The following is a 56,057-nucleotide window of genomic DNA, read 5'->3' as shown; positions in this document are numbered from 1 at the left end:
CGCCTCCACCATGCCGGGCACGGCATCCAGGCCCGCCTTGCAATCGGCAAAGGCGCCGACGCCGGGCAGCACGATACGGGTGGCACCGCGCACCACATCCGGGTCGTTGGTGACGATGATGCGGGCATCCAGCCCGCCATCAGCCACGGCGCGTTCCAATGCCTTCGCGGCGGAACGCAGATTGCCGGAGCCGTAATCGATCAGGGCGACGCTATCGGTCATGGTGCCTTGCCCATGCGACGGGAAGGGAAGGGGATAGGGGATGCCTTTTACAGCGAACCGCCCAGCACACCCTTGGTGGAGGGCACGGCATCGGCCTTGCGCGGGTCGATTTCCACCGACGCGCGGAAGGCGCGGGCCAGCGCCTTGTAACAGCTCTCCACGATATGGTGGTTATTCTCACCATACAGGTTTTCGACATGCAGGGTGGCACCTGCCGCCTGCGCAAAGGCCTGGAACCATTCCTTGAACAGTTCGGTGTCCATGTCGCCCAGCTTGTCGCGGGTGAAATTGACCTTCCAGATCAGGTAGGGGCGGTTCGACAGGTCGATGGCCACACGGGTCAGCGTCTCATCCATGGGGATCAGGGCGTCGCCATAGCGCTGAATGCCTTTACGGTCGCCCAGCGCCTTGGCCACAGCCTCGCCGATGGCGATGCCGGTGTCTTCGGTCGTATGGTGAAAGTCGATATGCAGATCGCCCACCGCCTCAACCTCCAGGTCGATCAGCGAATGGCGCGACAGCTGTTCCAGCATATGGTCCAGGAACCCGATGCCGGTGGACACCTTATAGACGCCGGTGCCGTCCAGGTCGACGGCGACACGGATGCGGGTCTCCTTCGTCGTGCGTTCGACAACGGCACGGCGCGGAGAACGGGCGGAGGGGGCGGCTGCGTTCGACATGGTTTTTTCCTATCAACCATGGCGTCGCCTGTCATCCAGCCCTTTTGCAAGGCAGTGTCCGTTCCCGTGCGCGGGCCTGGACGGGACGGTGATTATAATTGTAATTTTGTCGCGGCCTGATCCTTTCAGATTGTGTCGCATGCGCCATTCCGCCGGTTCGATCCTTGCCTTCTGTCTGATCCCGCTGCTGTCCGCCTGTGCGGAGGCCCCGCCGCCGCCGGGGCCGCGCGTGCCGGTGGCACTGACCCTGGGGCGGGTGCAGGTTGACCTGCCCGTAGGCCACAAGGCGGGTTCCTTTACCTGGAACTGGCTGGGGCTGTGCGACGGACCGTTCAATGATGTCGCCTGGATGACCGAAGGCCGGGTGCCCGGCATGATGATGGTGGCGGCGCGCGACGGGTTGAGCCAGGGGGGCCTGGGCGTGACCAGCGGGGCGGCGCGCGTTCTGACCGGCCGGTTGGTCGATGTGGAACTGTCGCTGTGCCGGCGGCTGGACACGTTCACGCGCGACCGGATCGGCACGACGGGCGAGGGGACGGTGCGCATCGATTGGGAACTGACCGATCCGCCGGGGCCGGTGCGCCGCTTCACCACGCAAGGCGAGGGGGAGACCGATATCCCCGCCCTGGACGGGCGCTATGACATCATCCTGCGCAATGCTACCGCCGAGGCGGCGCGACGCCTGTCGGTCCTGCCGGAATTCCGCCATCTGGTAATGTCGCCGGTGGGCAGCAGTGGGCCGGTCGCGGCGGTGCCGGCGCAAATGCCGGTGCCAGCACCAATGCCGTCGGCAGGGATGGCAGCGCCGATGCCGGCGGTGCCGCAGAATCCCGCGACGGTCGCCGCGATGGAGGCGGCGGAACCGGAATGGCTGCTGGAGCTGGAAGCGACAACAGCCTTCACATCGCCCGTCACGCCGGAAGATGTGCTGGTCGATGCCGGGCACGCCAAGGGCGTGGTGGTGGATGCGCGGGGATGGGTGCTGCTGCCCGATACGCAGGCGGAATTACCGACCCCGCTGACCTTGCTGCTGGGGCGGGAGGGGCGGATGATGTCGGGCATGGTCGCGGCCCGTGCCTTCGGCTTCGTCCTGGTCCGGCTGCCGGAAGGGGAATGGCCCGCCATCCCGATCCGCCGACAGCGCCCGGCGGTCAGCCAATGGCTGCATCGTTTTGAAGGGGAGAGCAAAGGGCCGGTTGCCATGGTGGCATCCCATGCCGGCCCGGCCCGTGCGCAAGGGGGCGACCTGCCCTCCCTGCTTCTGGATCTGGACGAGGATCTGTGGCGCAACCCGCCCTGGATATTGCTGGATGCGGAGGGTCGGCTGGCAGCCCTGCGCGGACCCAAGCCCCTGCCGGGCGACCCGGCCCCATATTACGCCCCCGCCGCCATGATGGCCCATTTCAGGACCGTCATGACGGCGGGGGTGGTGCCGAGATGTGATCAGCCCTGCGAATAGGCGGCCACGATGGGCAGGCGCGCGGCGCGCAGGGCCGGGAAGAAGCCGCCGATCAAGCCGACCAGCAGGGCCAGGATGATCCCCTGTTTCACCAAAGCGGGCGTCAGGCTGACCGAGAAGACGATCTGGGTGAAGCCCTGGCCCAGGGTCGAGGTGCTGAACCCGTCAAAGAACAGGAAGATGCCCAGCGACCCGATCAGCCCGCCGATGCCGGCCAGTACCAGGCTTTCCAGCAAGGTGGCGACGAAGCTGGGGAAGCCGCCGAAGCCCAGGCAGCGCAGGGTCGCAATTTCCCGCGCGCGGGTCGACACAGAGCTGTACATGGTGTTCAGCGCCCCGGCCAGCGCGCCCAGGGCCATGGCGATGGCCAGCGGCCAGCCGGCATTCTGGATCAGCTTGACCGTGTTCGACGACTGGCCCGCGAAATAACCCTTCTCCGAAAACACTTCCAGCTTCAGGCGCGGTTCGCCCGCCACATATTCCCGCAGCTGTTCGATGGCGTCAGGGTTTTCCAGGCGCACGCGGACGGTCTGGAAGGAGGAGCCACGGCGGAACAGGCTTTGCACCACGGAAGTGTCGCCCCACAGTTCGCTCTCGAACACCGAGCCTTGCATGGAGAAGACGCCCACCACCTTCCAGGTGCCGGTGCCCAGCCGCACCTCACTGCCCAGGTCGAAGCCGGCAAATTCCCGCACCAGGCCTTCGCCCACCACGATCTCATTGCTGCCCGGTTCGAACATGCGGCCCTGGGTGATGGTCAGCCCATCGCGCAGGACCGCCCCATCCTTGCCAATGCCGCGCAAGGGCAGGTTGGCCTTCAGACCCGTGGAGCGCTTCACGCCATCGACGATGACATAGAGTTCGCCCGAGATCAGGGGGTTGCCATCATCCTTGCGCACGATGCCCGGTGCCTCCCCGATCAGGCGGACCTGATCCAGCATGACGACGGAGTTCACTTCCTGCTGTGAGCCGTCGCGCAGCAGGATGGCGATGCTGTCGGAACCGGTGCCGTCCAGCGTGCGCTTGAACCCGGCGGCCAGCGCCAGGAAGCCCAGCAGCACCGTCACCACCATGGCCACCGCGACCACGGTGGAGAAGGAGAGCCAGAAACGCTGCGGCAGGCTTTTCAGATTGATGGAACAGACGGCGATGATTTGATTGAGGATACGCATCCTTGCCCCCTGCCCTTACTGCCGACCGAGCGCGGTCACGATATTAAGGCGAAGCGCGTTCCAGGCCGGGATGATCCCGGTCAGGAGGCCCAGGCCCAGCATGATGGCGATGCCCAGCGCCACGAAGTCCGCCGACAGGGCAAGACCCGGAAAGCCCACGCTCTTGCGCATCATCTGCAACAGCACGGCCGCCACGCCCAGGGCCGGAAGCCCGCCCAGCAGGGCCAGCATCAGCGATTCACCCAGCACCATCTTGAAGATGCGCCCCGACGGGAAGCCCAGCGTCTTCATCACGCCGATCTCCTTCGTCCGCTCGCGCACGGCCATGACCATGGTGTTGCCCACGATCATCAGGATGGTGACGAAGGCCGCCCCCACCACCAGCGTTACGATCAGGGTGATGTTGCCCAGCTGACCCACGAAGGCCTGGTTGAAGGCCTTTTCCGTATCAGTCGCCGTTTCGGCGGGGGAGTTGGCGAACATCTCGTCAACCGCCTTCGACACGGCGGTATTCAGGGCCTTGTCGGTGGTTTCGATGACGATCCAGCCAACCGTATCCTGACCGAAGGTCACCGATTCGTTGAAATAGGCGTGGTGGAAGAAGACGACATTGGTACCCGCCTCCTCCCGCGCTGGTTCCAGGATACCGACAATGGTGAAGTCCCAGGTCTGCTTGCCGGTATTCTTGTTGGTATAGATATTGGAGGAGAGGGGGATACGGTCGCCCAGCTTCCATCCCTGCTGCTCCGCCGTCTTGCGCCCCACCAGCAGGCCGGTGCGGTCGGCCATGAAGGCCGCGCGTTCTTCCGGCGTCAGGGAGAATTCGCTGGCAAAGATATCCAGATAGAATTCCGGGTCGATGGCGAAGGTCACGACCTGATTCTTGCCATCCTGATAATAGCCGCCGAACCAGTTGGCATAGGTGGCGCGCGCCACCCCGTTCACGCCGCGGACACGTTCGACATAGGCGACGGGCAGGGGCTGGGTGAAGTTGATCTTGTTGATGGTGACCAGCCGGGTTTCACCCGCCCCGCCGCCGATGCTGTTGAAGCCGTTCTGTACGCCCGCCAGCACGCCGAAGATCAGGAAGGCGAAGAAGATCGCCACCAGCATCAGGATCGCGCGCAGCTTCCGGCTGAACAGATTGGCCAGGATCAAGGAGAAGTCGGTCATGCGGCCACCTGTTCGACAAAGCGGCCCTTGTCCAGATGCAGCACGCGGTTGGCATAGCGCGCGGCCTCCGGATCATGGGTGACCATGATGATGGTCTTGCCCATTTCCTTGTTCAAAAGCTGGAGCATGGACAGGATCTCATCCGCTGTCTTGCGGTCCAGATCGCCCGTCGGCTCGTCACAGAGCAGCATCTTCGGATCGGCCACGATGGCGCGGGCAATGGCCACGCGCTGCTGCTGACCGCCCGACATTTCGCGGGGGAAATGCTTGGCCCGTTCGGCCAGACCCACGATCTGCAGCGCCGTTTCCACCCGCTTGCGTCGTTCGCCACTGCCCAGGCTGGTCAGCAGCAGGGGCAGTTCCACGTTACGGGCGGCGTTCAGGGCCGGCATCAGATTGTAGAACTGGAAGATGAAGCCGACATTGGCGGCCCGCCAGGCCGACAGCTGCCCCTCGCTCATCTGGTCCAGGCGCTGACCGGCAAAGGTGATGCTGCCGGAGGTGGCGCGGTCGATCCCGCCCAGCAAGTTCAAGAGCGTCGTCTTGCCGGAGCCGGAGGGGCCCATGATGGCGATGAAGTCGCCCGCCTCGATGGTCATGTCCAGATGGTCGAAGATGGTGATGGTCTCACGCCCCTTCACAAAGCGCTTGGCCCCACCCTGAATGCTGATCAATGCCGTCATAATCTTCCCCCAGTTGCCGGCCATTCCCGAAGCCGGTTGGATAGTGATGATTTGGGTCAGTTGCCCGCCGGACGCGCGTCCAGGAACGTGACCTTCGCGCCCATATCGGGCAGCACCCGGCCATCGCGCTGTTCCAGCTTGATACGCACCTTGATGGTCGCCTTGTCGCGGTTGGCGCGGGGTACCACGGCGATGACGCTGGCCGGGATTTTCCAGTCGGGATAGGCGTCCAGCACTGCCTCCACCTTCTGGCCGGCGCGGACGCGGCCGATATTGGCCTCGTTCACATCCACCTCCACCTCCAGGCTGTCCATATCGACCAGGGTGCAGACGCCGGTACGGGTGAAGCCGCCCGACGACATGGGGGAGATGATTTCCCCCGGCTGCGCATTCTTGTCGATCACGACGCCGTTGAAGGGCGCGCGCACGATGTGGCGGTCCACGGTTTCCGTCTGCCGCGCCACGGAAATGCGCGCGATCTCCAGATCGGCCCTGGCCCCCTTCAGCTGGGCCCGCAGGGTTTCGGCGCGGGCCTGGGCGCGGGTCAGTTCCGCCTCTGACGCGTTGGACGCCTTGGACAGCGATGCGGTGCGGGCCAGCACGCGTTCCGCGTCGCGCAGGTCGGCGGAGAAGCCTTCGATCTGCGCCTGGGCTGAGGCGACGCGCGCCTTGGACAGTTCCAGGTCGATGCCGGCCAGGGTGGCGTCCAGACGGGCCAGTTCCTGACCCTTGGTCACCACCATGCCCTCATCCACCAGGACATCCTGTACCCGGCCCGTGATTTCGGCGGATACGGTGGCGGTACGCCGCGCCACGATATAGCCGGACGCCACCAGGGTATTGGTGGGGCGCGGCGTGGCAGCAGTGGGGGCGGCCGGCGTGGCGGCCGAGGCGCCGCCGCTTGCCGGGGCCTGCGCGCCCGTCGCCGCAACCTTGGCCGGGGCGGCGGTTTCTTCCTTGCCACCCAGCAGGGCCGGGCCATAGACGCCACCCGCAACGCCCGCAGCCAGCAGGGCCACCGCGCCCACGCCCTTTACCCAGCCGGGCAGGCCGGAACGGGGCGGGGCCATGCCCGCCGCCGGCATTTCCGCCGGGCGGTCGATGGTCAGGGAGCGCAGCAGGTCACGTTTATCGGTCATCTTTTCCGTCCAGCATCCAGACATTCCCCGCCGACGGGCGGCGTGGCGATAAGGGTGGGGCGGCTTCGATATCGGTAAAGGGGGCGGTCTTTTCACGGAAGATTACGCGAAACGGGTTCGCGCCTTCGTGAAACGGACCTCCCCGCCGGACAGGCCCCCCCGACCCTTCCGGCAGCCACGACCCTAACATGGTTACCGGGCGAACCAAAGGGGAACGACAGCGCTGTCGAGAATCGTCATCCCTGCTGACGGGCAGGGGGTGAAACAAGCATCAGTCAAGGATCAGACAAGGAGCTTGACCGTGTATTGCACCATCTGGTCGGCACCGCCCGTTACACTGTCATACAGGCCACGGGCCGGCAGGTTGCCCTTGCCCGTGGTCCAGTAAAGACGTGCCCAGGCATTTTCCTGTGCCATGGTTAAAATCCGCTGCAACATGGCACGGCCCACGCCCCGGCGGCGATGATCCGCGACGACGAACATGTCTTCCAGATTGCAGAAGGGACGCAGTGACCAGGCATTGTCATGCAGGATCAGATGACAGAAGCCGATGCCCGCCCCCGCACCATCCCGCGCGATCAGGCCGCGCATCGACGAAGTGGGGTCCAGCAGGCGCGCCCAGACGATATCCGTGGTCAGCGCATCGACAGTGACGTGATAGCGTGTCAGGTAAGTGGCCCAGTTCCGGCGCCAGTCCGCTTCATCCCCCGGTACGGGGGGAGCAATGCTGAAATCCGCCACAGCCACGGGCCCTTGTTAACTATGTTTGGTAGCGAATTTACGCTTTTCGCGTGTCCAGATTCAAGACCTATACACGTTCATGGCGTGGTTATGGCCCTGGATGCGCCCAGGCACCAATCCATGCACATGGGGGTATGCAAGCGCTGATGGCTCCCGCGATATGGGAAGCGCTTCCCGCCGCCATTCCTGTCGCCGGCATAAGGCGAGAGGGATGGCGGGGCGGCGAATCGGCTGTCGACCCGACCGGTCCTACTTCTGATCGGGCAGCAGCGTGTCCATCCAGGGGCCATTGGGCAGACGGTTGGCCAGATCGGTGATGTGCTTGTTCCACCAATGGCGCTGTTCGACCAAATGATCATAGTCGAATTGATCCTCCCGCCATTTGCGGTCGGACGGATGGTAGGTCAGCACATCGATGGGATAGCCGACATCGGCGGATGAATAGCGCGTGCTGTCAAAGGACAGGTAGGCCAGCTTCAACGCCATGGTCATGGTCGTCTCATGCTTCAGCGCGCGGTCCAGGATCGGCTTGCCATAGGTGGTGGCGCCGATGGAGAGATAGGGCGTGCGCTCATCCACCTCGATCCAGTTGCCCTCCGGGTAGATCAGGAACATGGTCGGTTCCTCATCCTTGGACAGCTGTCCGCCGATGATGGCGTGCAGGTTGAACTTCAGGTTCGACGCCTCCAGCGCCTCCTTATCCTCCTTGGCGACCGTGCGCAGGCAGCGGGCGAAGGCGTTGGCGGCGTCCAGCATGGTGGGGAAGGGCTTGGCCTTCTTGTCCGCCATTTCCCGGCGCAGATAGGCCAGCGTCTTGTCGCGGACGGAACGCAGGCCCGAGGTCATGACGAAGAACTGTTCCTTGCCGTTCTTCATCAAGGTGACCTTGCGCGCTGCCGTCACCTGGGTTCCGGCGGTGATGCGGCCATCGGCCAGGGCAATCAGCCCGTCCTTGATCTTGATGCCCAGACAATAGGTCATTGGCCAGCGGCTCCGGTTGCGATGCGGAAGGGGCGGCATCCTGTCACGCTCAACCGGGCCGCGAAACCAAAAAGCGGACATCCCCGCCGCGACGGGAAGGCATGCGCCGACGCTGCGCCGGTCCTATCCGAATGGACACGCAATTGTCGTGTTGCACTGCACAAAAGCGCCTTGACTCCTCTCCATCGCGCCGATATATCTATCCACATGCTGCGTTGCAGCACACCCGGTCCCGGCCAGCAGGCCAGACCCGGATGACAAGGCGGCGACCGGTGCCGGGGCTGCACCAGCGGACCGGCAACGACAGAGCGCGAAGGAGATGGCATATGGCAACCCGCACGCCGAAGGGTCCCGTGGCTGGCACGACGCCCAAGAAAGTCGTTGCGAAGCCTGCGGTGGTTCCGCCGGTTGAAAAGATTACAGAGGCCCCCGTGGCCCCCGCCGCCGTGGCGGTCGAAACGCCGGCCCCGGTTGTCGCGCATGCGGTGGAGGAGGTGAAGACCGCCCCCGCCGAACCCGCGCCGACGCCTGTGGCCGCAGAGACCCCGGTGGTCAAGGCGCCCGAGGCCCCGGCCCCGGAGGCCGCCGCGAAGCCGGTGGCATCCAGCCGAGTGAAACCGGCGGCTGCCAAGGCCGCCCCCGCCGCCGCCCCGATCCCGGAAGCGACGGCCACCGTGTCCCCGGCTGCACCCGCAGCCACTGAAATTGTCCAGGCTGTCGCCCTTACCAAGGAAAAGGTGGAAAAGATGAGCAAGCAGGTTTTCGCCACGTTCGAAGATGTCGTCGGCTTCCAGAAGGAGAATGTGGAGGCAATCGTTGCTTCCTCCACGATCCTGACCAAGGGCTTTGAAGCCCTGTCGAAGGAAATCGCCGCCTTCACCCAGGCCCAGTATGAGCAGTCGGTTGCGACCACCAAGGCCCTGTTCGCCGTCAAGTCGGTGAAGGAACTGGTGGACCTGCAGACCGAATTCGCCAAGTCCTCCTTCGACGCCATCGTCGCCGAGGCCACCAAGGTCTCCGAAGCCGGCATCAAGGTCGCCAACGAGGCCGCCGAGCCGATCACCGCCCGCGTCAACGCGACGGTCGAAAAGCTGTCGAAGCTGAAGGCCGCCTGATAAGGCGCCTGACAGGCTTTGAAGTTATGAACGGGGTGTCGGAAACGGCACCCCGTTTTGCGTTTCTAAAAGATGTATATTTGCAGAAGTGGAAACTCTATTTATCATTTCGGCTTGTGCCGACTTTGCTCTTCTATAATCCTATCTATGAAGTACTGGAGCTGTCCATGCAGGTCGCCATCTGCGTGTTCGATAAAATTGATTTCGTCAATTTTGACTTCACGTTGTTTCGTATCATAGTAGCTGAATTCAGAAATTTTTTTATTATTCACTGTAACATCTTCAACTTCTCTATCAATTTCTTTGTAATTTGATTTCAAAAAATCGCCTAATACTTCTAGTGCGTCTTTTATGCTTCCGTAACGTCCAGAAAAGCAACCAGCAAAAAATGTGCTTTCCCAGCATATGATATAATCAACGCTATTGTTGTCGTTAGTGTAACATCCGATATAGAAGTTCATATTGGCGCATTCCTTTTTGCGTGATTTCGTGATAATATTTGCAGATTTTTAATTGTACTGGAAGATAAAAATTTATAGGCCGGCCTACTCCCGCCAGAACCTCCACACGCTGGCCGGTGGGATGTTGGCGATGGTGAAGCCGACGCGGCGACCCTTCAGGCCCAGGGCGCGGCGCTTTACCGGGGAACGAGCGGAATAGGTATAGGAATAGAAGGCGCGGCCCGGCGGCATGATGTCGAAGATCGCGTCCACGATACGGCCCTGATCCTCTGCCGGGATCAGGATCATGGGCAGGCAGACCAGGACCGTACCCACCTTGCCCTTTACATTATTGGGCAGCATGGCGCGGATATCGGCCACGTCGCCTTCCAGCACATGGATGCCGGGATAGTGCCGGCGCAGATAATCCGCCAGTTCGGGGTCGCGTTCGACGGTATAGAGCTTATCGGCGGGAACGCCGGCTTCCAGGATGGCGCGGGTGACGGCACCCGTGCCGCCGCCGAATTCCACCACCACTTCTTCCGGCCCGCGCGTGATCTGCTCGGCCATCAAGCGCGACAGGGACGGGGCCGAGGGGGTGATGGACGCCATGCTCAACGGATTGGCCAGCCAGCGCCTGAAGAACAGCCAGGCGGCGCTGGCGTCATTATGCGTGCGGACCGTGGCGTGGCGATGGATCATTCTGTCAACCTGACGGTGATACCGGCTTCAGACATGGCATGCCCATTGCCGCATTGCAACGACGGCCCCATGACAAACCTGGGATGTGTCGCCGCACCCGATTGTATGTGGGCCTATGCCCCGCCCGCCGCCAGCGCCGTTTCCATCTGTTCGGACAGGTCCAGCCATTCCATTTCCACGCCTTCCAGATCGTTGGCAACGGAACCCAGTTCAATCTGCAACTTCGACACCTTGTCCGATGGGCCTTCATAAAGCTTGGGATCGGCCAGTTTGGCCTCCAGCTCTGTCTTGCGCTTGGTCAGGGTGGCCATCTTCTTTTCCAGCCCCTCGATCTGGCGGCGCAGGGGGGCCAGTTGCTGACGCAATTCCGCCGCTGCCCGGCGTTCCTCCTTGCGGGCATCGCGCCCGCCGGACTTGTCGGCGGAAGCACCCCCGCCAACCCCGGCGGCGGCGGCCCGTTCGGCCCGGCTTTTCTCCAGAAGCAGGCGTTTGTAATCCTCCAGATCACCCTCGAACGGCTTGCAGGTGCCGTCATTGACCAGCCACAGGCGATCAGCGGTCAGTTCGACCAGATGCGGATCGTGGCTGATGACGATGACCGCGCCCTCATATTCGTTCAGCGCCTCCACCAGCGCCTCGCGACTGTCGATATCCAGATGGTTGGTCGGTTCGTCCAGCATCAGGATATGCGGCGCGTCGCGCGTCATCATGGCCAGCAGCAGCTTGGCTTTTTCCCCGCCCGACAGGCTGCCGATCTTGGTATCGGCCTTGGGCTGGGTGAAACCGAACCGGCCCAGATGGGACCGCGCCTGCCCCTCCAGCGTGCCCGGTGGCATCACGGCCTGCATCTGTTGCAGGGCGGTCCAGTTCAGGTTCAGCTCATCCGACTGATGCTGTGCGAAGTACCCGACGCGCAGCTTGGAAGAACGGAACATCTCCCCGCCCATGGTACCCAGCCGACCGGCCAGCAGCTTGACCAGCGTCGACTTGCCATTGCCGTTGGCCCCCAGCAGCGCGATGCGATCATCAGCATCGATGCGCAGGCCCAGGCGTTTCAGCACAACCCGGTCGCCGTAGCCCACCGACACATTATCCAGCCGGATCAGCGGCGGGGCCAGTTCGTCGGGCGAGGGGAAGTTGAAATTGACAGGCGTGTCGTCAATGACCTGGATGCGGGGACCCAGCCGTTCAATCGCCTTTAGTTTGCTCTGCGCCTGGGTGGCCTTGCTGGCCTTGTACCGGAAACGGTCCACGAAGGCCTGCAAATGCGCGCGCTGGGCATCCTGCTTGGCGGCCATGGCCTTGGCATGTTCCATGCGCATGGAGCGGACCTGCACGAACTGATCGTAGTTGCCGCCGTAGGCGGTCAGCTTCAACTGATCCAGATGCACCACGCTGGTCGGCACGCGGTTCAGCAGGCCGCGATCATGGCTGACGATCAGCATCGTGTGCGGATAGTTGCGGAGATATTCCTCCAGCCACAGCGTGGCTTCCAGATCCAGATGGTTGGTCGGTTCGTCCAGCAGCAGCAGATCGGGCTCGGCGAACAGCACCCCGGCCAGCGCCACGCGCATGCGCCAGCCGCCGGAGAAATCGCTGCACGGGCGTCGTTGTGCGTCGGCATCAAAGCCCAGGCCCGACAGGATGCGGGCGGCGCGCGCCTCTGCGGAATGGGCCTGGATATCGGACAGGCGGTGATGGATTTCCGCGATGCGCAGGGGGTCGGTCGCCGTCTCCGCTTCTGCCATCAGCGCGGTGCGCTCGGTATCGGCGGCCAGCACGGCATCGATCAGCGACATCTCGCTGCCCGGTGCCTCCTGCTTTACCCAGCCCATCTTCAGGCCGGTGGGCAAGGTGATGGAACCGGCATCGGCCTGCACCTCCCCCGCGATCAGGCGCAGCAGGGTGGATTTGCCCGTGCCGTTCCGGCCCACCAGCGCCACACGGTGCCCGGCAGGAATGGTGACGGAGGCCTGGTCCAGTAACAGGCGGCCGGCGACGCGATAGGTGAGGTCGGTGATCTGCAGCATGATGTCCGCCCCTTACCATAATACCAAGGGTCATGGAACATGGCCCTTGGAGGCCAGCGACGGCTGGCCCGCGGGCGCGTGTCCGCGAAAGCCAAGCCGCCGGATGGCGGTGCCCGGCGTTTGAGGGAGAATGCACAACAAAGCGCAGAAGCGGGACGCATACATGGCCCGCCGGATTCGGCGTTGCAGCGGACCGGGACCCCCTGTATAAGCCGCCGCAGTTTCAAGCCTATGTCTTATGGAGATACCCATGGCTGTCGAACGGACGCTGTCGATCGTCAAGCCCGACGCGACCCGCCGCAACCTGACCGGCAAGATCAATGCCCGCTTCGAAGAAGCCGGCCTGCGCATCGTTGCCCAGAAGCGCGTCTGGCTGTCCAAGCAGCAGGCCGAGCAGTTCTATGACGTGCACCGCGAGCGTCCGTTCTTCGGCGAGCTGGTGTCCTTCATGATCTCCGGCCCGGTGGTCGTGCAGGTTCTGGAAGGTGAGAACGCTGTGGCTCGCAACCGCGAGATCATGGGCGCCACCAACCCGGCCAACGCCGCTGCTGGCACGATCCGCAAGGACTTCGCCGAGAGCATCGAAGCGAACTCCGTCCATGGCTCCGACAGCCTGGACAACGCCAAGATCGAGATCGCCTACTTCTTCGCCGGCACCGAAATCGTCGGCTGATCCAGCCCCGATTGACGGTTCCGACAGGAACGCGCATCTGAAGAAAACCGCCGGGGGAAACCTCGGCGGTTTTTCTTTTGGGGTACGGCGATCACTGGCAGAAATGTTTCTGCCATTCCCTGGGCCCCACACCCATGCGACGCAGAAAAATCCGCCGCATGGTTTCTGCCGTGCCAAACCCGCAGCGGCGCGCCGTTGCATCGACCGAGGCACCGGCCTCAAGACAGCCCTTAGCCCGTTCCAGCCGGATCAGTTCCACCGCCTCTGCCGGTGTGTGCCCTGTCCGCTGCCGGTAATGGCGGGCAAAGGATCGCAGGCTCATGCCCGCCTGATCGGCCAATATGTCCAACGTCAGCGGGCGGGTGAGGTTGGCGGAAATCCAGGCATGCAGGTCAGCAAAGCGGTCATCGGTGGCTTGCAGCGTCAATGGTGCGCTGAACTGTGATTGCCCACCCGGTCGTTTCAGGAACACAACAAGTTCCCGCGCCACGGCCAGGGCCAGGGCGCGGCCCTGATCCTCCTCCACCATTGCCAGGGCCAGATCAATTCCGGCGGTCACCCCCGCCGATGTCCAGATATGCCCGTCGCGCAGATAGATGGGATCGCGTTCCAGCCGCACCTGTGGGAACCGCTGGGCAAACTCGTCACAGCGATGCCAATGGGTGACGGCCCGCCGCCCCGTCAGCAGTCCGGCCTCGGCCAGCAGGAATGCCCCGCTGCATACCGATGCCAGCCGCCGCGACTGCTGCGCGCAGTGCCGGGCCCAGGTGGTCAGGGCGGGACGGGTACAGGCGGCATTCACCCCGCAGCCACCAACAATGATGGCGGTGTCGGGGGCCGGGCGATCCGGGGTCAGGACCTCACAGCCCAGCATGATCCCGGCATGGCTGCGGATCATCGGCTGTTCCGCCACCAGGGCGACGCTGTAAAGCGGTTGGCCCGACACCTCGTTGGCGGATGCAAAGACCTGGGCGGGCCCGGTCGCATCCAAAAGCTGGGCATCGGGGAACAGCAGGATCTCAACGGAACGGGGCATGGGGATTGGCCGAAACAGGGGGATAATTGGCATTCCGGCCAAAGCATTTCCTGCCATGCTGAACAGGTCAAGGCGGAGGATGGATCGTGACCCTGCATATCGGAATTATCTGTTTCCCCAATGTTCAGCAGCTGGACCTTACCGGCCCTTACGAAGTGTTTGCATCGGCCCGCGACACCAAGGTCGATCTGGTCTGGAAGAACCGGGAACCGGTGCGGTCATCGACGGGACTATGGTTGATCCCGGACATGATCTTTGCCGATGCCCCCGCCTATGATGTCATCTGTGTGCCCGGCGGCGGTGGGGTCAATGCCCTGCTGCGGGACCGGGATACGCTGACCTTTATCCAGGCCCAGGCGCGCACGGCCCGTTTCGTCACCTCGGTCTGTACCGGCGCGCTGGTGCTGGGTCAGGCGGGGCTTCTGGCAGGCCGGCGGGCGGCCACGCATTGGAACGCCATGGATTTTCTGGATTGTTTCGGGGCCATCCCCACGGCGGAACGGGTGGTCCGGGACGGCAACCTGATCACCGCAGGGGGTGTCACCTCCGGCATTGATTTCGGCCTTACCGTGATTGCCGAACTGCTGGGTCGGGATGAGGCGGAAACGGTCCAGCTTGCCCTGGAATATGCCCCCGCGCCACCCTTTGCGGCGGGCCTGCCCAGCCTTGTCAGCGCACCCATCGTGGCCATGGCACAACAGCGCATGGCCACGTCGCGTCGTGAACGCGAGGTGCTGCTGCGCGGGGTGGTGGTTACATAGGTGTCAGTGCCGGGTGGCGCGACGGTCGATCAACCCAGATCGACGATCTTCACCTTCTTGCCGGCGATGGCCAGGGCCAACTTGCCCTGCTTCAGGCGCAGGGCGGCGTCACCGAACAGGTCGCGGCGCCAGCCCTTCAGGGCATCGACATCGGCCTTGTCGTCGCCGGCGATGGCTTCCAGATCGGCGGCGTTGGCGACAAGGCGGCTGGCCACGTCATTATCGTCGCAGACCATTTTCAGCAGCACGCGCAGCAGCTCCACAATGGGGGCGATGCCGGGGGCCGGCTCCATGCGCGGTTCGGCGCGCGGCAGGGCGCTGTCGGGGATGGCCTGGGCCGTCTTGATGGCGGCCAGGATTTCCGTGCCATACCGGCCCTGCGCCGTGCCGGCACCCAGGCCGCGCGTGCGGCCCAGATCATCGACATTGCTGGGCGCGTGGGCGGCGATTTCCATCAGCGCCTCATCCCGCAGCACGCGGTTGCGCGGCAGGTTCTTGCGCTGCGCCTCCCGCTCCCGCCAGGCGGCGACCTCTTTCAGGATGGCCAGGAAGCGCGGCTTTTCGGTCCGCACCTTCAGACGCTTCCAGGCATCTTCCGGTTCCGTCCGGTATGTGGCGGCATCGGTCAGGATGGCCATTTCATCGGCCAGCCACGCCTCGCGCCCCGTTCGGGTCAGCTTGGCGCGGATTTTCTCATAGGCCGGGCGCAGATGCGTGACGTCGGACAGGGCATATTGCAGCTGCCGGTCGGTCAGGGGCCGGTGCGACCAGTCGGTGAAGCGGCTGGATTTATCGATGCGGGCCGGCGTCAGCTTGGTGATCAGCGTCTCATACCCGACCGAGTCGCCAAAGCCGCAGACCATGGCCGCGACCTGCGTATCGAACAGCGGAGCCGGCACCTGACCCGTCAGGTTCACGAAGATTTCCAGGTCCTGGCGGGCCGCGTGGAAAACCTTCAGCACCTTCGGGTCGGCCAGCAGCTCATACAGCGGCGACAGGTCGATGCCGGGGGCCAGCGGGTCAATGGCGGCGGCCTCATTGGGGCCGGCCACCTGTACCAGGCACAGTTCGGGCCAGTAGGTTTTTTCCCGCATGAATTCCGTATCGACGGTGACGTACTCGGCGTCACGGACACGGGCAATGAAGGCGGACAGGGCGTCGGTGGTGGTGATCAAGCTCATGGCCGGATGTGATACAACAGCACGCTTCCCCTGTCGAATGCGGATATCCGTCGGGCCGGCATGCGCAGACCGGTTTTCCGCGCCTGAATCCCGCCCATGCCGGGGCTGTCCCGCGCTTGCCGGCCTTGACAAGCCATGCCCGTCCGGTGTGGTGTGCGCACTTCGTGCCGGAGGCTTTGCCGCCGGTGTCCCCTTTCTGTTGCCTGTTTGCATTTGGGATCGATCCGCCATGCACGCCTATCGCTCGCATAATTGTGGCCAGCTCCGCCTGGACCATGCCGGTCAGACCGTCCGCCTGTCCGGCTGGATCAACCGCAAGCGCGACCATGGGCAGCTGCTGTTCGTCGATCTGCGCGACCATTTCGGCATCACGCAGCTGGTCGTCGATACCTCGTCCCCGCATTTCAAGGTGCTGGAAAGTCTGCGCCTGGAATCGGTGGTGACCATCACCGGTGAAGTGGTGGCCCGCACGGGTGAGACCGTGAACGAGAACCTGCCCACCGGCCATATCGAAGTGGTGGTGCGCGACGTGTCGGTGCAGTCGGCCGCCGACCCGCTGCCGCTTCAGGTCAATAGCGAGCAGGATGCCGGCGAGGAACTGCGCCTGCGCTACCGCTTCCTGGACCTGCGCCGGGAGAAGATGCAGAAGAACATTCTTCTGCGCTCCAACGTCATTGCGTCGGCCCGCCGCCGCATGATCGACCAGGGTTTCGTGGAGTTCCAGACCCCGATCCTGACCGCCAGCAGCCCGGAAGGTGCCCGCGACTTCCTGGTGCCGAGCCGCAACCATCCCGGTAAGTTCTACGCCCTGCCGCAGGCGCCGCAGCAGTTCAAGCAGCTGCTGATGGTGTCGGGCTTTGACCGCTATTTCCAGATCGCGCCTTGCTTCCGTGATGAAGACAGCCGTGCGGATCGTTCGCCGGGTGAGTTCTATCAGCTCGATTTCGAGATGAGCTTCGTCACCCAGGAAGACGTGTTCGCCGCCATCGAGCCGGTGATCCACGGGATTTTTGAGGAATTCAGCGGCTTCACGGGCACGAAGCGCACCGTGTCGCCCTACCCGTTCGTGCGCATCCCCTACGCTGAATCCATGCTGAAATACGGCAATGACAAGCCGGACCTGCGCAACCCGCTCGTCATCACCGACGTGACCGAGGTGTTCAAGCGCGACGATGTGGAGTTCAAGGCCTTCAAGGGCGTGATCGAGAAGGGCGGTGTGGTTCGCGCCATCCGGGCACCCTCGGTCAGCGACCGTCCGCGCAGCTTCTTTGACAAGCTGAACGACTGGGCCCGTGGCCTGGGTGCGCCGGGCTTGGGCTATATCCTGTTTGAGGCCGCCGGCGGCAAGGGCCCCATCGCCAAGTTCGTGCCGGAAGCAGCGCAGGCAGCCCTTCGGGAGGTTGTTGGCCTGAAGGATGGCGATGCCGTCTTCTTCGTCTGCGATCAGGTCGGCCCCGCTGCCAAGCTGGCCGGTCTGGCCCGCACCAAGATCGGTGAGGAATTGGACCTGATCGAGAAGGACACCTACAAGTTCTGCTGGATCGTCGATTTCCCGATGTTCGAATATGACGAAGAGCGCAAGAAGATCGATTTCAGCCACAACCCGTTCTCCATGCCGCAGGGCGGGCTGGACGCGCTGCTGAACCAGGACCCGCTGACCATCAACGCCTATCAGTACGACATCGTCTGTAACGGTGTTGAGCTGTCGTCCGGCGCCATCCGTAATCACAAGCCGGAAATCATGTACAAGGCGTTCGAGATCGCCGGTTACCCGCCGGAGGTCCTGGAAGCCAAGTTCGGCGGCATGCTGTCGGCCTTCAAGCTGGGCGCCCCGCCGCACGGTGGTTCGGCCCCCGGTATCGACCGCATGGTCATGCTGCTGGCCGACGAGCCGAACATTCGCGAGGTCATTGTCTTCCCGCTGAACCAGCGCGCCGAAGATCTGCTGATGCAGGCCCCCAACGCCACAACGCCGGACCGGCTGAAGGAACTACATATCAAGCTGGACCTGCCCAAGCCGAAGATCACGACGGCGGAGTGATCTCATTGCCGTGAAGGCTTATGCTCAAGGCCCGGAAATCATGGATTTCCGGGCCTTTTGTCTGTCATTTTCCATGAGGGCCATGCGGGTGGGCTTGGGAGACGCTGAAATAAAACTGAAAAACCATGCCCCATTTACATTCTTTGGACGGGCTATTAATCCCTCCTTGACAGAAACTGGGGGCCGAAAAATGATGCTTCTCGCTTATTCCCATTGTGGTGTCTGATAATGCCAAAATTTTCTGTATTGATTCCGACGCTTAACAGGCCTGATACGATTGGCCCCACAATACAGACGGTTCTTGGGCAAGTTTTTACCGACTATGAAATTGTTGTCGCAAATAATGGGTCGAATCCAGAAACGACGCGGATTATACAATCATTTGAATCAAGTAAGATTATAGAGGTCAAGAGCACGGAGGTTCTCTGCATGTCGGAGAACTGGGAGCGTGGTCTTGATGTGTGCAAGGGCGAGTTCATCATTGCTTTGGGTGATGATGACGCGCTGATGCCTGACGCCCTTGCCTACGCGGACCTTATCCTGCGGTCACCAGAGACCAAGGTGCTTAACTTTGGTTGGCACTACTATTACTGGCCTCAGGCGTTAGCGCCATGGCTGCGGGGGCGGATACTTGTGGCGTCGCCCCATTCCTCGAAGGATGTCGTTTGTTACGATGCACGCGCCACATTGCGCGAGGCGATGGCTTTCACCCGGAGTCCGTACTTCAATCCAAATATTTACAGCAGCTTTGTCCATCGATCGATCATTGAGAAGTGTAAAGAAAAACTGGGGATGTATTTCGCCCACCGTGTCCCCGATTTTTTCACCGGCTTCGTGAATTGCTATTTTTCACAATATATCCACGAATTCTCCCGCCCCCTGGGGGTCAGGGGCATTTCCCGCACCTCTAATGGCGGCGGCCTGATTGGTTTTGATCTTGGCGGCAAGGAGGTGCTGGATCGTTGTTATGACGAACCTGTCGCCCAGGCCCCGGCCCAGTTCGGCGATATGGAGAAAGTGTATCTGCCAATGTCGATCATGGTGGAGGTGTTTTCCCACGCCAAATCTGTCTTGTTCCCGGAATGGGAGGATGTGGCCTTCAACTATCGTCATTATGCCTTATCCGCAGTGCAGTCGGTCAATAGATCGTCCGGAGGGTATGAGGTTCTGGTTGAAGAGGTGAAGCGGGTCGCCCGGCGCTACGGGATCGACATGTCGGACATCCCCTTCCCGCCCAACCTGTTCACCGATGTGGAGCGCGTGGCGGAGCAAGGCCCGCAATATGATCAAAGCGGGAAATGCACCAGGATCGCCATCGACGGTATGTCCTGCGGCATCACGAATGTCGCGGAAGCGGTAAAGTTGATCGCGGCGGTCATGCCCCGGTGAGGGAGCGTCAGGGACAGTCGCTCTCCGCCCCATACCGCTCAATCCGCAGCGTCTTCTCCACCACATCCCACCGGTACAGCCGGCCAAAGGCGCATTCCGGCAGGTCGGGGACGGGTGGGCCGCCCACGGCCTTGATAAGGGCGGGGACCGTATTGGAGTGACCAACCACCAACGCCACCTGACCCGGTTTCAGGGTCGCCAGCTTGTCGGTGAGCTGCTTCACATGCGTCGGGATGTCGCCGGGCGGGATGGGCACCACCTCTGGCGTGATGCCCAGGGCTGCCGCCGTGGGTGCTGCGGTGTCGCGGGTGCGGCGGGCTTGGCTGGTCAGGATCATGGTGGGCGGGGTGGCGCGCAGCAGGTCGGCTAGGCTCTGGGCCCGGGCCTGTCCCGCCGGCGTCAGGCCGGGGTCTGTCTCCGTCGATTTCTCCGCGTGGCGGACCAGCACCACCTCCTGCGCCAGGGATGGCAGGGATAGCGCGACGGTCAGGGCCAATGCGGCGACGAGACGGATCATGCCTTTGCCTTTCGTTTGCCCGACAGGGGATGGTGCATCTCCACCGTCTGTTTCAGCCGCTCACCCACGACATGGGTGTAAATCTGCGTCGTGCCGATATCGGCATGGCCCAGCATCTTCTGGACCGAGCGCAGGTCGGCCCCATGGTCCAGAAGGTGGGTGGCGAAGCAATGGCGCAGGACATGGGGGCTGACCTTGGCAGGGTCCAGCCCGGCCCGGATGGCCAGTTCCTTCAGCAATTGCCCGAAACGCTGCCGGGTCAGGACGCCGGCGGTGGCGCGCGACGGGAACAGATAGGCCTGTTGCTTGCCCTCCCGCCCCTTGGTCATGAAATAGGGCCGGTCGGGCAGGTAGGCGGCGATGGCGTCGCGGGCCGGGGCCGACAGGGGCACCAGCCGTTCCTTGCCGCCCTTGCCGCGCACGATCAGGGCGCGGGCATCGCGGGTTACGGCGTTCATGGGCAGGCCCACCAGTTCCGACACGCGCAGGCCCGTGGCGTACAGCACCTCCAGCAGGGCATTCAGCCGTCGCCCCTCCGGCGCGCCCAGGCGGGCAGCGGCGGCCAGCATGGCGGAAACATCGGCTTCCGACAGGATCTTGGGCAGGGACCGGCCCTGCTTGGGCGTGTCCAGAACGCTGGCCGGGTCTTCGGCCCGGTGCCCCTCCGACACCAGGAATTTGTAATACTGGCGCAGGGCGGACAGGCGGCGGGCCACCGTCTTTGCCGCCGAGGCCTCCTTCACCCGCGTGGCGGCCAGATGGTCCAGATAGGCGCGCAAATCATCGCTACTGGCCTGATCCAGGCCGGGCCGTTTCGTCTGGGTCAGGAAGGAGGCCACATCCGTCAGGTCACGGCGATAGGCGTCGCGCGTGTTGGGGCTGGCGGCGCGTTCGGCCACCATCATGTCCAGAAAGGCATCGACCCAGGGCGGGGGCAGGGCAGGGGCCTTCCGGGGCCGTCCTGGCCGCGCCTTGGCCGTTGCTGTCGCTGCTGCCCCCGCCATCCTTCTTACGCCCCTGGCCGCAGCAGGCCGGCAATCGCCTCTGCCCCGATGCGGCGGGCCTGATCCGACAGGCCGGCGCGGTTCAGGTCGGTCAGGATGTTGGCAAGATCGAAGGCCGGCGTACCCACGGCCCCGTCACTGCCCAGCGCCGTGACGGCATCCAGCAGGACAGCACCCTTCACCTGACCCGGTGGCGCGCCGCCATCGGCCAGGGGCGGCAGGGGCGCATCCTTGCCGCCATGCAGGGCGGTCAGCAGGATCAGCACCTCTTCCGCCTTGTCGCGGGCGGCGTCGCCGCCCAGGTCGCGGACCCAGCGGGCGCGGTCGAAATCCCCTTCCCGCAGCAAGCCATGGGCGGCGGCCAGCGGCCAGAGGCGGGCAAAGGCGCCTTCATCCTTGGAGGCGTTGAAATCCTCCCGCGCCAGATTGACCCAGGGGCCGGCGGCCGTCGTCTCCCCCTGCATCAGGTGCAGGCGGGCCACCAGCGGGGCGATGGAGGCGAAACCGACCGTCAGGCGGAATTGCCGCGCCTCCTCCAGCAGCAGGGCGCCGTAGGGGCCCGCCTGCTGTTCGGTGGAACTGGCCAGCATCGCCACCTTGAACAGCCCGGCCTTGGCGGCGGGTACGGGTTCGGCGCGCAGGGCCTTCAGCACCTGTGCCCGCAACAGGGGTGTGGGCTTCTTGGCGGCGGCGATAGTCAGGGCCTTGGGATCGGCATCGGCCACCGCCTCATAGACCGACAGAAGGCCGGAACCATCCAGCCCGCCCAGGGCGACGGCGCGTTCGGCGGCGGCCAGACGCTGCGGCACCGACAGGGTGGACAGCCGCGCCAAGGCGGCCAGCGGGCCGGGGCCGGTAATCTTGGTTTCCGGCGGGAAGGGTCGGCCAGACACCAGGATCAGGGCCATTTGAGTGGGGGTCGGTTCCAGGACACCCTTCACCGGCGTCTTCACGGCGTTGGCCGCCCCTTCGGCCAGCCGCGCGAACAGGTCGTCCTTGTCGCCCTGTTCGCGCATCAGGTCCAGGCCAAGGAAGACACCGTCCGTCTGGCCATTGGCGACCTGGCAGACGATCTGCCATTTCTGCCAGACGGGATGCTGAAACCGCGATAGCAGGCCCGGCACCTGATCGCAGGCCGATTGCCGGTCGCCCGCGAAGAAGCGCATTTCCAGCCAGGCCAGTGCCGCCCCTTCATCTTCCAGGATGGCGGGGGCGACATTGCGCAGCGCATCGGCCCCGTCGGCATCACCGATGCGCAACAGCGCCTCGGTCCGCAGGGCCGCGAAGTCGCGGGTCTTCTCCCCCGCGCCCAGCCCATCCGCACTGGTCAGCAGCAGGCCACGGGTTATGGCGCGCAGGGCCGGGCTGGTCAGGCCGGCGGGGATGCCGGCCACCAGCGCCTCCACATCGGCGCGGGGCAGACCGTGCCACAGGTCGGGCGTCAGGCCACCATTGTCGGGACCGAGCGTGCCGGCCAGTTCCGGGTCCTGCGCCTTCAATTCCTCCACCATCACGCCCTTGGGCGAGCGGGCGTCGGCGGGCGAGGGGGCGGCGGCATCGGGAATGGCCGCGTCGGCGGTGGGCGACGGTTCCGCAGCCGACGTCGTGGCCGCTGGCGGGAACAGGGAAACCGGTGCGCCAGTGGGGATGGAGGGTACAGGCTCCCCCTGCTGCGCCAGGGCAGTGCCGGCCAGCAGCGCCAGACCCAGAGCCGCTATTCCGCCCAGCCGGCGGCACCGGTCACTTGAAACGGTCATTCGGGATCACCCGTTCCACCGGCTGCGAGGGGGCGGGCAGATCGACGCTGGCCAGCACGGCGAAACCGCCGACACCGACAAGCACAACGACCAGCAGCAGAATCTTCACCAGCATGCTCATGGAAAACAATGTCCCGAACCGAATTGACAGGCAGTCGCATGGATAGATGGTCCAGCCATGCGTCGGTGACCAGTGCCGGCTCCGCTTTTCCCTTGGCTCCCAGGGTTGGGTGACCCCACCCCCTCGTGCTATGGAAACGTCCGTTCCGGTGGCCTTGCTCCGCACCATAGCGCCCGCGCCATGGGCTGGCAATCACGCCACCATCCGCCATTCCGGTTGTCCCCCGTCCGGGACTGCCGGCAAGCTGGACCTTGGAGCCCATGTCCGTGACGGTGCTGCCCATCCCCAAGACACTGGTGCTGATCGGCCTGATGGGGGCCGGCAAGACCAGCATCGGCAAGCGCCTGGCCGCCAAGCTGGGCCTGCCCTTCGTCGATGCTGATCATGAGATCGAGCGGGCGGCCGGTTGTACCATCCAGGAAATCTTTGACCGGTTCGGGGAGACGGGGTTCCGCGACGGCGAACGCCGCGTCATCGCCCGCCTGCTGGACCAGCCGGTGCAGGTCCTGTCCACGGGTGGCGGTGCCTTTATGGATGAAGCGACGCGCCAGACCATCCGCGACTATGGCATTTCCATCTGGCTGCGCGCCGATCTGGACCTGCTGGTCCACCGCACCGCGCGGCGCGACCACCGGCCCCTGCTGCGCCAGGGCGACCCGCGCGCGGTTCTGGGCCGGCTGATGGACCTCCGCTACCCCGTCTATGCCCAGGCCGACCTGACCGTGGACAGTGACGACAGCCCGCCCGACGTCACCACCGACCGCGTCATCGCCGCCCTGCGCCAATGGCTGGGCAATAAAGACAGCAGCAGCGCTGCCTGACCGACCCGACGAAACCCGGAACCGACCATGACCCGCCCGAGCACCATCGTCCCCGTCGCCCTGGGTGACCGTTCCTATGACATTCATATCGGGCCGGGCCTGATCCGCGACGCCGGCACCCTGATCCGCGATGCGGTGGGCAACCGGTCGCTGGTGGTGCTGACCGACAGTGCCGTGGCCGCGCTGCACCTGTCGTCGCTGCTGGACAGTCTGCGCGCCGCCGGGTCCAAGGTGCTGGACCCGATCGTGGTGCCGGCGGGCGAGGCCAGCAAGGATATGGAAAAGCTGGGCGAGGTGATGGATGCCCTGCTGTCACGCGGGATTGAGCGCAAGACGGTCCTGGTGGCGCTGGGCGGCGGGGTCGTGGGTGATCTGGGCGGCTTTGCGGCGGCCATTGCCCTGCGCGGCATTGATTTCATCCAGGTGCCGACCACGCTTCTGTCCCAGGTGGACAGTTCAGTGGGCGGCAAGACCGGTATCAACAGCCGCCATGGCAAGAACCTAATCGGTGCCTTCCACCAGCCGCGCCTGGTGCTGGCCGACACGGACAGCCTGAAGACCCTGCCGAAGCGCGAAGTGCTGGCCGGGTACGCGGAGGTGGTGAAATACGGGCTGATCGATCGGCCGGATTTCTTCACCTGGCTGGAGGCCAATGGCCAAGCGCTGGTCGATGGCGATGATGCCCTGCTGACCGAGGCGATCCGGGTATCGTGCGAGGCCAAGGCCGATATCGTGGCCAAGGATGAACGCGAAGGCGGCCTGCGCGAGTTGCTGAACCTTGGGCACACGTTCGGCCATGCGCTGGAGGCGGAAGCCGGGTATGGCACGGCCCTGCTGCATGGCGAGTCGGTGGCCATCGGCATGGTCATGGCCTTTGACCTGTCGGTGCGCATGGGCCTGTGCCCGGCAGAGGATCTGACGCGGGTGAAGGCGCATCTGTCGTCGGTCGGCCTGCCCGTGTCGGCCGCATATCTGGGCGGCGGTACCTGGACGGCGGAAAAGCTGGCCGCGCATATGGCCAAGGACAAGAAGGTCAAGGATGGGCGCGTCACCTTCATCCTGGCGCGCGGCATCGGCAGGTCCTTCCGCTGCGCCGATGTGGCGCTGGACGATGTGAAGACGGTGCTGGCGGCGTCGCTGACGCCGTAAGGGGTCACCTGAACCCTATCCGGTTGGTTTTGCCAAGCCGTTGGTTTACCTTCATCCATCGGTCCAGGGTGGGACCCACCATTCCGGGGTAGCGCATGTTCGCCATCATCGGCCTTGTCGGCGTGTTTTTCTGTGTGTTCGGCGGTTACGTCATCTTCGGCGGCAAGATGGGCATCATTGTTGAGGCCCTGCCCAAGGAGATCATGATCATTGGCGGGTCGGGCATCTCCTCCTTCCTGATCACCAACTCCGCCCATACGGTCAAGGCGTCGGGCAAGGACATCAAGAAGATCTTCGCGGGCTCGCCCTTCCATAAAAAGGAATATATCGAGCTTCTGTCCCTGCTCTATCAGATCCTCAAGACCATGAAGAGCAAAGGTGTGCTGGCCATTGAGCAGCACATCGAAAAGCCGCTGGAAAGCAACATCTTCAACGCCTATCCCGCCGTGATGAAAAGCAACACGACGGTGAAGTTCATCGCCGACTATCTGCGCATGTATTCCATCGGTGTCGATAACCCGATGGAAATGGAAAGCCTGATGGAGGCCGAGATCGACAAGATGAAGCATGAGGACCAGCATTCGTCCCATGCCATCCAGGGTCTGGCCGACGCCTTGCCGGCGCTGGGCATCGTGGCCGCCGTGCTGGGCGTGATCAAGACCATGGCGTCGATTTCCGAACCGCCGGAAGTGCTGGGCAAGCTGATCGGCGGCGCGCTGGTCGGCACCTTCATGGGCATCTTCCTGGCCTATTGTCTGGCCGCCCCCATTGCCGGGCGCCTGAAAGGCATCGCGGAGGAAGACAGCCTGTTCTATGGCGTGATCAAGACGGCGGTCGTGGCCCATCTGGGCGGATACGCGCCGCAGGTTTCGATTGAGGCGGCGCGAAAAAAGGTGCCGTCGGAATATATGCCCGACTTCAACGAGCTGGAAGAAATCCTGTCTCAGATCACTTAAAGGGTGAGCGCCCCAACAAACCCGGCCCCGGCAACGGCGGCCGGGTTTTTTGTTGCTGTGCGGTATGTCTCCGCAACCGGAAAATTTTGGAACAAGCGTTTAAATGCCTCTGGAAACCGGCGGCGGAAAGCCCCAAGCTATGACCAACAAGACCGTGGGAAACACGGGAATAACGGATACGCTTGGGAGGAAGATCCGAATGCTCACTGGTTTGATGATGGACCGCCCGTTGATGATCATCGGTCTGCTGCGCCATGCCGCGCAGAATTATGCCGATCAGGTGATCACCTCGCGCTTCGCGGTGGAGACGGCGCACCATTATACCTGGAAGGATGCCTGGCACCGCACGGCGCGGCTGGCCCATGCCCTGGACGCGCTGGGCGTGAAGCCGGGGGACCGGGTGGGCACGCTGGCCTGGAATGATCATCGGCATCTGGAGCTGTATTACGCCCTGCCGGGGATCGGTGCCGTCTGCCACACGGTCAATCCGCGCCTGTTCCCCGACCAGATCACCTATATCGTGAACCATGCCGAGGATCGGTTCCTGTTCGTCGATCCCATGTTCGTGCCGCTGGTGGAAAAGCTGTGGCCATCCTTCCAGGGGGTGGAGGGCGTGGTAGTGATGACCCGGCCCGAACTGATGCCGGCCAGCAGCGTGATCCCCAATCTCCATTGCTTTGAGACCCTGCTGGCGGATCAGCCGGATGAATATGACTGGCAGGAGTTCGACGAGAACACGGCCTGCGGCCTCTGCTACACTTCGGGTACGACGGGCAATCCCAAGGGCGTGCTGTATTCGCACCGGTCGTCGGTTCTGCATGCCTATGGCGTGCTGACGGCACCGGGCCTGGATGTGCGGGCGGCGTCCAGCATCCTGGTCGTGGTGCCTTTGTTCCATGCCAATGCCTGGGGCTACCCCTATTCCGCCGCCATCGTCGGGGCCAAGATGGTGCTGCCCGGCCCCCGGCTGGACGGCAAAAGCGTCTATGAACTGATGGAACAGGAACAGGTCACCATCTCGTCAGGCGTGCCGACGGTATGGCTGGGCCTGCTGGCGCATATGCGCGCCACGGGGGCGAAGTTCAGCAGCCTGAAGAATGTGACGGTCGGTGGTTCCGCCCTCCCGCGCGCCATGCTGGAGGAATTTGAGTTGACCCATGGCGTGGCCTGCGTCCAGGGCTGGGGCATGACGGAACTGTCGCCCGTCGGATCGGTCGGCGCCCTGTCGCAGGCCGAAGCCGCCTTGCCCGTGGAAAAGCAGCATGATGCCAAGCTGCGGGCCGGTCGCCCGCTCTATGGTGTGGAGATGCGGGTCATCGGTCCCGACGGCAAGGATCAGCCGCGCGACGGCCATTCCTATGGCGAGCTGGTGGTGCGTGGCCCCTGGATCACGCGGGGATATTACAAGGACGACAAGGCCAATGAGAACGCCTTCACGCCCGATGGCTGGTTCAAGACCGGCGACGTATCGGTGATCAGCGCGGACGGGGCCATGAGCATCGTGGATCGCGCCAAGGATGTGATCAAATCGGGCGGCGAATGGATCAGCTCCATCGACCTGGAAAACGCCGCCATGGGCCACCCCTCGGTGCAGGAGGCGGCTGTGGTCGGCGTGCCGCATCCGCGCTGGGTCGAACGGCCGCTGCTGGTCATCGTGCCGCGCGCCGGGCATGAGCCGGACAAGGCGTCGCTGATGCGGCATCTGGAAGGCGAGGTGGCGAAATGGTGGCTGCCCGACGATATCGTCTTCGTATCGGAACTGCCGCATTCGGCCACGGGCAAGCTGTTGAAGACGGAACTGCGCAAACGGTTCCTGAACCATCCGTTGCCCAGCACGGGGGCGGCAGCAGAATAAATACAGTTGCGCGATTAAATACCCTTATATGTCGCGCAACGTGAAGAAATTCACAGGCTGTACGCTGTATTCGGGCGCTATCGTGGGGAAGGTACACAACCCATGATGGCCGCACCATGAATGCAGACCCCGTTGCCGCCCTGATCAGCCGTCTTGAGGGTATGCAGGTGAGGGTCGCCCATGCCGGCGACCGCGTCCTGACGCGGCAGATCATCGGGGCCGATGCCGCGCAGATGCTGACCGATGTGCCGGCATCGGCCCGGTCGGTGCTGATCTCCGCCCAGGTGGAGGGGCGGATCAACGCCTTTCGGCGGGCCCATCCCGATGCCATCCTGCTGCTGGTGGGGGAGGAGGTTCGCACCACGGGCCTTCTGGCGCTGGACTGGCCGCCACAGGGGCCGGTGGCGCTGCTGGAATTCCTGTTCCTGCCATCCCTGCGCGGGCAGGGACGGGGCACAAGGCTGCTGACCGCCCTGACCCAGGTGGCCGATGACCGTGAACGGGTGGTCCGCACCCGGCTGTTCTATGACAGCCGGGCCTGCCGCCTGCTGACCCGCATGGGGTTCGTCCAGATCAGGGATGAAGGCACCGAGATCGTCATGGAACGCCCCGCCCACCGCATGGCCATGGCCGTTTGACTTGGCCCCGATCCGTCACCCCTGACGCAGGCGACGCAGCAGGGTCTGGCTGGCCTTGCCATCCACAGGCAGCCCCACCGATTTCTGATAGGCGCGGATGGCCGCGACCGTCCGCTTGCCCAGGAAACCGTCGGCCTTGCCCTTCTGAAGCCCCAGCTTGATCAGGCGCGTCTGAATCTCGCGCACGCCCGCCTGATCGACGGGGATGGCGCGGGCCCCGGCGGCGGCCCCGCTGATCAGGGCAGCGACCTGCCTGCCGGCCTGTGCCGGCGCGGCCCCGTCCTCGTCATCCTCATCATCCGCCGCAGCGGGGGGCAGGGTGCCCGATGTGGTGGAGCGGCGGATGGTGGCGCTGCCCGGCGGGCCGCCCAGCATGCCAGCCGGCGGGCCTTCCGCCACCTCCACATTGCGGCCCCCCGCATCCAGGCGGCGCAGGGCCTGGCGGGCACCGGGATCGCCCGATTCCGCCGATTGCCCGTACCAGGCGCGGGCGGCATCCAGATCGGGCGCGCCATCCACCCCCTGTTCATAGAGGGTGCCCAGCATGTAAAGGGCGCGGGCGACGCCGGCATCGGCCGCCTGCTGGAACCAGCGTGCCGCCTCCCCGGTGTCGCGCTCCACCCCATAGCCTTCGGTGTAGAGCAGGCCCAGATCAAAGGCGGCCTCCGCATGACCCAGTTCGGCGGCTTTGCGGTACCAGGAGGCCGCCTGTTCCATATCGTCGGGAATGCCGATATCGCCGCGGAACAGCTCCGCCAGGGTCCAAGCGGCATCGGCATCGCCCTTGGCCGCCGCCTGCCCGTACCAGTAAATGGCGCGGCGCAGATCCTGCACATTGGTCGGCGTCTGGGAGGTCAGGGCATCGGCCAGCGCCATCTGCGAATCGGCATCCCCCTGTCGCGCCCGATCCTCCATGGCCTTCAGTTCCGGACTGGCGCTGGGCGGCAGCAGGCTGGGGACCTGCGTGCCGGCGGCCAGGGCCGCAGCCCCGCTTGCCGCCGCTGCAGCGCCCGCGACGGCGGCACCGGCCTTGCGGCGCGGCTTGGCTGGGGCGGCTGCCGGTTTGGGCGCGGCGGTGGCCGGCTTCTTCACCGTGGGCTTCACCGGCTTCTGCACCGTCGGCTTCTTGATTTCCTGCGCTGAGGCGGGAGCAAGCGTCAGACCCGACAGCAGCAGGGGGGCCAGCAGGGCGGGTACGAATCGGCGCAAGGGGCGGGCGGCGTGTTTCGGCATTCTTTATCTGTCCGGCGCGGAGCCGGTCTCTCAACCACAAGGGATAGGGGTATATCGCGCACATTAACACGATGGACAGCGTCCGCCAGCCCCACGACACAGCCGTCGCAAGGGGCATCGCCGAGCCTATTGCACAGCGATGGCAAACTGACTATGGTGCGCGCCGCCCGTTGAACGGGACGGTGTTGGGGCGTCGCCAAGCGGTAAGGCAGCGGTTTTTGGTACCGCCATTCCCAGGTTCGAATCCTGGCGCCCCAGCCACCCTTCCTTCCCTTGAAATCCGTGTGCCAGATCGGGCGGCCAGGGCCGTGCCCGCTGGACGATGCATTCTTCCGCATATATGCGACCGGTTATCTTGTGGTTCCGGCTGTTCGGGGGGAAAATCACGGTAGGAGGAATAGATAAAATTTTGTATACTTGTCCGATGGTGGATAGTCGAACCTATGCCTTTAGGGTATAAGGCTCATTAATGACTGGGTAACCATTGGTCTCAATGCCGGTGAAGGCAGTAACGGGTACCAAACGGAAGGGCGCAAGGGCAACTTCATGAATCGCCAACCGAATGCACCGAAACGCGATTGGGTCCGGGTAAAGCCCGGCGAGCGTTCGTCTGCCAACGCGATGAATGAAAAACCCGAATATGATGATCAGAAGCTGCTGACGCTGCTGCAAAGCGCGAAGCGCGAGGTGCAGGGGCTGCGCCTGATCCATCTGCACATGTCGCTTCTCAAGGATAAGAGCCAGCTCGACCTGATCTCCATCAAGCGGGCGATGCAGGAAACGGCGGATCAGTCGGCCTATTTGCAGCTGTTCTCCCTGTCCAATGACGATGTCATCGTCCTGTACAAGGGCATCAAATTCTCCTTGATCTCCGACGTCTGTTCCAAGATCGAAAAGCTGATGCTGTCGCGCACCTCCATGGTGAAACGCAATCCCTATGGGGAAGACAGCCTCTATTCCATCATGGAACTGTCGCTGAACTTCGTGAACGTCATCCGGTTCATCGAAGGTCTGGCGCGGGAAAGCAATGCCGATGCCGCCAAGGCGGAGACGAAGCCGCCCATCACGCTGGAAGAACTGGGCAAGATCGAACGCGCCGTGCAGATGTTCGATCTGTCGCCGTTCATGCTGAACCAGCCGGTGGTCGATATCACCAATGGTGAACAGAATCAGTTCGAATATTTCGAGCTGTATATCGCCATCAAGGCGCTGGAAGAACGTCTGTCACCCAATTACGACATCACCGCCAACAAATGGCTGTTCAGCTATTTCACGGCCAATCTGGATAATTCGGTGCTGAAGGCGCTGAATTACGGCGTGGATTTCCTGCGTGGCCGGCGCATCGGCCTGAACCTGAACCTGTCGACTATCATGTCGGCATCGTTCGTGAAGTTCGACGAGCGTCTGACCGCCGACCTGCGCGGCAATGTGATCCTGGAGATCAACAAGGCCGATCTGGTGGAGAATATCGACACCTATAAGGAAGTGGTCGATTTCGCCTCCTCCAAGGGCTACCAGATCTGTATCGACGGGCTGAACGATTTCTGGGTCACGCATATGGACCTGGAATATATGGCTTGCGACTACGCCAAGATATTCTGGACCGACGAAATGGACATGATGTCTGACGGCGAGTTCGAGGTCTTTTCCGAGAAGATCCGGGCGCAGAGCAATTGCCGGTTCATCCTGGCCCGCTGCGGTTCGGTGTCGGGCCTGATGTTCGCGGAGAAGGCGGGCATCCAGATGGTGCAGGGCCGCATCGTTGACAACATCCTGCGCAAGGGCGTGCTGCTGCGCGACGCCATCAAGAGCGCCAAGATGATGAATGATTGATGCCAGTTTTCGGCCCCATGCGAGGCGGGTCGGAAAGGTTACAAGGGTCTGTCCATTTCCCAACCAGACTGCCCAGGAAATCCAGATAAGGGTTCGTCAACCCACCTTTTGGGTGATATGGTGCGTGTCGCAAATGGGGACGAGCCGGCTATACTGGCCGTTGCAATGATCGCGGAAGATGGGGACCGGGCTTGCCCGGATGGTTTCAGTGTCTGAAAGAAGCGCGACAGAAGGCCAAGGCAAGGACCAGGGCGACCAGAAGGGGGACACCAGCACCCATTTCCTGTTCACCAGCAAGGTCTTTCAGCTTCCGGGTGGCTATTTCGCGCTGTCCAAGGATAATAACGACCCCGTCTTCAATGTTCATCTGGGTGATGTCTGGGGCAAGATTCCCTTTCGCACCCTTCGCGAGAGTTTTCAGATCGAAGACAAGAGCGACGATGCACGCCTGCTGACCATCGTTGAGAAGGGGCTGAAATTCGTCAAGGAAATCCGCCCGGGCGACAGCATCCCGCGCGAGCTGCTGGACGGGTCCGCCTCCTGGCGCGTGGATGAACGTCACCTGACCATCGCGCGGGGCCGGTTGACGCTGCAGCTCGTCTCCTGGATCACGGGCCGCGAATCCATGATCACCGACCGGTTCCAGCTGGAACAGATCGTGGAGGACCCGCAGACCAAGCAGAAGGCACAGGAAGCCTTTTCCAAGCTGGCCAAGCAGTTCGGCCTGCCGGAGGACCGCAAGCAGGAGATGGTCGACAAGGTCGATTATTTGGCCCGCGAACTGTCCTATATTGAGGCGCTGCGCGATCGCTACAGCCATGTTCAGAAGATCATGTCGAAGCTGGTCCAGGCCAAGCGCACCTTCAAGGGCGAGGGGCAGGTGGTGGCCGATGTGGCGCGCATGCAGGCCCTGGCCAAGACGCCTGTCGCCAATTTCGATGATATCTTCGATCAGGTGGACGGACAGACGGCCGAAGTGATGGCCATGCTGCGCACCTTCGATGCCCAGGTCGCCTTCATCCGGCGCATGCGCGACGAGTTGCACACCATGCTGATGGTGTGGGACGAAATGATCGACATGTGGGATGGGAACGATATCGACAAGGAGCCGGAGACCGAGAACCGGTTGAAGCGCACCTATCAGTTCCTGGCCAAGAACTTCCTGATCAGCAAGGTCTGGCAGCGCGGCGGCTGAACCTGTTGGCGGGCGATTGTGTCCGCCTGCTGCCCCTTTGGCATTGCCTCCACAGGTGCCATTGGCGCGCCCCTTATTTTCCGGTATATTTTATGTGAAATGCAGATCGTCGGGGTAATATCCCTGTAACGGGTCGCTGCGTTTGCGCGCATGACGAGGCCTTCCGCCTCGCTTTCTCTGTGGGCCGGCAGTTTGTGTCCTTGATGAGCCTAACGTTAAATTGCTGATATATAATGACAATTTTAAATTATACATATTTTATATGTGTAAATATTCACTTTCCGAGCAAACAACATTATCGAAGCGTTAAAAATCCGTATTGACAGCATCTTCGGGTGGGTACAAAGTCCATTTCACCGATAGGGATTAACCCGACGGTCGCGGCAATTTGATCGCGCAGCTTGCGCCGCGTCACCAAACGCTAAAGCGCCACGAACCATGCTTCGTGGCAGCCGCCTGATGGACGAAGGGAGTTTCCACGATGAAATGGTTCAAGCGTGTCGCCGTTACCACCGCCGCCCTGGCCACCCTGGCCGTGTCGCCCGTGTGGGGCAGCGGGCAGATCCTGAACGTCTCCTACGACCCGACCCGCGAACTCTATAAAGAGTTCAACGAGGCCTTTGCCAAGCATTGGAAGGCGACGACGGGCGAGGAGATTGAGATCAAGGCCTCGCATGGCGGGTCGGGCAAGCAGGCGCGCTCCGTCATTGACGGGCTGGACGCCGATGTCGTGACCCTGGCCCTGGCGTCGGATATTGATGCCATCGCCGAGAATTCGGGCCTGCTGTCAAAGGAATGGCAGGCCAAGCTGCCCTATAATTCCACGCCTTATACCTCCACCATCGTGTTCCTGGTCCGCAAGGGCAATCCCAAGGGCATCAAGGACTGGGATGATCTGGTGAAGCCCGGCATCCAGGTGATCACGCCCAACCCCAAGACCTCGGGCGGGGCGCGCTGGAACTATCTGGCGGCCTGGGGCTATGCGGCGGACAAGGCCGGCGGCAGTGATGCGGCGGGCAAGGAATTCGTGGCCAAGCTGTTCAAGAATGTGCCGGTGCTGGATACCGGTGCCCGCGGCTCCACCACCACCTTTGTGCAGCGTGGCATCGGCGATGTGCTGCTGGCCTGGGAGAATGAAGCGTTCCTGGCTATCAATGAGCTGGGTGCCGACAAGCTGGAGATTGTGGTTCCGTCCGTCTCCATCCTGGCCGAACCGCCGGTGGCCGTTCTGGACAAGAATGTCGACCGTAAGGGAACCCGCAAGGTGGCCGAAGCATACCTGACCTATCTCTACACCCCGGAAGGGCAGGAGATCGCGGCCAAGAACTATTACCGTCCGCGTCTGCCGGCCCTGGCGCAGAAATATGCCGACCGGTTCCCCAAGATCAAACTGTTCGACATTTCGAAGTTTGGCGGCTGGACCGTGGCCCAGAAGACCCACTTCGCTGATGGCGGCGTGTTTGATGAGATCTACAAGCCCGGCCAGTAATAGCGGCGTTAACCACTGCGGCCTTTGTGCCGGTGGAAAACCAGACTAGTCTGACCCCCAGCCATCCCCGCCGGACCGTACAGGACCGGCGGGGCGTGCGCGTCAGAATATGGGGGCGGTCATGGACAGGAATTTTACCTTGCCTTCATTGCCTTCCCCTCGCCCCGTTGCCCCTGGGGGCGCGCCATGACCGGTTCTTCCGGCTTCTCGCTGTTCAGGCGGCGCAACCGTTCCATCATTCCGGGCTTCGGCCTGACGCTGGGCATCACGCTGACGCATCTGACCCTGATCGTGCTGATCCCGCTGGCGGCCCTCATGATCCGCCCGTGGGATATTGGCCTGTCCGGCTTCTGGCATCAGGTCACGGAACCCCGCGTGCTGGCGGCCCTGAGCCTGTCCTTCGGCGCGTCCTTCGTGGCGGCGGCCATCAATGCCGTTTTCGGGCTGGCCGTGGCCTGGATGCTGGTGCGCTATGATTTCTGGGGCAAGCGGGTGGTGGATGCCATTGTCGACCTGCCCTTCGCCCTGCCCACGGCGGTGGCCGGCATCGCCCTGACCTCTCTCTACGCCCCCAATGGCTGGGTGGGACAGTTCCTGGAACCGCTGGGCATCAAGGTCGCCTATACGCCGCTGGGCGTTGTCGTGGCGCTGACCTTCATCGGCCTGCCCTTCGTGGTGCGCACGGTGCAGCCGGTGCTGGAAGAACTGGATACGGAATTGGAGGAGGCGGCGGCCTGCCTGGGCGCCACGCGGTTTGAAACCTTCATCCGCGTCATCTTCCCCGTGATCTTCCCGGCCCTGCTGACGGGCTTTGCCTTGGCCCTGGCGCGGGCCGTCGGGGAGTACGGATCGGTAATCTTCATCGCCGGCAATATGCCGATGGTGTCGGAAATCGCGCCGCTGCTGATCGTGATCAAGCTGGAACAGTTCAATTATGCCGGTGCCGCCTCTGTCGGTATCGCCATGCTGATCCTGTCCTTCATCATGCTGCTGGTGATCAATCTGTTGCAGCGCTGGTCGCGCCGCTGGGCGGGGGTGTGAGATGAGCGGACATGCCCCCAAATCCCGCGTGACAGTGGCCGAACCCGGCTGGGTCAAGGCGCTGATCATGCTGGCGGGCCTGGGTTTCCTGGGCTTTTTCATCCTGCTGCCGCTGGCGGCCGTGTTTACCGAGGCGCTGCGCCGGGGGCTTGGTGCCTATTTCGAGGCGCTGGTGGAGCCGGACGCGCTGGCCGCCATCAAGCTGACCCTGCTGGTCGCCGTGATCGCGGTGCCGGTGAATGTGGTGTTCGGCATCGCCGCCGCCTGGGCCATCGCCAAGCATAAGTTCCCCGGCAAGTCGCTGCTGCTGACCCTGATCGATCTGCCTTTCTCCGTCAGTCCCGTCATTTCCGGTCTGGTCTATGTGCTGCTGTTCGGCGCGCATGGGTTGATGGGGCCGTTTCTGCGTGAACATGGCGTGCAGATCGTGTTCGCGGTGCCGGGCCTGGTTCTGGCCACCATGTTCATCACCTTCCCCTTTGTGGCGCGCGAACTGATCCCGCTGATGCAGGCGCAGGGCGTGGATGAGGAAGAGGCGGCGATCACGCTGGGGGCCGGCGGCTGGCAGACCTTCCGCCGTGTGACCCTGCCCAATATCCGCTGGGGCCTGCTTTATGGCGTGCTGTTGTGTAATGCCCGCGCCATGGGGGAATTCGGGGCCGTGTCGGTCGTGTCCGGCCATATTCGGGGGGAGACCAACACCATGCCCCTGCATGTGGAGATCCTCTACAACGAGTATAATTTCGTGGCCGCCTTTGCGGTCGCCTCGCTGCTGGCCATCCTGGCCCTGGTGACGCTGGTCGCCAAATCGCTGCTGGAATGGCGTCACGGCGCCGAACTGGCCGCCACCGCCCGCCGCCATTGATGGGAAAGCACCCATGAGCATCAATATCAAGAACCTGACCAAGCGTTTCGGCGGCTTTGCGGCGGTCGATGGCATCGATCTGGATATCCAGTCCGGGGAACTGATGGCCCTGCTGGGGCCAAGCGGGTCGGGCAAGACCACCTTGCTGCGCATGATCGGCGGGCTGGACTTTGCGGATGAAGGCACGCTGCTGATTGAGGGTGAGGATGCCACGGTGTCGGAGCCGCATGCGCGGCGCGTCGGCTTCGTTTTTCAGCATTACGCCCTGTTCCGGCATATGAGCGTGTTTGAGAATGTGGCCTTCGGTCTGCGTGTCTCCCGCCGCAAGCCGAAAATATCCGAAGAGGATATCCGCGCCCGCGTCATGAACCTGCTGGAGCTGGTGCAGCTGGCCCCCCTGTCGGGCCGCTATCCCAACCAGCTGTCGGGCGGGCAGCGACAGCGCGTGGCGCTGGCCCGCGCGCTGGCCACCGAACCGCGCGTGCTGTTGCTGGATGAGCCGTTCGGCGCGCTGGACGCCAAGGTGCGCAAGGAGCTGCGCCGCTGGCTGCGCGATATTCACAAGGGCATGGGCGTGACGACGGTGTTCGTGACCCATGACCAGGAGGAAGCGCTGGAACTGGCCGACCGTGTCGCCATCCTGAACAAGGGGCGTATTGAACAGGTGGGCACCCCGGCGGAAGTTTACGACAACCCGGCCTCGGCCTTTGTCTGTGACTTCCTGGGCGGGGGCACGCGGTTGGATTGCACGGTGGCCGACGGCGTGGCCCTGATCGCCGGGGCGCGGGTGCCGGTGGTCAACGAATTGCCGCCGCCGGGTCCGGCCACGGCCTATATCCGCGCCCACGATATTGATCTGGCAGAGGCGGGGGAGGCGGGGACACTGTCCGCCACAATCCGCCTGATCCAGCCGGTGGGGCCGCAGCTGCGCCTGGATCTGAACCTGGATGGCAAGGTGGTGGAAGCGGTCCTGGACCGCCACGCCACCACCACGCCCCTGACGCCGGGGCAGACCGTGTCATTGCGCCTGCGCAGGGCCAATGTTTATGCGGGGTAGGACGGCCTTCCACTGAATCGAACTGTCCGCGGTGCCTGGAATGGCCGTTCCGGCAGCGACCGCCGCATGAAGCCAAGCGTGGATGCGGTTCCGACACTGCGGCAGTACTCCGTCAGTTAGGTGCAGAAAATACCACTCGTAGGTATGTCTCCACTTACCGAAGAATGCTGCGGCTGGCGGCCTGATGTAGCTATAGCCTGTGATGCGAAATTTAGTTTTAAAGAGAAAGATCGGCAAAAAAATACATAGATTGTAAAGATTGTAATAAAATGCAGTGATTCCGCTTCAATTATTGAACGATAATAACATCACGGATTATATTATTTTGACCCGCAGATAAAATAGATAGACAGTAATAAATAAAGCCTATCTGGTGTGTCTGCGGTTGATCTCCAGATTGAAATTGGGAATTCGGGGTAAGGGGAGGCAGAATGAGGCTGAATAAGTCTTCATTAGCGTTGTTGTTGGCGATTTTGACGAGTACGAGTATCGCCAATGCACAGAAGCAGACAACGATCATTGCCATTCAGATTGATGGTGTACACCAGACTGATTTTCTGGGTGTGTATGACAGCATACTATCAGAATCGGATTCAATGATTGAGCAGCCTTACTCAATCAAGGTGATGCCGCCGGACGCCGCCCTGGCAGCGTTTAAGAACTGCACCAACTGCTGCCTGTCGCCGACCAATAAAAGCCCCGAATTCTATGATTTTCCAGCGGATTATCTGGCCAGTGATGCCATGAACGTTGCGAAGATCTATGTGTTCAGCAAGCCTGGCGCACCGGCCATCACGGACCTATCGACGCTGAAGGGACGGCAGGTCGTTGCCCGGTCGGAGATGCCTTACGGCAAGACAATCGAGAATGCCGGCCTCACCATTGATCTTGTCGCAAATGACGAGGTGAGTATCGATAAGGTGAAAGCGGGCCTTGCCGACGCGATGATTGCTTTTGTCCCGGACGCCTATCTGGCGTTTGAAAGCAAACGGACTGCTGTGTTCCCGCATCAGTCCAGTCGACCGATCGCCGTGCATCCGGACTCGGTCGTGTGCAAGCCTGACACTGGCAAGTTCGTGGCACAGTTCAACGCGGCGCTGGCCAAGCTTGGCCAATCGGGTCGGATCAAGGCACTGATGGGCAAGGCCTACATCCCCGAATAAGCCGATGGGCGCGTTTCCGGTGTCCAGTAACGCGCCCATCGGATGACCTTGTGCATGGCGACCATCCGTCGGATGGTCGCCATGATCACTATCAGAACTTCGACGAGACAGAGACGCCGATGGTGCGCGGGTCGCTGACCACCGGGGCCATGAAGTTTTCGATCACGCCCTTCACGTTCTGTTCGTCCGTGATGTTGCGGGCGAAGACGGCCACTTCATACTTGTCGTCCGGGGCCTTGTAGCCCAGGCGAAGACCGCCTTCGAAATCGCCCTTGCTGTAGAATTCAGCCGATTCGTACAGCACGAAGTTGGTCTTGCCCGTCACGCTCCAGTCGGTGAAGGCGAACAGGGTGCCGCCATCGGCCAGCGGGAAGTCGTACCGCGCCGTGAAGTTCAGGATATATTCCGGCGCATTGGGGAACGGGTTGCCGTCGATCAGGGCACGACCGCTGACCAGCGGGTCCTTCACGGTGCAGACGGTGATGGGGGCGCAGACGCTGGAGGTGACGGTCTTGTCGTTGATCTCCGTGTCCGTGTAGGTCACGCCGGCGGTCAGGGTCAGATCGCGCGTCACCTGCAATTCGGCGTCCAGTTCGAAGCCCTTGGCCTCTCCCTTGTTGCCGTTGAACAGGCGGGCAGTGCCGTTGGCGTCAAAGGCCGTCAGCTGAATATCGTTCACCGTGTAAGTATAGACGGCACCGTTCAGACGCAGCTTGTCATTCAGCAGCGTGCTTTTCACGCCCGCCTCATAGGAGATGATGGTCTCCGAGGTGGCGGTGGTCGGCGGACCGTTGAAGGACACGGTACGGCCCTGGATGGTGGGGCCACGGAAGCCACGGGCGACGCGGGCGAAAAGGGCGGCATCGTCGGTGACGTTGTAGAACAGGCTGGCATCCCAGCTGACCTCGTCATCCTTCAGACGGACATAGCGGGTGCCGGTATAGGCCGCCTGGACCTGATTGCTGCCATTTTCGATGGAGCGGAACGTGCCGGCGGTCAGCGCCTTCAGCACATTCATCTTCTTGTCGTCTTCGGTGTAGCGCACACCGCCCGTCAGCTTCAGATCCTCGGTCAGCTGATAACCGGCCTGACCGAACAGGGCCCAGCTTTCATTGCGGTTGCGCAGCGTGACAAAGCCGCTGGCCCCGCCGGTTTCAAAGAAACGGTAGGGGCGGAACGAGAATTGTTCGTCGGAATTGAAATAGAAGCCGCCAACCTGCCAGTTCAGCGGGCCATCGGTGTCGCTGGCCAGACGCACTTCCTGCGTCCACTGGTCCAGATCGTCGATATTGCCCTGGCTTTCAGCGGCGTTCAGGGGCAGGCCGTCCGTGTCGCCACGCGAATAGCCGTCGGTGGTCTCATAGGCGGTGATTGAGGTCAGGGTGACGGTGCCCAGATCATGGTCGATCTTCAGCGACGAACCCCAGCCATCATATTCCTGGTTGTTATTGTCGCCGTCATTATAGGCGACGGTGCGCTTGCGGTAGTTGGCGTTCAGCTTGTTCGACCCACGGGTCAGGGCGTTGCCCCGGAACAGGGACGAGGTGCCGTCCAGATCGCGGCCATGGATGTTCAGCAAGGCGCTGGTGTCATCCGACGGGGTCAGCAGGAACTGCAGCCGCGCGGCCACATCCTGATAGCCGCCCAGGTCGCGGCCCGTCGTGCTGTTGCGGACATAATCGTCGCGGCGCTGATACATCACCGAGGCGCGGGCCGACAGCTTGTCCTCCACCAGGGCACTGCCGAAGCCGGCATCCATGGTCAGGGTGTTGTAGGTGCCCAGCGACAGGGTGGCGCGGCCGGACGTGTCCTGACTGGGCGCGATGCTGTCGAACTTCACGATGCCGGCGGTGGTGTTGCGGCCGAACAGCGTGCCCTGCGGCCCGCGCAGCACTTCCACCTGACGCACGTCGAACAGCGGGCTGCTCTTCAGCACCACATTTTCCATCACCACTTCATCGATGACGACGGAGACGGGCTGCGAGGCACCCAGGTAGAAGTCGTTATTGCCCAGGCCACGGATATAGAAGCGCGGGAAAATGCGGCCCGTCGAGGTTTCGGCATAAAGGCCCGGCACCTTGGCGGACAGCGCCAGGATGTCGGCACCGCCGGCCAGCAGATCGCGCAGTCCCTCGCCCGAAATAGCGGCGACCGACATCGGCACTTCCTGCAGGTTCTCGGCCCGGCGCTGCGCCGTCACGATGATTTCTTCCAGCGTGTCTGCGCTGGTCTGGGCCAGGGCGGCCATCGGGGTGGCCAGCGTGACGGCGGACAGGCCCGCCAGCAGGGCGTGCTTCAAGGTGGACTGCATGATCCGTTCTTCTCTCTCAACATCTCTCTATTCAGCGCGGGACCGGGGAGCATCCCCATGCCGGTCCGGCGCGATCAGGCAGTCTTAGATCGAAAGTCAGAGAGGAGAACGGTCGTTGCGATGAAAGTTCCGTGACATGGGTGACCGGCCCGATGCCATTCCCCAGGCGTTGCCTGGATTTCGCAACTGCGTAATGAAACCCCTGCAGGGCCGTTGTGCAGTGCGGTAATGAGAGGCAACAGAGCCAAGTGCCTGAAATCGGGCACTTATCCACAGATCAACCACGAATCGCTCAATTGTTTCAGTCAAAGCGCAAGCGGACCTGCCCGGGGTCCAGGGCAACAATATGGGCGGGGCGATCCTCCACCCAGCCGCGCACCGAAAACACGCCCTTCATTCCGATCTCCAGCCCTTCCGGGCCAGTGCAGGAAAAGCAGGCACCGGTGCGTGACAGATTGACGGTTTCACCCCGGATGACACGGTCGTCCAAGGTCAGCAGGGCGGTGCTGCGGATCGGCACACGGGGGAAACGGCGACGGTCGCCCACGGGGCGTCGGGACCGGGTGGCGGGGGCGGGTTCATCGTCGCGGTGCGCCAGCCATTCAGCCATATCGACCCAGCGCTGGCTTTCGTCCGGGTCGTCGGTATTCAGCGCCGCCTGCCAGCAGGCGATCAGCTTCTTGTTCATCTCCTCATCCGGGATGGGGCCGGTTCCATCGGCCGGCATCGCCGGATCAATCGTTGCCACCTGCATCACGTCCCATCCGGTGCCCAAGGAGCTTCCTACGCGGATCGCGCGTGGGAAGCCTTTCCTCGGCTATTTACAACAGAGGGGAGCAGTCCTCGTCAATCAATCCTAAGGACAGGTGCGGCGGGCTGGCCCAAAGCCCGCCAGGTGCCAATGAAACCCAAGGTCAGGGTGATGCCGGTGCAAATCAAGGCGGTGCTGATTACCGCCCAGGGCATGAAGATGAAGGGGAAGTCCATCACTTCACTGACGACGATCCAGGCGACAATGGTGCCCAGAATTCCCGCGATCCCTGCCGTGATCAGGCCCAGCAGGCCGTATTCCAGCAGGAAGGCGCGCAGCACGGTGGCCCGCGTGGCACCCAGCACCTTCAGCACCACCGCGTCATAGACGCGGCGGCGGTGCCCGGCGGCAACCGCACCGGCCAGCACCAGCGTGCCGGCCAGCAAGGTCACCGCCGCCGTGAGGCGAACGGCCAGACCGACATTGACCAGGATTTCGGACACGGTTTCCAGCGCGTCCTTCACGCGCACAGCACTGATATTGTTGAACTTCACGGCGACATTGCGCTGTATCGCCGGTTCGGCCTCCACCGGCGCGCGCACCGTCGCCAGATAGGTCTGCGGGGCTGATTCCAGCACGCCGGGGGAGAAGACCAGCGTGAAATTGATGGTAATCGTGTCCCAATCCAGTTCACGCACCACCGCCACCTCGCCCTCAATATCCCGGCCCAGGACATTGATGGTCATCCTGGCACCGGGGCCGATGCCAAAGCTTTCGGCGATTTCCTTGGACACGGCCAGTTTGGGCGGGCCCTGGTAATCGGCGGGCCACCATTCCCCGGCCAGCACCTTGTCATTGGCGGGTGCCTGTGCCTGCCAGGAGATGCCGCGGTCGCCATTCAGGACCCAGGAATATTCCTTGGTCTTCAGGGCCTTTTCCGCCTCCACCCCATCAATCGCCACGATGCGGGCGCGCAGATTAGGGGTCAGGGCCAAATCTGCGGTCCCCGGCACGGCCAGCACGGTCTGGCGGAATTCTTCCACCTGATCGGGCTGGATATCGACGAAGAAGAAGGCCGGTGCGTTGGTGGGCAGGCGGTCGGAGACCTCCTTCTGGAAATTCGCCTCAATCAGGGCGATGGCGACCAGCACCGTCAGGCCCAGGCCCAGCGACAGGACGACGGCGCTGGCCGGGCTGCCGGGGCGATGGATATTGGCCAGGGCCAGACGCAGCACGGGCATACGCGGACGGCCCAGGGCCTTGGCGACCTTGGTCACCCCGACACCGGCCAGCCAGAACAGGCCCAGCACGGCGATGGCGCCGATGACAAAGGAAATGGCAAAGCCCTTTTCCTGCGCCGTCGCCACGGCCAGGGCACCCAGACCCAGGCCCGACACGGCGATGCCCAACAGGTAAGACAGGCGCGGACGGCCCTTGGCCTTCTGCACCAGTTCACGGAACAGGGCGATGGCCGGCACCTCCCGCGCGTGACCCAGGGGCCAGAGCGAGAAGGCCAGTGCCGTCAGGAAGCCGAAACCGGCGGCCACGGCCAGCGCCTCGGGATAGACGCCGATCCGGGCCGTGATGGGCAGAACCTGCGCCAGCGCCTGACCGGCGGCCAGTGGCCCGGCCGTGCCGACGACCAGACCGATGGCGATGCCGACCGATGCCAGGGCGAGGATCTGGATCAGATAGGTCTTGAAGATCAGCGACCCGGACGCGCCCACGCATTTCAGCATGGCGATGGTGTTGGACTTGGCGTCCATATAGGCGCGCACGGCATTGCCCACGCCCACCCCGCCGACCAGCAGGGCCGTCAGCCCCACCAGGGTCAGGAACAGGGTCATGCGGTCGATGAAGCGGGCCAGCTGCGGGGCGGCGTTCAGGTAATCGCGCAGGCGCCAGGGGGCGCTTTCCATCTCCGTCTTGGCCTGTTCCCGGAAATCCTTGGGCGTAATGCCATCCTTCAACTTCACCTGATAGGACCAGGTGATCAGGCTGCCCGGCTGGATCAGTTCGGTTTTGGCAAGTGCTGCTTCCGACAGCATCATGCGGGGACCCAGCGAGAAGCTGCCCGACCCGGCCTTATCCGGTTCGCGCGCGATCAGGCCCCGCACCTCCACCACCTGCCCGCCGATGCTGACCGGCGATCCCACCTTCAGGTTCAGGCGGGTGGCCAGCGTATCCTCCACCACCGTACCGAAACGCCCGTCGCGTTCAGCCAGCAGGGATTGGATATCGACGGTCTGGGGCAACCCGTCCGGCCCCTGGATGTCGAAAGATCCATAGAGCGGGTAATTGCCGCTGACGGATTTCAGCTCCACCAAGGCGCTATTGCCGCCATCATTGGGATCGCGGGCCATGGCGCGCAATTCGGCGGCGGTCATCACCTCGCCCCGCGCCGTCAGGAACGCCATCTGTTCGGGCGTGGCCTGTTGGTAGAGGATGCGGGCGGAGACGTCGCCGCCCAGGATGGCGCGGCCATCGCTGCGCATCGCATCCTCAATGCCGCTGGAGATCGACTGCACCGTTGCGATGGCGCCGACGCCGATGGCCAGGCAGGCGATGAAGATGCGGAAGCCGGACAGGCCGCCGCGCAGTTCCCGCCGCGCGATGGTGAAGGCCAGTTTCCATTCCGACAGGACCCCGCCCGATTGCGGGGGGGCCTGTGTGCTGCTGGTGGACAGGGTGGTGGCCGTCATTTCAACGCCCCGCCGCCGCCAGGGGCCGGGCCTCGCCGGCGCTGTCATCGACGATCAGACCATCGACCAGCCGGATGACGCGGTCGCATTGCCGCGCCAGTGCGGGATCATGGGTGATCATCACGATGGTGGTGCCCACCCGGTCGGCCATGGTGAACATCAGTTCGATGATGCGCTTGCCGGTATCACCATCCAGATTGCCCGTGGGTTCATCGGCCAGCAGCAGCGAGGGTTCGGGGGCAAAGGCGCGGGCCAGCGCCACGCGCTGCTGTTCACCGCCCGATAGCTGCCCCGGATAATGGGTCAGGCGATGGCCCAGGCCGACCGCCTCCAGCCCCTTGCGCGCCCGGTCAAACGCATCGGGGGCACCGGCAAATTCCAGGGGGATGGCGACGTTTTCCAGGGCCGTCATGGTGGGGATCAGGTGGAAGGATTGGAACACGATCCCCACCTCATCCCGGCGGAAACGGGCCAATTCATCCTCATTCATGCGGGTCAATTCATGGCCCTTAACCTTGACCGAACCGGAGGTGGGGGGCTGCAAACCGCCCAGGATCATCATCATGGAGGATTTGCCGGACCCGCTGGGCCCGACCACGCCCACCTTTTCCCCGCGGCCGACATGCAGATTGATGCCTTTCAGGATGTTGACGCTGCCCGCCTCACTCTCCAGCTTAAGGTGGATATCGCGCAACAGGACGACGGGGTCGGCCGGAATAATGGGCATCGCCATGACAAACCTTCGCAGCAAGGGTGAACTGAACCGATATGGCCCCCTGGGGGCGGCTTTCAACCGACTCGGGATACTGATCCTGCTGCTTTCATGCCTATTGGCCCCATCGGGCGCGATGGCGCAGGTCACACCCCCGCCGATAAAGATCATCGTCCTGGGGGACAGCCTGTCAGCGGGCTATAAATTGCCGCGCGAGGCGGCGTTCACCAGCCAACTGGAAACGGCGCTGAAGGCCAAGGGCTATGCCGTTACGGTGCCCAATACCGGTGTGTCGGGGGAAACCACATCGGGCGGCCTGTCGCGGCTGGATTGGATCCTGGGCGACAAGCCGGGCCTGATGATCGTGGAGCTGGGGGCCAATGACGGGCTGCGCGGCATCGACCCGGCGCGGACCCGCGAGAATCTCGATAAAATCCTGACCAAGCTGGCGGAGAAGCAGGTTCCCGTGATCCTGGCCGGCATGATGGCACCCCGCAATCTGGGCAGTGAATATGGCAAGGTGTTCGACGCCATCTATCCCGACCTTGCCAAGAAGCACGGCATCAGCCTGTATCCCTTCTTCCTGGAAGGGGTGGCGATGGACCCGAAGCTGAACCAGGAGGATGGGATGCATCCCACCGCCGAGGGTGTGGCCATCATCGTCAAGAATATCCTGCCCACGGTCACCGCCACGCTGGACAAGATCAAGGCCGGGGCGAAGTGATGGAAGATATGCCCGACGACGCACCGTTGTTTGCCAGTGCGCTTGGCACCGGGGCCGATTGGTCCAGTGCGGCCAAGGATTGTCTGGATCACCTGACCCTGGTGCCCGGTGCCAATTTCGGCGTGCTGTATGTCACCGACCATCTGGCCGATCAGGTCAGCAGTATCGCCACCTTGCTGCGCGGGGTGACGGGCGTGCGCGACTGGGTCGGCACGGTCGGGATCGGTGTGCTGGGCCAAGGGGGTGAGCATTATGACCGCCCGGCCCTGTCCGTGCTGATCGGGCGGCTGCCTGACGGGGCGGTGCAATTGCTGGAGCCGATGACCGACGGGGCAGGGGCCGTGGATACGGTTCAGCCCTGGCTGCGCGATCATGCACCCTTGCTGCTGCTGATGCATGGCGATCCGCGCCATGCGCGGCTGCCGTCGCTGCTGCTGGATGTGGCCGGGCGGACGGGCGGGTTCATCGTGGGCGGCCTGACGGCATCGCGCGGGGAACAGGCCGTGCTGTGCGGGCATGAGACGGGGCCGGGCCTGTCGGGCGTGATGTTTGATGCCGATATCGCCGTCGCCACGGGCCTGACCCAGGGCTGTACCCCCATCGGGCCGGTGCGGACCATTACCAGGGCGGACGCGCATGTGGTGATGGAGATTGACGGGCAACCGGCCCTGTCGGCGCTGAAGGCCGATATCGGACCGGAATTGTCCGCCGATCTGCGCCGGATTTCGGGGCTGATCATGGCGGGCCTGCCCATTCCGGGCGACGACCGGGGCGACCGGCTGATCCGCGACCTGACGGCCATCGATCTGGAACGCGGCTGGATCGCCATCGGTGAGAATGTGCGCGACGGGCAGCCGATCCAATTCTGCCGCCGTGATTCCGACGCGGCCGAGGCGGATATGGCGCGCATGCTGGACGGGCTGAAACGACGCCTGCCCGGCGGACAGGTGCCGCGCGCCGGCATCTACATCACCTGTGTGGCGCGCGGCACCCGCCTGTTCGGACGGGACGGCGTGGAGCGGGAGATGATCCGCCGGTATCTGGGCGATTTCCCACTGACCGGGTTCTATGCCGGGGGTGAAATCTCCAACGCGCAGCTTTATGGCTATACCGGCGTGCTGGTGCTGTTTGTGTGAGGGGAAGCCCCCTCACAGCTCGATCATATACCGCACCTTGCCATCGGCCCCGCCTGTCACCTTGTCGTACAGCAGGCGGGCGCGGGCATTATCTTGCTCAGTGTTCCAATAGACGCGGCCCCATCCGGCCTCTCGCCCCATCTCCGTCAGGTGCGTGATCAGGGCGCGGCCCACACCCTTGCCGCGCGCCGCCTCCAGCGTGAACAGATCTTCCAGATAACAGACCAGCTTGGCCGACCATGTATGCGGGTGCAGAACATAATGGCAGAGGCCCAGCAGGTGCCCATCGCCATCCACCGCAACCAGACCGTTCACAGCGCTGGACGGGTCCTGAATGCGCGACCACAGGGTGTTGGTGACATGATCGGGCACGTCGGCGCGGTAGAAGGCGCAGTAGGCATCCCACAGGCCCTGCCATTCCGCCCGGTCATCCATCGCAATCGCCCGGATCGTCACATTGTTCGCCATCATCCATCCCCTCTCGCCAACCGGCACCGGGTATCGCACCGGGCGGGGTAGCCTGTCCACCCGGCTGCCACGCGCGACGGGTGCCAATTCGGGGAGTGGCCGGGGTGCAGCGGTAAATTTCCCCGATATCACAAGCCCCTGGCCTTAAGGGTACGGTGCCCGCCCCTTGTCAGGCGGGTATTCTCTGTGGCACAGCATAGAAGCAGCCGGACATCAGACGGCGGATCGGGACCAGCATGCGGACGCTTTTTCACCATCCCCTCTCCCCCTTTTCACGCAAGGTGCGGGTGGCGCTGGCCGAAAAACGCCTGGATTTCGCGCTGGAGCTGGAAAAACCGTGGGAGCGGCGTGAGGAATTCATGCTGCTGAACCCTGCCGGCGAGGTGCCGGTGCTGGTGGAGGAAGATGGCAGCGTCATCGCCGACCAGACCGCCATCTGCGAATATCTGGAAGATGCCTATCCCGACAGCAGCCTGCTGGGCCGCGAGGTGGCGTTGCGGGCTGAGGTCCGGCGGCTGGTCGGCTGGTTCGATGTAAAGTTCCGGGCCGAGGTCACGGACCTGCTGGTGGGCGAAAAGCTGTTCAAGCGGTTCTCCGGCCAGGGCACGCCGCAAACACAGTCGATCCGCGCCGGTTTGGCCAATATCCATTACCATCTCGACTATATCGGCTGGCTGTGCGAGCGGCGGACCTGGCTGGCGGGTGATCAGTTCAGCTGGGCCGATATCGCGGCGGCGGCACAGCTGTCCTCCATCGATTATCTGGGTGACGTGCCTTGGGACGATCATCCCGAGGCGCGGAATTTCTATGCCCGCGTGAAAAGCCGGCCCAGTTTCCGCCCGATCCTGACCGATCATCAGCCGGGCCTGCCGCCCCCCAAACATTACGCCGATCTGGATTTCTGATCCTTTCCGCAATCCCGACGCATTTTGGCCGCAACCGTTGATGTAGGATGCGGACAGGGCGTTTTCGCCCGCCAATAGAGTTTCGTGGAGAGAAGAAATGCGCCGGTCGCTGGTTCCCCTGGCCCTTGCCAGCCTGCTGTTCACCGCTGTTCCCGTGGTGTCCGCCCAGACCCTGCCCGTGCAGCCCGTGATCGACACCGTGTCCTTCAACGTGTCGGTGGAGGATTGGGTGAAGACGGAAACGGCGCTGGTCACCCTGGTCGTCGATATCGCCGGCAATGGCAATGGCGGCACGGTCCGGTCGGATGTGCTGAAAGCCGTTGCCGGTGTCGCCGACAAGGCGGAATGGCGCATCGTGGCCATGAACCCGCAAAGCGACAGCGCCGGCCTGGAACGCTGGCAGGCGCAGTTGCAGGCCCGGCTGCCGGAAGGGCAGCTGTCGGCGCTGGGCGACCGCGCCAAGAAGGCCAGCAAGCCCGGCTTGCAGGTCCGCGTCGGCACCATCGCCTTTGATCCCACCCTGGCAGAGACGGAAGAAACCCGTTCGGCCCTGCGCGACAAGATCTACGCCAAGGTGAATGCTGAACTGAAGCGCCTGAACGCCGCCTTTCCGGGCCGCAATTACCGGGCGGGCGATATCAGCTTCTCTGAACAGCGCATGCCCATGCCGGCCAATGCCTATCGGGAGAAGATGGTGATGGCGGCTGCCGCCCCCATGGCCGATGCCCTGCCCGGCGTGCAGGATCAGATGGTGCTGGAAGCGCGCGTGACCCTGTCGGCATTCGCTACGCCGTGATGATTGTCTCTGGCTGGCCTGGGTTAACCGGCCAGCCAGCCATTCAGGGCATAGAGAGCACCGCCGATGGCAGCACCCAGCAGGGTGCCGTTGATGCGGATATATTGCAGGTCGCGACCCACGCGCAGTTCCAGGCGTTGGGTGAATTCCTTCACATCCTGCGCCTTCAGAGTGCGGGCCACGAAATCCTTGATCGCTTCGCGCCAACGGGGCAGGGCGCTGGTGAAGGCCTGTTCCACGGCCTGGTTCAGCCGGTCGCGCACAGGTGCCTCCCGCATGGCATCGGCCAGCGAGGCGGCGACGCCATGCAGGGCCGACCGGATATGGCCGTCGGGCCGGTTCAGATCGGCCAGGGCGGCATCGCGCAGGCCCGACAGAAGATCATGCAGCAGCGGCCCGGCAACATCGGGACCCGTGAATTGCCGCAATGCCTCCAGCAGGCGCTGGGCCAGCTCGCTGCCCATCTCCACCTCGTCCGGCAGGGCCTTCAACCAGTCGCGCAACTCCCGCCCCGCCGGGGCATGGGGGGAGCGCAGATCCCAGAGATGGCCCAGAATCGCTTCGTTGATCGTGTCGGCCAGCGATTTATCGACCGAAGACGGCATCCACCAGCGCGACTTGCCGGCTACCGCCGCCTCCACCCAGCCGCGCTGCCCATGCATCAGATGGATCAAGCGGTCCGCGATCTCCCGCAGCAGCGGTTCCAGCGAGTCGCTGTTCACGAAATGGCGCAACGCCCCGGCCAGGGCGGGGCGCAGATCGGCCTGTGACAGACCGGCGGCCAGCGCCCGGCCCAATGCCTGGGCCAGGGGCGCATCGCCCTGACGTGACAGCAGGCCCGGCAACATGCCGGCCACCAGATCGACCAGACGGTCGCGATCTCCCTCATCGGCCAGCAGACCGGCCAGCTTGGCCGCCGGATCCATGCGCCGCACCTGTTCCACCAGCATGGCGGGTTCCAGGAACTCCCGGTCGATATAGGCGGCGATGCCGTCAGCGATACGGTCGCGGTTGCGCGGCACCAGGGCCGTGTGGGGGATGGGCAGGCCCAGCGGGTGGCGAAACAGGGCCGTCACCGCGAACCAGTCAGCCAGACCGCCGACCATCCCCGCCTCTGCCACGGCCCGCAGGGCGGGCGCGATGCCGGGCGACATGAAGGGCGCATGGCTGATCGCCCAGCCGCCGGCAGCGAGGGCCAGACAGGATCCGGCCAGCCAGCGATGGCGGGACAGATCACGGCGCAGGGCCACATCATCGCCATCGGCAGCGTGGGGGGTGGTTTCATCGTTCTGGGGAGCGGGGTCGTGCATTCCTCGATCCTAACCCGGACGGCAACGGTCCGCCTGCGGATTTACCCAGCCGTTACAGGCCCGATACTTTTTGTCTCTGCCTTGATCTGTGCCGCCAATCCTTCCCGATAGGTGGGGTGGATCAGCCGATAGTGAAGCCAGGATTTCAAACGATCATTTCGGACCCGGCGATTATCGGCATAGAAGCTGGCGGCCATCGCCGACATTGTTTCGGGATCGAAAGTTTCCAGCGGCGGGGGTGTCACTCCCAGCAGCGTTGCCGCATGTTCCACCACCTCGGCGGCGGGGGCCGGTTCATCATCGACGATATTATAGGCCGTACCGGGCCGGGGGGCGGCGAAGGAGGCCATCACGGCACCGGCAATATCATCGACATGGATGCGGCAGAAGACCTGATCCGGCTTGTCGATGCGCCGCGCCGTGCCCGCCCGCACCGCATCAACGGCGCTGCGCCCCGGACCATAGATGCCGGGCAGGCGGAACAGATGCACCGGCACGCCCGCCTGTTCATAAAGGGAAAGCCACCCGGCCTCCGCCGCCACCCGCCGCCTACCCCGCGGGCCAGTGGCGTTCAGGGGGCTGTCCTCATCCACCCACGCGCCGCCGGTATTGCCATAGACACCCGTGGTCGACAGGTATCCGGTCCAGCGCAGGCTGGTGGGCCGCGCCGCGATGTCGGCCCCGTGCTGATCCAGTACCGGGTCGCCATCGGCATCGGGCGGCACCGATGACAGGATGTGGGTGACGCCATCCAGGGCGGCGGCAATATCGGCCAGCGGCCTGCCCCGGTCGAAGGTGAAGGCGTCGATCCCTTGGGCGCGCAGGGCGTCGGCCTTCTCCTGTCCCCGCACCGTGCCCGCCAGCGACCAGCCAGCGCTGCGCAGACGGTCGGCCAGATGCAGGGCCGTGTAACCCAGACCGAAGATGAACAGCCGGCCGACCGGCATGGGGGGCGTTTCGATCATGAACGTTTTGACACTTGCCAGCAGGGGACGGATCAGGATTTGTAGCGTGCCATGAACCGAATGCTCAATATCGGGGCGTTGATCGCCCTTGTCCCCCTGTGCCTGCCGCTGTCCGCCATGGCGCAGGAGGGGGCGATTTTCGCCAACCGCACCGCCTGCCTGGATCGGGCCGAGGCGTTGCCTGACTTCGCCTATGAAGAGGCGAAGCTGTGGGAGCGGCAGGGGGCCGGCGTCGATGCCCGCCTCTGCCAGGCGCTGGCCCTGATGCTGCGCGGCGATTGGGAACTGGCGGCCCCCGCGCTGGAGGCGGTGGCGACGGAGATGGTGCGCGAACGTCCGCCCGTGCGCGCCAACCTGTGGGGCCGGGCCGGCACCGCCTGGTCCAACGCCCATAAGCTGCCGCAGGCGGAGGCGGCCTTTGGCAAGGCACTGGAACTGACGCCGCGCGATCCGCAGATCCTGATGGACCGGGCCATCGTGCGGGCCGGCATGGAACGCTATTGGGACGTCATCGCTGACTTAGACAAGGTCGTGGAACTGGCGCCCAAGATGGCGGAGGCCTGGCTGCTGCGGGCACAGGCCCACCATCTGTTGGCCCTGGATGCCAAATCGATGGCGGATGTGGAACAGGCCCTGCGCCTGTCGCCCCAAAGCGGGGAGGCGCTGCTGCTGCGTGGCAATCTGCGCGCCGCCAAGAGCGACATGGCGCGGGCCAAACAGGATTGGGAAGCCGTGCGACGCGTGGCCGCCGGCACGTCCGCTGCGAACATCGCCTTGCAGAACCTGAACGCCCTGGACCGCGCCGAGACCGATCAGAAGCGCGAACTGAAGAAAAAAAAGGAACAGTGATTGGGGCGGCTCAGCAGGCCCCCAAAACAAAAGGCGCGGCACCCTGGGGCGCCGCGCCTTTTGTTTTTGAACTCAGCACCCGATCAGGCGGTGATGTTCACGAAGCTGCCACGGGTACGACCAGAGGCAACCGCTTCCTGACGTTCATTGTCGGTCGGATTGGTGTTGGTCTGCTGATTATCCTGCTGGGTAGACGCGGTCTGCTGCGCCTGCTGATCAGACGGGGGCACCGGCTGAACACGCGTATTGCTCTCCGCCGGACGAACGCCAGGGGTCTGGAAGACCGAAGAGCTATAGGAGGAAACGCCGCTGATCGCCATCACACACCTCAGTTGTTATCGATAAACTAAGCGCTGCGGCTACGCTCGTCAATCCGCCATCAATGCAGGACCGGGCCGGCATCCATGCGCGCGTTAGGGTTTCTGTAACGGAATCGTCCTGGAATCGCCGTCACCGGGCGCGGGCGGGGCTTGCCCCTGGCGGTGGGGTGGGGTTATTGCTTGAAATATCGGACAAAACTCGGTCAGTCCGCGCCGTTGCGGGGATGAAGGCCGGATCGGAACAGGGGTAGACCTCTTGCAATCCAATGACAATGCCGGCGCTGCTGCCGGCCAATGGTCGTCGCGTTTCGCGTTCCTGATGGCCGCCATCGGCTCCTCAGTCGGGTTGGGCAATATCTGGAAATTCCCCTATATGATCGGCACCGGCGGCGGTTCCGCCTTCATGCTGGTCTATCTGATCTGTGTGCTGGCCGTGGGCCTGCCCATCCTGATCGCCGAACTGACCCTGGGCCGCATGGGGCGGCAAGGGCCGATTGAAACCCTGGTCGATCTGGGCCGCCGCTATTCGGGGCGCGCCACCTGGGGCCTGGTCGGGTGCGTGGGTGTGCTGGCCGCTGTCCTGATCCTGTCCTTCTATTCCGTCGTGGCGGGGTGGTCGCTGGCCTATATTCCCAAGCTGCTGACCGGTCAAATGTCGGGCCTGTCGGGGGCGGAGACGGGCAAGGCCTTCAACGATTTCCTGGCCGATCCGCTGGCGCTCACCTTCTGGCATGCCTTGTTCATGCTGCTGACCATCATCCCGGTGGCGCGCGGTATCCAATCCGGCATTGAAAAGGCCGTAGTCTGGATGATGCCGCTCCTGTTCGCGCTGCTGGTCGTGCTCTGTATCTATGCGGGCATCGAGGGCGATTTCACCGCCGGCATGGTCTATCTGTTCAAGCCGGATTTCGGGGCCGTCACCTGGGATGTGGTGCTGGCCGCCACGGGGCAGGCCTTCTTCTCGCTCTCCATCGGGCTTGGCACCATGCTGGCCTATGGCGCCTATCTGCCGGGTGGCGTCTCCATCCCCCGCACTTCCGTCGTCATCGTCTTCGCCGCCATCCTGACGGCGGTGCTGGCCGGTGCCGCGATCTTCCCCATCGTCTTTGCCAATGGCTTAAACCCCTCGGAAGGGCCGGGTCTGGTGTTCGTGACCCTGACGGTGGCCTTTGGTGCCATGCCGGGCGGGGCCATTTTCGGGACGGTGTTCTTCGTGCTGCTGGCCATCGCGGCCCTGACCTCCTCGGTATCGCTGCTGGAACCGATTGTGGCGGCGTTTGCGGGCCGTGTCCGCCTGTCGCGCTCGGCGCTGGCCTGGATCGGCGGCATCGTCGCCTGGGTCCTGGGCTTCCTGACCCTGTTCTCCTTCAACATCTGGTCGGATGTGCATCCGCTGGGCGGTACCCGCACCTGGTTCGACTGGATCGACTTCCTGACCTCCAACATCCTGCTGCCGCTGGGCGGCGTGATGCTGGCCCTGTTTGCGGGCTGGGTGGTGACGCGGCAGGACAGTGTGGCGGCGGTTGGGTTTGAAAGCCCGTTCTTCTACAGCCTCTGGCGCGTCCTGGTGCGCGTAGTGGCACCAATCGGAGTCGTCGCAGCGGTCGTTTCAAATTTCTTCTGACCGCCCAAATTAAGGGTGACGTCCTGAAAGGAGGGACCGCACGATGATCAATCTGCTGATGAATATCCTGTGGCTGCTGCTGTTCGGCTGGAATGCCGGGCTGGCCTGGCTGACGGCGACGCTGGTCATGGTCATTTCGATTGTCGGCATTCCCTGGGCGCGGGCCGCGCTGAACATTGCCATCTTCATGTTCTGGCCCTTTGGCCGGGTGGCCGTGGCGCGTGATGACCTGACGGGCCGCGAAGATATCGGCACCGGCCCGCTGGGCTTTATCGGCAATGTGATCTGGTTCCTGTTCGGCGGCATCTGGCTGGGCCTGGGCCACCTGATCATCGGCCTGCTCTGCTGCGTCACCATTATCGGTATCCCGTTCGGTCTGCAGCATTTCAAGTTCGCGGGCCTGGCCTTTGCCCCCATCGGCAAGACCATCGTCGACCGCGAGATCGTGGACGCCGTGCGCTACCGGTAATGATAAGGAAGGCGGGACGCGGCCCTGTCGCCGGCCCCGCCTTTCATCCTTTTCAGATACGCTGTGACAGCCAGATGGCGGTGCGCGACCCCGCCTTGATCAGGGCTGACAGGACCGGATAGCCGGTGGCCAGTTCCGCCTCATGTGCCAGACCGATATCGCGATGCTCCAGCTCTTCGGCGCGGAACTGCTCAATGGTGGCCTTCAACGGTGCTTCGTCGGGGCCCAGCTGTTCGGCCTGTTCGGCATAATGCTGGTCGATCACCTCTTCCACGGCCACGGTGCAGGCCATGGCCGCCCGGCTGCCCAGGGCGGCGGTGCCGGCCCCCAAGGCCCAGCCGGCCAGATGCCAGACGGGCTGCAGCAAGGTGGGCCGCACGCCACGCTCCCGCGCCAGTTTGTTGAACGTGTCCAGATGGACCTGCTCCTGCTCCGTCATGTGGCGCAGCATGGGGCCCTTGTCGCCCTTGCCCAGAACCGCCATCTGCCCCGTATAGATACGGACGGCCCCATATTCGCCTGCCTGATCGACGCGAATCATCCGTTCCAGGCTGGGGGTGGGATCACCGGGCAGCCGGCGCGGGCGGGCCGAGGCCGGCACCTCACCGGCATCAATGGCGGGACCATCGGCCAGGGGACGGGGTGCCAGAAGATGGGCGGGCAGGGTCGGATTGGGATGGCTCATCGTGCCGTCTCCGTGGAAAAGGCCGCCTTCACGGCGAACAGGGCCAGCATCAGGCTGGCAATGGCGCTGAACCCGGCGATGGAAATGCCGAACAGCGACCAGGGGATCTCGTCGCAGCGCACGACGGGGGCGGCCAGGATCGCGGCGCGCAGATCATCCAGACCGCCGGCGCTGATCGGGGTGGTGCAGGCCGTGAAACCCTCCCACCATTTCTGCTCCACCCCGGCATGGAACAGCGAGATGCCGGCCCCCACCAGGAAGACCAGCCCGCCCAACAACAGCGACACCCGCCGCTGCGCCGCCGTCAGCCGCAGAAAGGCCGAGGGCAGCAGCGGCACGATGGCGGCCATATAGGCATAGCGCTGCCACCAGCACATCTCACACGGGTTCAACCCGCCCCAATATTGCGAGGCAAACGCTGTCCCCAACGCCGTCAGCGCCGCCAGCAGCAGCAGGGCAGAGGGAAGACGCGGGGCACCGGCAAGGCGGGTGAGCGGGGAGGGGGGCGTGTTCGTCATGGCCACACTATAGTGTCGATACTCGCCCCAGCAAAGGGCCACCCCGATGGGACCGATGGCCGCAAGCGGCCCCCCTCGCAGGATTTCATTGACCGCCCGTCTTTCATCATTATAGTGCCGCCTCGCGTTGAAGCGCTCGGTGCCTCCGTGGCGAAATGGTAGACGCGGCAGACTCAAAATCTGTTGCCCGCAAGGGCGTGTTGGTTCGAGTCCGACCGGGGGCACCAATTTCCTTCCCGACATTGTTATGTGACCGCCACAGGTGGGGCCAATCCGGCACCTGGCCTTTGGGCCGCTCATGGATAGGCCGAACGGCCTCTTGGCCTTGGCCGCCATCATGGTTAGCGTGTCGCCACCCGGATGGCCGATCGGCCTCCGTACTTCTGTCGCGGAAGGAACGCCCATGATCTCCAAGAAGACGGTGCCGCTGCTGCTGGCCGCCGCCCTTTCCCTGCCCTTGCTGCCGGCCCATGCCGCCGACGCGTCGGCCACGCAGCTGG

At 63.6% G+C, this 56,057-nt stretch carries 54 protein-coding genes and 2 tRNA genes (2 of these 56 running past the window's edge); 28 read left to right on the top strand and 28 right to left on the bottom strand.

Annotated features, from left to right (window positions below):
* On the bottom strand, positions 1–222 hold the 5' end (the start) of the coding sequence (hisH, locus tag ABC729_RS12630; protein WP_495607912.1) for an imidazole glycerol phosphate synthase subunit HisH. The gene continues 429 nt to the left of window position 1, outside the view; only the first 222 of its 651 coding nucleotides appear in the window; its start codon is at positions 220–222; its stop codon lies beyond the left edge, outside the window.
* A gap of 47 nt (positions 223–269) precedes the next feature.
* Positions 270–902 carry an imidazoleglycerol-phosphate dehydratase HisB gene (gene hisB / locus ABC729_RS12625; protein WP_094455871.1) on the bottom strand — a complete coding sequence of 211 codons (633 nt, stop codon included), beginning with the start codon at positions 900–902 and terminating at the stop codon, positions 270–272.
* 139 nt (positions 903–1,041) lie between these two features.
* On the opposite strand from hisB, the gene ABC729_RS12620 reads away from it, so the two are divergent.
* Entirely contained in the window at positions 1,042–2,361 is a 1,320-nt protein-coding gene (locus tag ABC729_RS12620) for a hypothetical protein (protein ID WP_495607911.1), read from the top strand.
* On the opposite strand, the gene ABC729_RS12615 is transcribed toward ABC729_RS12620, so the two are convergent.
* The 6 genes from ABC729_RS12615 to ABC729_RS12590 all read right to left on the bottom strand — a co-directional run bounded on the left by ABC729_RS12615 (position 2,346) and on the right by ABC729_RS12590 (position 8,250).
* Entirely contained in the window at positions 2,346–3,533 is a 1,188-nt protein-coding gene (locus ABC729_RS12615; RefSeq protein ID WP_495607910.1) for an ABC transporter permease, read from the bottom strand. The two genes, ABC729_RS12620 and ABC729_RS12615, sit on opposite strands and share 16 nt — an antisense overlap.
* A gap of 15 nt (positions 3,534–3,548) precedes the next feature.
* Positions 3,549–4,706, bottom strand: coding sequence for an ABC transporter permease (locus tag ABC729_RS12610; protein ID WP_495607909.1), 1,158 nt, complete (start codon positions 4,704–4,706; stop codon positions 3,549–3,551).
* Positions 4,703–5,389: an ABC transporter ATP-binding protein gene (locus ABC729_RS12605; RefSeq protein ID WP_495607908.1), complete on the bottom strand. Its 687-nt coding sequence runs from the start codon at positions 5,387–5,389 to the stop codon at positions 4,703–4,705. Before ABC729_RS12605 ends, ABC729_RS12610 begins: the two co-directional genes overlap by 4 nt.
* A 56-nt stretch (positions 5,390–5,445) precedes the next feature.
* A complete protein-coding gene (locus tag ABC729_RS12600; RefSeq protein WP_495607907.1) occupies positions 5,446–6,528 on the bottom strand; it encodes an efflux RND transporter periplasmic adaptor subunit in 1,083 nt (360 codons plus the stop codon).
* A 282-nt stretch (positions 6,529–6,810) separates the two neighbouring features.
* Positions 6,811–7,269: a GNAT family N-acetyltransferase gene (locus ABC729_RS12595; protein WP_495607906.1), complete on the bottom strand. Its 459-nt coding sequence runs from the start codon at positions 7,267–7,269 to the stop codon at positions 6,811–6,813.
* Between the two features lie 249 nt (positions 7,270–7,518).
* A complete protein-coding gene (locus tag ABC729_RS12590; RefSeq protein WP_102112730.1) occupies positions 7,519–8,250 on the bottom strand; it encodes a proteasome-type protease in 732 nt (243 codons plus the stop codon).
* Between the two features lie 326 nt (positions 8,251–8,576).
* Here ABC729_RS12590 and ABC729_RS12585 point away from each other — a divergent pair, with 326 nt between their 5' ends.
* Positions 8,577–9,365, top strand: coding sequence for a phasin family protein (locus ABC729_RS12585; RefSeq protein WP_495607905.1), 789 nt, complete (start codon positions 8,577–8,579; stop codon positions 9,363–9,365).
* Between the two features lie 104 nt (positions 9,366–9,469).
* Here ABC729_RS12585 and ABC729_RS12580 read toward each other — a convergent pair whose 3' ends face one another.
* The 3 genes from ABC729_RS12580 to ABC729_RS12570 all read right to left on the bottom strand — a co-directional run bounded on the left by ABC729_RS12580 (position 9,470) and on the right by ABC729_RS12570 (position 12,537).
* Complete coding sequence (locus ABC729_RS12580) at positions 9,470–9,826, bottom strand: hypothetical protein (protein ID WP_495607904.1); 357 nt, start codon at positions 9,824–9,826, stop codon at positions 9,470–9,472.
* 84 nt (positions 9,827–9,910) lie between these two features.
* On the bottom strand, positions 9,911–10,507 hold the full coding sequence (locus tag ABC729_RS12575) for a class I SAM-dependent methyltransferase (RefSeq protein WP_495607903.1): 597 nt from the start codon (positions 10,505–10,507) through the stop codon (positions 9,911–9,913).
* Between the two features lie 113 nt (positions 10,508–10,620).
* Positions 10,621–12,537 (bottom strand): ABC-F family ATP-binding cassette domain-containing protein, encoded by a 1,917-nt coding sequence (locus tag ABC729_RS12570; protein WP_495607902.1) that lies wholly within the window; start codon positions 12,535–12,537, stop codon positions 10,621–10,623.
* A gap of 250 nt (positions 12,538–12,787) precedes the next feature.
* Between ABC729_RS12570 and ndk the strand changes: the two genes are divergently transcribed.
* Positions 12,788–13,210: a nucleoside-diphosphate kinase gene (gene ndk, locus ABC729_RS12565; RefSeq protein ID WP_054166643.1), complete on the top strand. Its 423-nt coding sequence runs from the start codon at positions 12,788–12,790 to the stop codon at positions 13,208–13,210.
* A 91-nt stretch (positions 13,211–13,301) separates the two neighbouring features.
* Here the strand turns inward: ndk and ABC729_RS12560 are convergent, their stop codons facing one another.
* Positions 13,302–14,246 (bottom strand): GlxA family transcriptional regulator, encoded by a 945-nt coding sequence (locus ABC729_RS12560; RefSeq protein ID WP_495607901.1) that lies wholly within the window; start codon positions 14,244–14,246, stop codon positions 13,302–13,304.
* Between the two features lie 86 nt (positions 14,247–14,332).
* On the opposite strand from ABC729_RS12560, the gene ABC729_RS12555 reads away from it, so the two are divergent.
* Positions 14,333–15,007, top strand: a complete 675-nt coding sequence (locus ABC729_RS12555; RefSeq protein WP_495607900.1) for a DJ-1/PfpI family protein — start codon at positions 14,333–14,335, stop codon at positions 15,005–15,007.
* 29 nt (positions 15,008–15,036) lie between these two features.
* Here ABC729_RS12555 and rnd read toward each other — a convergent pair whose 3' ends face one another.
* Positions 15,037–16,188, bottom strand: coding sequence for a ribonuclease D (gene rnd, locus ABC729_RS12550; RefSeq protein WP_495607899.1), 1,152 nt, complete (start codon positions 16,186–16,188; stop codon positions 15,037–15,039).
* Positions 16,189–16,417: 229 nt separating this feature from the next.
* Here rnd and aspS point away from each other — a divergent pair, with 229 nt between their 5' ends.
* Positions 16,418–18,229 (top strand): aspartate--tRNA ligase, encoded by a 1,812-nt coding sequence (aspS, locus tag ABC729_RS12545; protein WP_495607898.1) that lies wholly within the window; start codon positions 16,418–16,420, stop codon positions 18,227–18,229.
* A gap of 228 nt (positions 18,230–18,457) precedes the next feature.
* Positions 18,458–19,618, top strand: coding sequence for a glycosyltransferase family 2 protein (locus tag ABC729_RS12540; RefSeq protein WP_495607897.1), 1,161 nt, complete (start codon positions 18,458–18,460; stop codon positions 19,616–19,618).
* Positions 19,619–19,625: 7 nt separating this feature from the next.
* Here ABC729_RS12540 and ABC729_RS12535 read toward each other — a convergent pair whose 3' ends face one another.
* Genes ABC729_RS12535 through ABC729_RS12520 form a run of 4 tightly spaced genes read right to left on the bottom strand, consistent with a single transcriptional unit; the run spans position 19,626 to position 23,017 of the window.
* Positions 19,626–20,135 (bottom strand): SixA phosphatase family protein, encoded by a 510-nt coding sequence (locus tag ABC729_RS12535; RefSeq protein WP_495607896.1) that lies wholly within the window; start codon positions 20,133–20,135, stop codon positions 19,626–19,628.
* Entirely contained in the window at positions 20,132–21,139 is a 1,008-nt protein-coding gene (gene xerD / locus ABC729_RS12530; RefSeq protein ID WP_495607895.1) for a site-specific tyrosine recombinase XerD, read from the bottom strand. Before xerD ends, ABC729_RS12535 begins: the two co-directional genes overlap by 4 nt.
* A 5-nt stretch (positions 21,140–21,144) precedes the next feature.
* Positions 21,145–22,896: a hypothetical protein gene (locus tag ABC729_RS12525; protein WP_495607894.1), complete on the bottom strand. Its 1,752-nt coding sequence runs from the start codon at positions 22,894–22,896 to the stop codon at positions 21,145–21,147.
* Positions 22,880–23,017: a hypothetical protein gene (locus ABC729_RS12520; protein WP_416571282.1), complete on the bottom strand. Its 138-nt coding sequence runs from the start codon at positions 23,015–23,017 to the stop codon at positions 22,880–22,882. Before ABC729_RS12520 ends, ABC729_RS12525 begins: the two co-directional genes overlap by 17 nt.
* Before the next feature lie 260 nt (positions 23,018–23,277).
* Between ABC729_RS12520 and ABC729_RS12515 the strand changes: the two genes are divergently transcribed.
* The 5 genes from ABC729_RS12515 to ABC729_RS12495 all read left to right on the top strand — a co-directional run bounded on the left by ABC729_RS12515 (position 23,278) and on the right by ABC729_RS12495 (position 28,436).
* Positions 23,278–23,838 carry a shikimate kinase gene (locus ABC729_RS12515; RefSeq protein WP_495607893.1) on the top strand — a complete coding sequence of 187 codons (561 nt, stop codon included), beginning with the start codon at positions 23,278–23,280 and terminating at the stop codon, positions 23,836–23,838.
* Positions 23,839–23,865: 27 nt separating this feature from the next.
* Entirely contained in the window at positions 23,866–24,987 is a 1,122-nt protein-coding gene (gene aroB / locus ABC729_RS12510; RefSeq protein WP_495607892.1) for a 3-dehydroquinate synthase, read from the top strand.
* Between the two features lie 95 nt (positions 24,988–25,082).
* Positions 25,083–25,943, top strand: coding sequence for a flagellar motor stator protein MotA (gene motA / locus ABC729_RS12505; protein WP_495607891.1), 861 nt, complete (start codon positions 25,083–25,085; stop codon positions 25,941–25,943).
* 199 nt (positions 25,944–26,142) lie between these two features.
* Positions 26,143–27,798, top strand: a complete 1,656-nt coding sequence (locus ABC729_RS12500; RefSeq protein ID WP_495607890.1) for a long-chain fatty acid--CoA ligase — start codon at positions 26,143–26,145, stop codon at positions 27,796–27,798.
* A gap of 116 nt (positions 27,799–27,914) precedes the next feature.
* A complete protein-coding gene (locus ABC729_RS12495) occupies positions 27,915–28,436 on the top strand; it encodes a GNAT family N-acetyltransferase (RefSeq protein WP_495607889.1) in 522 nt (173 codons plus the stop codon).
* Between the two features lie 15 nt (positions 28,437–28,451).
* Here ABC729_RS12495 and ABC729_RS12490 read toward each other — a convergent pair whose 3' ends face one another.
* Positions 28,452–29,669 (bottom strand): peptidoglycan-binding protein, encoded by a 1,218-nt coding sequence (locus tag ABC729_RS12490; protein ID WP_495607888.1) that lies wholly within the window; start codon positions 29,667–29,669, stop codon positions 28,452–28,454.
* A 186-nt stretch (positions 29,670–29,855) separates the two neighbouring features.
* Here ABC729_RS12490 and ABC729_RS12485 point away from each other — a divergent pair.
* From ABC729_RS12485 to ABC729_RS12450, 8 genes are all read left to right on the top strand, one after another.
* Positions 29,856–29,930: transfer RNA gene (locus ABC729_RS12485), tRNA-Gln, on the top strand.
* A 285-nt stretch (positions 29,931–30,215) separates the two neighbouring features.
* The gene (locus tag ABC729_RS12480; RefSeq protein WP_495607887.1) at positions 30,216–31,502 is read left to right on the top strand and encodes an EAL domain-containing protein; all 1,287 of its coding nucleotides are present in this window, start codon (positions 30,216–30,218) and stop codon (positions 31,500–31,502) included.
* Positions 31,503–31,710: 208 nt separating this feature from the next.
* Positions 31,711–32,697, top strand: a complete 987-nt coding sequence (locus ABC729_RS12475) for a hypothetical protein (protein ID WP_495607886.1) — start codon at positions 31,711–31,713, stop codon at positions 32,695–32,697.
* A gap of 481 nt (positions 32,698–33,178) precedes the next feature.
* Complete coding sequence (locus ABC729_RS12470; protein ID WP_495607885.1) at positions 33,179–34,186, top strand: sulfate ABC transporter substrate-binding protein; 1,008 nt, start codon at positions 33,179–33,181, stop codon at positions 34,184–34,186.
* A 186-nt stretch (positions 34,187–34,372) separates the two neighbouring features.
* Positions 34,373–35,227, top strand: a complete 855-nt coding sequence (gene cysT, locus ABC729_RS12465) for a sulfate ABC transporter permease subunit CysT (RefSeq protein WP_495607884.1) — start codon at positions 34,373–34,375, stop codon at positions 35,225–35,227.
* A 1-nt stretch (position 35,228) separates the two neighbouring features.
* A complete protein-coding gene (gene cysW, locus ABC729_RS12460) occupies positions 35,229–36,092 on the top strand; it encodes a sulfate ABC transporter permease subunit CysW (RefSeq protein ID WP_495607883.1) in 864 nt (287 codons plus the stop codon).
* A gap of 13 nt (positions 36,093–36,105) precedes the next feature.
* A complete protein-coding gene (locus ABC729_RS12455; protein ID WP_495607882.1) occupies positions 36,106–37,149 on the top strand; it encodes a sulfate/molybdate ABC transporter ATP-binding protein in 1,044 nt (347 codons plus the stop codon).
* A gap of 431 nt (positions 37,150–37,580) precedes the next feature.
* Entirely contained in the window at positions 37,581–38,312 is a 732-nt protein-coding gene (locus ABC729_RS12450) for a substrate-binding periplasmic protein (RefSeq protein ID WP_495607881.1), read from the top strand.
* A gap of 91 nt (positions 38,313–38,403) precedes the next feature.
* Here the strand turns inward: ABC729_RS12450 and ABC729_RS12445 are convergent, their stop codons facing one another.
* The 4 genes from ABC729_RS12445 to ABC729_RS12430 all read right to left on the bottom strand — a co-directional run bounded on the left by ABC729_RS12445 (position 38,404) and on the right by ABC729_RS12430 (position 44,809).
* Positions 38,404–40,623 (bottom strand): TonB-dependent receptor, encoded by a 2,220-nt coding sequence (locus ABC729_RS12445; protein WP_495607880.1) that lies wholly within the window; start codon positions 40,621–40,623, stop codon positions 38,404–38,406.
* A gap of 301 nt (positions 40,624–40,924) precedes the next feature.
* The gene (locus ABC729_RS12440) at positions 40,925–41,398 is read right to left on the bottom strand and encodes a PilZ domain-containing protein (RefSeq protein WP_495607879.1); all 474 of its coding nucleotides are present in this window, start codon (positions 41,396–41,398) and stop codon (positions 40,925–40,927) included.
* Positions 41,399–41,469: 71 nt separating this feature from the next.
* Positions 41,470–44,076 (bottom strand): ABC transporter permease, encoded by a 2,607-nt coding sequence (locus tag ABC729_RS12435; RefSeq protein ID WP_495607878.1) that lies wholly within the window; start codon positions 44,074–44,076, stop codon positions 41,470–41,472.
* Between the two features lies 1 nt (position 44,077).
* Entirely contained in the window at positions 44,078–44,809 is a 732-nt protein-coding gene (locus ABC729_RS12430; RefSeq protein WP_495607877.1) for an ABC transporter ATP-binding protein, read from the bottom strand.
* On the opposite strand from ABC729_RS12430, the gene ABC729_RS12425 reads away from it, so the two are divergent.
* Positions 44,808–45,512, top strand: coding sequence for an arylesterase (locus tag ABC729_RS12425; protein WP_495607876.1), 705 nt, complete (start codon positions 44,808–44,810; stop codon positions 45,510–45,512). The genes ABC729_RS12430 and ABC729_RS12425 overlap by 2 nt on opposite strands.
* Positions 45,512–46,648: an FIST signal transduction protein gene (locus ABC729_RS12420; RefSeq protein WP_495607875.1), complete on the top strand. Its 1,137-nt coding sequence runs from the start codon at positions 45,512–45,514 to the stop codon at positions 46,646–46,648. The genes ABC729_RS12425 and ABC729_RS12420 overlap by 1 nt, the downstream gene beginning before the upstream one ends.
* Before the next feature lie 12 nt (positions 46,649–46,660).
* On the opposite strand, the gene ABC729_RS12415 is transcribed toward ABC729_RS12420, so the two are convergent.
* Positions 46,661–47,119 (bottom strand): GNAT family N-acetyltransferase, encoded by a 459-nt coding sequence (locus tag ABC729_RS12415; protein ID WP_495607874.1) that lies wholly within the window; start codon positions 47,117–47,119, stop codon positions 46,661–46,663.
* 233 nt (positions 47,120–47,352) lie between these two features.
* Here ABC729_RS12415 and ABC729_RS12410 point away from each other — a divergent pair, with 233 nt between their 5' ends.
* Together ABC729_RS12410 and ABC729_RS12405 are read left to right on the top strand one after the other, a co-directional pair.
* On the top strand, positions 47,353–48,021 hold the full coding sequence (locus tag ABC729_RS12410; RefSeq protein WP_495607873.1) for a glutathione S-transferase family protein: 669 nt from the start codon (positions 47,353–47,355) through the stop codon (positions 48,019–48,021).
* Between the two features lie 97 nt (positions 48,022–48,118).
* Positions 48,119–48,817, top strand: coding sequence for a hypothetical protein (locus ABC729_RS12405; protein WP_495607872.1), 699 nt, complete (start codon positions 48,119–48,121; stop codon positions 48,815–48,817).
* 23 nt (positions 48,818–48,840) lie between these two features.
* On the opposite strand, the gene ABC729_RS12400 is transcribed toward ABC729_RS12405, so the two are convergent.
* Both ABC729_RS12400 and ABC729_RS12395 read right to left on the bottom strand, forming a co-directional pair.
* Positions 48,841–50,127, bottom strand: coding sequence for a DUF445 domain-containing protein (locus tag ABC729_RS12400; RefSeq protein WP_495607871.1), 1,287 nt, complete (start codon positions 50,125–50,127; stop codon positions 48,841–48,843).
* 41 nt (positions 50,128–50,168) lie between these two features.
* Entirely contained in the window at positions 50,169–51,092 is a 924-nt protein-coding gene (locus ABC729_RS12395) for an SDR family oxidoreductase (RefSeq protein ID WP_495607870.1), read from the bottom strand.
* A 51-nt stretch (positions 51,093–51,143) separates the two neighbouring features.
* Between ABC729_RS12395 and ABC729_RS12390 the strand changes: the two genes are divergently transcribed.
* Positions 51,144–51,941 carry a tetratricopeptide repeat protein gene (locus ABC729_RS12390; protein ID WP_495607869.1) on the top strand — a complete coding sequence of 266 codons (798 nt, stop codon included), beginning with the start codon at positions 51,144–51,146 and terminating at the stop codon, positions 51,939–51,941.
* Between the two features lie 83 nt (positions 51,942–52,024).
* Here the strand turns inward: ABC729_RS12390 and ABC729_RS12385 are convergent, their stop codons facing one another.
* Positions 52,025–52,261: a hypothetical protein gene (locus ABC729_RS12385; protein ID WP_444735010.1), complete on the bottom strand. Its 237-nt coding sequence runs from the start codon at positions 52,259–52,261 to the stop codon at positions 52,025–52,027.
* 256 nt (positions 52,262–52,517) lie between these two features.
* On the opposite strand from ABC729_RS12385, the gene ABC729_RS12380 reads away from it, so the two are divergent.
* Positions 52,518–53,885, top strand: a complete 1,368-nt coding sequence (locus ABC729_RS12380; protein WP_495607868.1) for a sodium-dependent transporter — start codon at positions 52,518–52,520, stop codon at positions 53,883–53,885.
* Positions 53,886–53,928: 43 nt separating this feature from the next.
* Positions 53,929–54,354 carry a YccF domain-containing protein gene (locus ABC729_RS12375; RefSeq protein ID WP_495607867.1) on the top strand — a complete coding sequence of 142 codons (426 nt, stop codon included), beginning with the start codon at positions 53,929–53,931 and terminating at the stop codon, positions 54,352–54,354.
* A 52-nt stretch (positions 54,355–54,406) separates the two neighbouring features.
* On the opposite strand, the gene ABC729_RS12370 is transcribed toward ABC729_RS12375, so the two are convergent.
* Entirely contained in the window at positions 54,407–55,039 is a 633-nt protein-coding gene (locus ABC729_RS12370; RefSeq protein WP_495607866.1) for a demethoxyubiquinone hydroxylase family protein, read from the bottom strand.
* Positions 55,036–55,557: a disulfide bond formation protein B gene (locus ABC729_RS12365; protein ID WP_495607865.1), complete on the bottom strand. Its 522-nt coding sequence runs from the start codon at positions 55,555–55,557 to the stop codon at positions 55,036–55,038. Before ABC729_RS12365 ends, ABC729_RS12370 begins: the two co-directional genes overlap by 4 nt.
* 141 nt (positions 55,558–55,698) lie before the next feature.
* On the opposite strand from ABC729_RS12365, the gene ABC729_RS12360 reads away from it, so the two are divergent.
* Positions 55,699–55,784, top strand: a tRNA-Leu gene (locus tag ABC729_RS12360).
* A 176-nt stretch (positions 55,785–55,960) separates the two neighbouring features.
* Positions 55,961–56,057, top strand: partial view of a class I SAM-dependent methyltransferase gene (locus tag ABC729_RS12355; RefSeq protein WP_495607864.1) — the 5' portion only. It continues 755 nt past the right edge of the window; only the first 97 of its 852 coding nucleotides appear in the window; its start codon is at positions 55,961–55,963; its stop codon lies beyond the right edge, outside the window.

This window comes from Niveispirillum sp. CC-CTL257, assembly GCF_059489915.1.
Note: the sequence above shows the minus strand (reverse complement) of the source record. Positions and strands in the feature narration are given on the sequence as shown.

Bases quoted from the DNA above. Each gene is read 5' to 3' on its own strand.
- ABC729_RS12570 (WP_495607902.1), bottom strand. From the start codon at position 12,537: ATGCTGCAGATCACCGACCTCACCTATCGCGTCGCCGGCCGCCTGTTA.
- ABC729_RS12605 (WP_495607908.1), bottom strand. From the start codon at position 5,389: ATGACGGCATTGATCAGCATTCAGGGTGGGGCCAAGCGCTTTGTGAAG.
- ABC729_RS12520 (WP_416571282.1), bottom strand. From the start codon at position 23,017: ATGAGCATGCTGGTGAAGATTCTGCTGCTGGTCGTTGTGCTTGTCGGT.
- ABC729_RS12580 (WP_495607904.1), bottom strand. From the start codon at position 9,826: ATGAACTTCTATATCGGATGTTACACTAACGACAACAATAGCGTTGAT.
- hisB (WP_094455871.1), bottom strand. From the start codon at position 902: ATGTCGAACGCAGCCGCCCCCTCCGCCCGTTCTCCGCGCCGTGCCGTT.
- ABC729_RS12445 (WP_495607880.1), bottom strand. From the start codon at position 40,623: ATGCAGTCCACCTTGAAGCACGCCCTGCTGGCGGGCCTGTCCGCCGTC.
- ABC729_RS12410 (WP_495607873.1), top strand. From the start codon at position 47,353: ATGCGGACGCTTTTTCACCATCCCCTCTCCCCCTTTTCACGCAAGGTG.
- ABC729_RS12615 (WP_495607910.1), bottom strand. From the start codon at position 3,533: ATGCGTATCCTCAATCAAATCATCGCCGTCTGTTCCATCAATCTGAAA.
- ABC729_RS12575 (WP_495607903.1), bottom strand. From the start codon at position 10,507: ATGATCCATCGCCACGCCACGGTCCGCACGCATAATGACGCCAGCGCC.
- ABC729_RS12490 (WP_495607888.1), bottom strand. From the start codon at position 29,669: ATGCCGAAACACGCCGCCCGCCCCTTGCGCCGATTCGTACCCGCCCTG.
- ABC729_RS12495 (WP_495607889.1), top strand. From the start codon at position 27,915: ATGAATGCAGACCCCGTTGCCGCCCTGATCAGCCGTCTTGAGGGTATG.
- ABC729_RS12415 (WP_495607874.1), bottom strand. From the start codon at position 47,119: ATGATGGCGAACAATGTGACGATCCGGGCGATTGCGATGGATGACCGG.
- rnd (WP_495607899.1), bottom strand. From the start codon at position 16,188: ATGAGCTTGATCACCACCACCGACGCCCTGTCCGCCTTCATTGCCCGT.
- ABC729_RS12420 (WP_495607875.1), top strand. From the start codon at position 45,512: ATGGAAGATATGCCCGACGACGCACCGTTGTTTGCCAGTGCGCTTGGC.
- ABC729_RS12600 (WP_495607907.1), bottom strand. From the start codon at position 6,528: ATGACCGATAAACGTGACCTGCTGCGCTCCCTGACCATCGACCGCCCG.
- ABC729_RS12435 (WP_495607878.1), bottom strand. From the start codon at position 44,076: ATGACGGCCACCACCCTGTCCACCAGCAGCACACAGGCCCCCCCGCAA.
- ABC729_RS12450 (WP_495607881.1), top strand. From the start codon at position 37,581: ATGAGGCTGAATAAGTCTTCATTAGCGTTGTTGTTGGCGATTTTGACG.
- aspS (WP_495607898.1), top strand. From the start codon at position 16,418: ATGCACGCCTATCGCTCGCATAATTGTGGCCAGCTCCGCCTGGACCAT.
- cysW (WP_495607883.1), top strand. From the start codon at position 35,229: ATGAGCGGACATGCCCCCAAATCCCGCGTGACAGTGGCCGAACCCGGC.
- ABC729_RS12515 (WP_495607893.1), top strand. From the start codon at position 23,278: ATGTCCGTGACGGTGCTGCCCATCCCCAAGACACTGGTGCTGATCGGC.
- aroB (WP_495607892.1), top strand. From the start codon at position 23,866: ATGACCCGCCCGAGCACCATCGTCCCCGTCGCCCTGGGTGACCGTTCC.
- ABC729_RS12395 (WP_495607870.1), bottom strand. From the start codon at position 51,092: ATGATCGAAACGCCCCCCATGCCGGTCGGCCGGCTGTTCATCTTCGGT.
- ABC729_RS12385 (WP_444735010.1), bottom strand. From the start codon at position 52,261: ATGGCGATCAGCGGCGTTTCCTCCTATAGCTCTTCGGTCTTCCAGACC.
- xerD (WP_495607895.1), bottom strand. From the start codon at position 21,139: ATGGCGGGGGCAGCAGCGACAGCAACGGCCAAGGCGCGGCCAGGACGG.
- ABC729_RS12375 (WP_495607867.1), top strand. From the start codon at position 53,929: ATGATCAATCTGCTGATGAATATCCTGTGGCTGCTGCTGTTCGGCTGG.
- ndk (WP_054166643.1), top strand. From the start codon at position 12,788: ATGGCTGTCGAACGGACGCTGTCGATCGTCAAGCCCGACGCGACCCGC.
- ABC729_RS12390 (WP_495607869.1), top strand. From the start codon at position 51,144: ATGAACCGAATGCTCAATATCGGGGCGTTGATCGCCCTTGTCCCCCTG.
- ABC729_RS12430 (WP_495607877.1), bottom strand. From the start codon at position 44,809: ATGGCGATGCCCATTATTCCGGCCGACCCCGTCGTCCTGTTGCGCGAT.
- ABC729_RS12540 (WP_495607897.1), top strand. From the start codon at position 18,458: ATGCCAAAATTTTCTGTATTGATTCCGACGCTTAACAGGCCTGATACG.
- ABC729_RS12470 (WP_495607885.1), top strand. From the start codon at position 33,179: ATGAAATGGTTCAAGCGTGTCGCCGTTACCACCGCCGCCCTGGCCACC.
- ABC729_RS12525 (WP_495607894.1), bottom strand. From the start codon at position 22,896: ATGACCGTTTCAAGTGACCGGTGCCGCCGGCTGGGCGGAATAGCGGCT.
- ABC729_RS12370 (WP_495607866.1), bottom strand. From the start codon at position 55,039: ATGAGCCATCCCAATCCGACCCTGCCCGCCCATCTTCTGGCACCCCGT.
- ABC729_RS12535 (WP_495607896.1), bottom strand. From the start codon at position 20,135: ATGATCCGTCTCGTCGCCGCATTGGCCCTGACCGTCGCGCTATCCCTG.
- cysT (WP_495607884.1), top strand. From the start codon at position 34,373: ATGACCGGTTCTTCCGGCTTCTCGCTGTTCAGGCGGCGCAACCGTTCC.
- ABC729_RS12590 (WP_102112730.1), bottom strand. From the start codon at position 8,250: ATGACCTATTGTCTGGGCATCAAGATCAAGGACGGGCTGATTGCCCTG.
- ABC729_RS12585 (WP_495607905.1), top strand. From the start codon at position 8,577: ATGGCAACCCGCACGCCGAAGGGTCCCGTGGCTGGCACGACGCCCAAG.
- ABC729_RS12405 (WP_495607872.1), top strand. From the start codon at position 48,119: ATGCGCCGGTCGCTGGTTCCCCTGGCCCTTGCCAGCCTGCTGTTCACC.
- ABC729_RS12610 (WP_495607909.1), bottom strand. From the start codon at position 4,706: ATGACCGACTTCTCCTTGATCCTGGCCAATCTGTTCAGCCGGAAGCTG.
- ABC729_RS12365 (WP_495607865.1), bottom strand. From the start codon at position 55,557: ATGACGAACACGCCCCCCTCCCCGCTCACCCGCCTTGCCGGTGCCCCG.
- ABC729_RS12560 (WP_495607901.1), bottom strand. From the start codon at position 14,246: ATGCCCCGTTCCGTTGAGATCCTGCTGTTCCCCGATGCCCAGCTTTTG.
- ABC729_RS12500 (WP_495607890.1), top strand. From the start codon at position 26,143: ATGCTCACTGGTTTGATGATGGACCGCCCGTTGATGATCATCGGTCTG.
- ABC729_RS12400 (WP_495607871.1), bottom strand. From the start codon at position 50,127: ATGCACGACCCCGCTCCCCAGAACGATGAAACCACCCCCCACGCTGCC.
- motA (WP_495607891.1), top strand. From the start codon at position 25,083: ATGTTCGCCATCATCGGCCTTGTCGGCGTGTTTTTCTGTGTGTTCGGC.
- ABC729_RS12480 (WP_495607887.1), top strand. From the start codon at position 30,216: ATGAATCGCCAACCGAATGCACCGAAACGCGATTGGGTCCGGGTAAAG.
- ABC729_RS12620 (WP_495607911.1), top strand. From the start codon at position 1,042: ATGCGCCATTCCGCCGGTTCGATCCTTGCCTTCTGTCTGATCCCGCTG.
- ABC729_RS12425 (WP_495607876.1), top strand. From the start codon at position 44,808: ATGACAAACCTTCGCAGCAAGGGTGAACTGAACCGATATGGCCCCCTG.
- ABC729_RS12455 (WP_495607882.1), top strand. From the start codon at position 36,106: ATGAGCATCAATATCAAGAACCTGACCAAGCGTTTCGGCGGCTTTGCG.